Source organism: Caballeronia sp. GAFFF1, assembly GCF_023630705.1.
In the GTDB taxonomy this organism is placed as follows: domain Bacteria; phylum Pseudomonadota; class Gammaproteobacteria; order Burkholderiales; family Burkholderiaceae; genus Caballeronia.
The window spans coordinates 1-56,229 of the sequence record NZ_JALQEM010000021.1 but is presented as its reverse complement, the minus strand read 5'-3'; the positions used below and the strand labels follow the sequence as shown (position 1 = coordinate 56,229).

Below are 56,229 nucleotides of genomic sequence, written 5' to 3'. Positions count from 1 at the left end.
GGAGGCGACGTGGTCCGGCGTCGGCGCGACGTCGCTCGGAAGCGACCAGATGCTGGCGGCGGCGAAGGCGAGGCTCGCGTAAGCAATGCCGAAGAACGCAAGCATCAGATAGATGTTCGACGTGAACGCCGACAACGTGATGACCGACGAGAGGAGCATGCCGCCGACCATGCAGGTCTTGCGCGCAGCAGTCAGGCTCCAGCCGCGCTTGAAGAGCGAGTCCGAGACGAAGCCGCCGAGCCAGCCGCCCGGAATCGACATCAGCGCGGGAATCGTGCCGAGCGTGCCGAGCGATTTCAGCGAGAAGCCGTGCGCCTGAACGAGATAGCTCGGGAACCACGTGATGAAGAAGTAGATCACGAAGTTCAGGCAGAAGAAGCCGAGCATCATGCCCCACAGCGTGCGGTACTTGAAAAGCGAAGCCCACGACACTTTGTTTTTCGGGGCAACCGGTTGCGGCGGAACATCGACTTCGCCGGTGAGGTCGCCCTTCGACTTGTTCCGGTAGATCGCGAACCAGCCCAGAATCCAAACGAAGCCGAGCACGCCGGTGATCACGAACGACGCTTCCCAGCCGAACGAACTGATGATGAGCGCGACGACAGGAATCGACAGCGCCGAGCCGACGCGCGAGCCGCTATCGAAGATGCTGGTCGCGAAGGCGCGCTGCTCTTTCGTGAACCATTGCGAGACGAGTTTCGCGCACGACGGATACGCGCCCGCTTCGCCGATGCCGAGCATCAGCCGGCAGCCGAACATGCCGGCGACGCTCGTGGTCACGGCGGTCAGCGCCGTGAACACCGACCACCAGCCGACCGCCAGCGGAAGCGCGATACGCGCGCCGACGCGATCGACGAACCAGCCGAAAGGCATCTGCATCAGCGCGTAAGTCCAGAAGAAGCCGCTCAGAATGAAGCCCATCTCCGCGGGCCCGATGCCGAGCGCCTTTTCGATCTGAGGGGCCGCGACCGCGAGATTCGCACGGTCGATGTAATTGATCGCGATGGCCAGAAAGGCCAGGAATATGACTACCCAACGCATTTTGCGCATTTGTTGTCTCCTGCTGGAAGCGGCACTACGTTCGTGTCGGCCGGTCCGCCTTATGCCGTGCGGCGGGCCGTGTTTATGAAATTCAGTGAGCTGTCCGCTTCTGCGGCGGACTGGCGCGGCTAATCAGTGTGTCGTCGTTTGCAAGGCCTCGCGCAGTCGTTTCTGCTCGACATCGAGCTTGAGCCCGCTAGCGAGCTCTATGACCGGCTGGAAGCGCCGGGCCTTCTTTTCCTCGTGATTGCGCGCGATGTCCGCGAGCCGATGCACCAGAAACGGATTCTCGAACCGGTCGCGCACGCTCGCGAGATATTCCGTCGCGACGTCGTGCTGGCCGAGCGCGGTGAACACCGGTAACACTTCGTCGCGCCAAACTGTCTCTAGCGGATCGCGGTAGGCGGGGTCGCGCATGGCGTCGAGCACGGTCATGTCCGGCGCGCCGTCGCGCGTACGCCAGATTTCAGCCAGCATGGTGTGGCCGAGGTTCAGCAGCAGCAATTTGAGCCGTTCGTAGTGCGCAAGATCGTCGGTCACGACGATATCTTCGTGCTCGCACGGCAGCACCATGCGCGGCTGCCGCTCGATGGCCCACAGCGCGTAAGGTTCCGCGATCGCGCCGACCGGGACGATGGGCTCCGAAACGATACGGTCCACCAGCGAGTTGACCCAGATGCAATCGTTGGTCAAGTAGCGGATGAAAGCGTCGTCCAACTTCCACCCGCGCGCGACGCCGCACACGAGATCGCGCAGCGTGTCGCCATTGCGGGAAACGAGTTCGCACGGAAGCAGGGTGATCGGCTCGGCGCCCGCGCGGAAGCGCGCATGCAAGAGCATGGCGAGCTTTGCGGCGAAACCGCGCGGCGTGCGGCGGCCGTCGAGCACCTCGGCGGTGTCTTCATCGAAAAGCGCGTAGCCGGCATCGGCGGTATTGGAGACGATGACTTTCACGTCGCGCTGAATGCGTTGCAGAAGCAGCGGCCAGTCTTCGTTCGCGTGCAGCGCCTCGGTGATCGAATCGCTTTCGATGGTGACGTCCACAGTCTCGTCGCCGCGCCGTCCGCGGATGCGCACCGGATAGCGTCCGGTTGCGCGCAGCGCCTCCGTGCGGGCGCGGCTGTCCGCGCTCGACGTCGTCTGCACGACCGTGATCTTGCCGAGCGCCTTGGACGTATCGCGCCGCGCCGCTTCGGCGACGAAAATGTCCACGTGCGCTTGCAGGAAGCGGCTCGTGCCGAACTGAAGAATCGGATTGCTCATGGTTGCGTCACTCGCGTCGTGCGCTGCATTCCCCGTGCCCGCGGCGGATGACGCTCTGGGCTCAGTCGTGCCTGTCTGGAAACGGTTCCAGCAGGATCGAAAAAAAGGTGGCCACGTGGCCTTACCAGATCGCATACTAGTGGCTTGAATCGCGATTGGTCAAGCCACTTGTAAGCCGCGAATGTTCGCTGAACCGCCCGCCTACGGTGCTTCAGCGCCTCGCCTGATTACAATCCACGTTTTCCCCGAGCTTTCAGGAGTCAGCACGTGAGTGTGAAACCACCGGAGACGCGGCGTCTTTATTTGCAGATCGCCGACAAGCTGCGCGGGTTGATCGAACAGAAGGACTTCGCGCCGAACGGCCGGCTGCCTTCGGAGCGCGAACTGGCGCAGACGCTCGGCGTGTCGCGGCCGTCCGTGCGCGAGGCGCTGGTTGCGCTCGAACTGGAGGGCCGCGTCGAAATCCGCATGGGTTCGGGCGTCTACATCTGCGCGACGCCGGCCGCCAAACCGCCGCGCGCCGAAGCGGAACTCGGTGAGAGTCCCATCGAGATCATGAATGCGCGCAGCGTCATCGAAGGCGCGATTGCGGCGAGCGTCGCGCCGTTCGCGCGGCCCAAGGCGCTGAAGGCGCTGCGTACGGTGTACGAAACGATGGCGCGCGAAGTGGAAAACGGCCTCATACCGATGAGCGCCGATCGCGCGTTTCACGTTGCGATCGCGCAGATGTCCGGCAACGACGTGCTCGTGCGGACCGTCGGCGCGCTCTACGACGAACGGCATAGCCCGCTGTCATCGACGCTTCGGGGGCATTTCGAGGGAGAAGAAACGTGGGCGGCCGCGCTGACGGAACACCGCGACATCCTTGAGGCGCTCGAGGCGCGCGACGCGGTTCAGGCTCAGGCCGCGATGCAGCGGCACATGCGCAATTCCGCGGCGCGGCTCATGACAAAACGCAAGGCATGAAGCCGGCGCGTCCTCGAAGGGCGGACCGGCTTTGGGCGCAACAGCGCGTCAGCCCGGATAGGCTTCATCGACCTTCAAACCGGCTAGCTTGAAGATCACGCGCAGCGTCTGCGGGGCGATGTCCCGGCGCGACGCGAGCGTCGTCAGCACGAAGTCCATCACCTTGGCGTACTTAAGCATGGTCAGGCACGTTTCGATATCGGTGGAGCCGTCGCGCATCGATTCTGCAAGGCGCAGCATCTCCACGGAAATCTCTCGTGCCATTTCCAGTTCGAGCTGCTGCTTTTCGCTCCACGCCGGCATCGCGGTCAGTGCCGCAAGCATCTCCTGAAACTGCTTCTCTGCTTTCTTGTCCGGGATCGCATCCATCGCCGTCCTCTCTTGATCATGGCGCCGGCGAGTCGCATTCGCCGCGCTGTGCGTTAGGTGTTACGTAACAGAGCCACACGCGGCGACAACGTAAGCGTTGCGAAACGCGGCTTTGCTACCCAGCTTGTTGCTCCTGCCTTGTTGCATCGTCGTGCGATCTTCCGGGTCGCATCGTGTGCTGTCTGTATCAATGGCCTCATTGTCAGACGATGCACGATCCGTTCCACGGGCCTTTTCGGGCCGCGTTTGCCATCCAACCGTCAGGCGGAACAAGAGCGTCTTTGCGCTTTTGGGTAAACTTCCTCTTTTGAGGCGGCAGAACCAGCGGTTAGCGCACATTCAGCGCGAACATGCTCCGCTTTTCACACTCCAGTCACTGATTACGATGGCCAAGAAGTCCACTGCCGCGTCGCCCGGCGCGTCCGATTCGCAAACCAAGCACGAAATCCGCCCAGGACAGTCCATCGAACTGCTGAAGGAACTGCACATCCTCACGCGCGACGGCAAGATGAATCAGGACAGCCGTCGCAAACTGAAGCAGGTCTATCACTTGTTTCAGTTCATCGAACCGCTTCTGGCCGATGTGCATCAGCGGCAAGGATCCGTGTCGCTTGTCGATCACGGAGCAGGGAAGTCTTACCTGGGCTTCATTCTCTACGATCTCTTCTTCAAGACTCTGCGCGATCGGTCACACATCTATGGCATAGAGACGCGCGAGGAGCTGGTAAAAAAGTCGGAAGAATTGGCACAACGGCTCGGCTTCGATCGCATGTCGTTTCTGAATCTGTCGGTGGCCGAATCGATTCATTCGCAGCAATTGCCGGACTCGGTCGATGTCGTCACCGCATTGCATGCATGTAATACCGCAACGGACGACGCCATCCATTTCGCTCTACAGAAGAAGGCGAAGTACATCGTGGTCGTGCCGTGCTGTCAGGCGGAAGTCGCGTCGGTGTTGCGCAAGAACAAGGGACACGCGCTGTCGAAGAATGTGCTGACCGAAATGTGGCGGCATCCGCTGCACACGCGCGAATTCGGGAGCCAGATCACCAATGTGCTGCGTTGCCTGCAACTCGAATCGCACGGGTATCAGGTCAGCGTGACCGAACTGGTGGGCTGGGAACATTCGATGAAGAACGAACTGATCATTGCGCAGTTCAAGGACTTGCCGCGCGGCCGTCCGGCGCAGCGGCTTTCGGATGTGCTCGAAACGCTCGGACTCGACGAGCTCCGCGAGCGTTTCTTTACGCAGTAATTACCGTTTGTTCATCCACGCCTTGAAGCCGTCGTGCCCGAGGCGCCGCAGTGTTTCGATGTTGCGCTCGTAGATGTCCGAGGCGTCCGGGAACGCGGCGACCGCGCGATCGATGCTCGCTTCGCGCAACAGATGAAAGATGGGAAACGGGGCGCGATTCGTGTAGTTGTCGATATCGTCCGGCTCGGTTCCATCGAACTGGTACTGCGGATGAAAGCTCGCTATCTGCAACTCGCCCGCCAGCTTCAGTTCGCCTAGTAGGCGCTCGGCAAAAAACAGCGCGTCGTTGTAATCGGCGAAATCGGCGAAGGCGTCAGGCGTGATGAAGAGCGTCGTGTCGATGGCGTTCGGATCGCTCTCGTGCAATAGGCGCAACTCGTCCGCGAGCTCCACGACCACGTCTTCCACGGTTCGCGCGTCGCTCACCACATAACGAATCTGTCCCTTGACGTGCACGCTTTTGGCGAACGGGCACAGGTTGAGGCCGATGACTGCTCGCGTGAGCCAGTGCTCGGTGGCCGCGATGACATCCTCGCGGGTGCTTCGGTCTTTCATGAGCGTTCCTGCTTTCCTTGCGGGTGACTGCCTTTCTCGCATGCCGCATCGACTAACGTGCGCGCCACGCGCGAAGCCGCGCGCAGCGGCCCCGAGCCGGGACCGTAAGTCTGACTGGTTGCGTACACGCCATCCAGAAGCAGCGCCAGCGATTCTGCCAGTTCCACCGGCTTTTCCGCGCCGGCTTCCTGACATTTTTCGATGAAGCGCGTCATCACGTAGCGTTTGTTCCGCTCGACCAGTTGCCGCGCCGGATGCGCCGGGTCGCCGAACTCGCACGATACGTTCACGAACGGGCAGCCGCGATAGTCCGGCGCGGACGCGCGCTCGACGAGATCGTCGAACGCCCGTACGAGCTGTTTCGCCGGATCGCCCGGATGCTTGTCGAAGCTCGCTTCCAGCCGTTGCCGGAAGCGGTCGTCCATGCGCTCCAGATACGCGACGACAAGTTCGTCCTTCGACGCAAACCGCCGATACAGACTCATCTTGTTGACGCCGGCCCGTTCCACGACGGCATCGACGCCGACCGCGCGAACGCCTTCGCGATAAAACAGTGCCTGCGCCGCGTCGAGCAGTTGCTCCTGCGCCGTTGCGCCGTCGGTGCGAACCTGACGGCGGGCAGGGGTTTTCTCCGGGGCGGCGGATGATCGTGTCAAAGTCGGATTCTCGAAAACTGGATGGGTCTTGACATGTTACCGATCAGTAACTAAGCTCGCAACTCCAATGTGACTGATCAGTAACGAAGAACAATCAACCGAGCGGAGCGGCGATGAATTGGGTAGCGAAACGGCTTGATGGCCGCATGCACTACGGATGGGTGACGGTGGGCGTCGTGTTTCTGGTGCTGCTGGCCGCAGCCGGCACGCGCGCCACGCCGAGCGTGATGATGCTGCCGCTCGAAAAGCAGCTCGGCTGGTCACGCGGCACCATTTCACTCGCCATCTCCATCAATCTGGCGCTGTACGGCTTGACCGGGCCGTTCGCCGCCGCCGCGATGCAGCGTTTCGGCGTGCGCCCGACCTTGCTCGCCGCGCTGGCGACGCTCGCCGCGGGCGTTGGCGCGTCTTCGATGATGACCGCGCCGTGGCAAATGGTGCTGGTCTGGGGCGTGGTAGTCGGTGGCGCGACGGGCGTCGCTGCCCTGACGCTTTCGGCGACCGTCGTGAATCGCTGGTTCACGACGCATCGCGGCCTCGCGATGGGCATTCTCACCGCGAGTTCGGCCACCGGTCAGCTCGTGTTTCTGCCGTTCCTCGCGTCCATTTCCGAACACCACGGCTGGCGGCCGGTCGTGTTCGTGGTCGCAGTGGCGGCGGCGGTCGTGCTGCCGCTCGTCGCGTGGCTCCTTCCCGAGCGTCCGGCCGATGTCGCGCTGCGGCCCGTCGGAGAGGCCGCCGGCACGCCGCCCGCCGCCGCTGCGGCGCATAAGAATCCGATCAAGGTGGCGTTCGGCGCACTGTCGTCGGCGAGCAGGACACGAGATTTCTGGCTGCTCTTTTTCAGCTTCTTCGTCTGCGGCGCGAGCACGAACGGCTACGTCGGCACGCATCTGATCGCCATGTGCGCGGATTACGGCATGACGCAGGTGCAAGGCGCGACGCTGCTCGCCGCGATGGGCATCTTCGATCTCTTCGGCACCACGCTTTCGGGCTGGCTTTCCGACCGCTTCAACGCGCGCGTGCTGCTCTTCTGGTACTACGGGCTGCGCGGGCTGTCGCTCATGTATTTGCCGTATGCGTTCGGCATCGACTTCTTCGGTTTGCCGGTGTTTGCGGTGTTCTACGGCCTCGACTGGATCGCCACCGTTCCGCCGACCGTGCGCCTCGCCACCGACGTGTACGGAAAGGAATCCGCGCCGATCGTGTTCGGCTGGATCGTCGCGGGGCATCAGCTGGGCGCGGCGTTCGCGGCGCTGGGCGGCGGCATGCTGCGCTCGAGCCTCGGCAGCTACACCGTCGCGACGATGATCTCCGGCGGACTCTGCCTCGTCGCGGCGGTGGCGGTGCTGCGCATCAACCGGGCGCAGCGTGCTGCCGGCGTGGCCGCGACTTGACGCGGGGCGGTGTCTGCGTGCTGCGGCGTCCTTGTTTATGCTTGATCTTTCTCACATGACAGGGAGTCACGCCATGAGTGCAAAGCCCGCTCCGACCGATATCGACATTCACGATCTGCTGGCCGGCCGCTGGAGCCCGCGCGCGTATTCGAACGAGCCGGTCGACCGCGCGCAGTTGCATCGGTTGCTGGAAGCGGCCCGCTGGGCGCCGTCGTCGAGTAATTTGCAGCCGTGGCGATTTCTCGTGTTCGACCGTCATCGCGACGAAGCGGCGTTTCAGCGGGCTTTCGCCACGCTTGTGCCGTTCAACCAGAAGTGGAACGCGAATGTGCCGTTGCTGATCTGCGTGGCGGCGTCCACGCTGACGCCGAAGGGCGAGCCGAATCAGGCGGCCGCCTACGACACCGGCGCGGCGGCGATGGCGCTCGTGCTTCAGGCGCACGCGCTGGACCTCGCGGCGCATCAGATGGGCGGCTTCGATCGCGACGCCTTCCGCGCGGCGTTCTCCGTGCCGGACGACGTGCAGTTGATCGCGATGATTTCGGTCGGGCATCACGGCGACGCGAGTTTGCTGGACGAAACCCTGCGAGAAAGGGAAACCGCGCCGCGCACGCGTCGGCCGCTGGGCGAAACGGCGTTTGAAGGCGCGTGGGGCAAGGCGTTTGGTTGAGCGAGGGTGGGCGGTGATCGTCGGGCGATGCTGAGGCGCCGGTTCGCTGGGCGAAAGCCTGTCCGAAGGCGAAATCGCCCCGACTATATGGGAAAAGGCGTTCGAAAGCGCGTGGCAGGGCGTTCGAAGGCGCGTGGGGCAAGGCGTTTGGTTGAGCGAGGGTGGGCGGTGATCGTCGGGCGTTGCGGAGACGCCGGTTCGCTGGGCGAAAGCCTGTGCGAAGGCGAAACCGCCCCGACTATGCGGGAAAAGGCTTTCAAAACGCGTGGCAGGGCGTTCGGTCGAGAACGCGTAGTCGGTGAGCGTGGTCATCGCAGCGACGCGAATCTGCTAGACGAAAGCCTGTGAGAGAGGGAAGCCGCGCCACGCACGCGTCGGCCGTTGGACGAAATGGCGTTCGAGGGCGCGCGTACCACCGCATTCGCGAGCGAGGGTCGTCGGGGATCGCGCAGCGCCGGCTTGCTTGACGAAATCCTGTCCGAAAGCGAAACCGTGCTGCGCGCGCCCGCCCGGGCGGCGTTCCGAAGGGCGCGCACAGGCGTTCCGGCCAACATGGGCCGTCGGTATTCGTTGGCATCGCGGAGACGCCAGTCGGCTGGACGAACGCTTCGCGAACGCAAAACGGCAGCGCGCCCGCCAAGCCAGCGTGCAGAAGCGCGCGAAACAAGCGGCGGCTGCTCCGAGAAGTCAGTGATCGTCCGCAGCGGACAGCGGCCGAGCCACGTCCTCGAGCGACTTTCGCTCTGCCGCGACGCCCCAGATGCCCGCGACCACCGCCGCCGCCAGCATCAGCCCCGAGCCGATCAGATAGCCGATGAACACCGCGCCTCGCTCGTGCGTGTCGATCAAATGCCCGAAAAGCGCCGGCCCGATAATTCCGCCGAGCGCCGTCCCGAACGCATAAAACACGGCGATCGCCAGCGCACGGATTTCGAGCGGGAACGTCTCGCTCACTGTCAGATACGCCGAACTCGCCGCCGCCGACGCGAAGAAGAAAATGACCATCCACGCGATGGTCTGCGTGGTGACGGTGAGCATGCCTTGCGTGAACATCCATCCGCTGATCGTCAGCAGCACGCCCGACGTCGCGTACGTGAACGCGATCATGCGGCGGCGGCCGAGCACGTCGAACAGCTTGCCGAGCAGCACGGGCCCCAGAAAATTGCCGGCGGCGAACGGCAGCACATACCAGCCGATGTGATCGCCCGGTACGTGATAGAAGTCGGTCAGCACCAGCGCGTAGGTGAAAAAGATCGCGTTGTAGAAAAACGCCTGCGCGGTCATCAGCATCAGCCCGACGAGCGAGCGCCGCCGATGCACCTTGAAAAGCGTATCGGCGACTTCGCGCAGCGGCGTGTGTTCGCGGGCGTGCAGCCGCAGCGGCTTGACGGGCGTGTCGGGCACGGTCACGCCGTGCTCGCGGAAATGCGCTTCGATTTCCTCGACCACCTGCCGCGCTTCGTCTTCACGGTTGTGCGTGATGAGCCAGCGCGGGCTTTCCGGCACCCACATGCGCATGAAGAGAATCGTGAGCCCGAGCGCCGCGCCGATCAGAAAGCAGCCGCGCCAGCCCCAGTCGGGCGGCAGCACGCCCGGGTCGAGCAGCACCAGCGACCCCGCCGCGCCGATGCCCGCGCCGACCCAGAACGTGCCGTTGATCGCGAGGTCGGTCCAGCCGCGCAGCCGGGCGGGCGTAAACTCCTGAATCGTCGAATTGATGGCGGTGTATTCTCCGCCGATGCCTGCGCCCGTCAGAAAACGAAAGAGCACGAACGAGGCGAGGTTCCACGAAAACGCGGTCGCGGCGGTGGCGGCGACATAGAGGAACAGCGTGATGAAGAAGAGCTTGCGCCGTCCAAGCCGGTCCGTCAGCCAGCCGAACCCGAGCGCGCCGACCACGGCGCCCGCGATATATGCGCTGCCGCCGAAGCCGACGTCGGCGTTCGAGAAGCGCAGCACCGGACTGGTTTTCAGCGCGCTCGCGACCGCGCCGGCGAGCGTGACTTCGAGGCCGTCCAGCAACCAGGTGATGCCGAGCGCGAAGACGATGAGCGTATGGAAGCGACCCCACGGCAGACGGTCGAGCCGGCCGGGCAAATCGGTCTCGATAATGCCGGATCGCTCGCCTGAGCCGGCTGTCGAACGGGTATCTTCAAATGCGGTGGTTTCGTTCATAACGTCCGGCCGTCGGCGGTTGAGCGACGCAAAGGCCGGAGCAAGCTCCATTCCGCTTTGCTCGTTGTAACCGGTAAGGTTAAATTTAGCCCGTGGAAGATTGATGATTCACGCGTCGCCGTGGTACAAACCCCGTCCACGTTTTTTGATACGCGGCGTTGCCTCGTAACGCCGCCGCGAATCCCATGACCTATTGCGCGATCGATTTCGGCACGTCGAACTCTGCCGTCGCCCTGCCCGATGGCCTGCGCATGCGGCTCGCGCCCGTCGAAGGCGACGCGACCACGCTGCCGACCGCCGTCTTCTTCAACACCGACGAGAACGAGCAGTCATACGGCCGGGCGGCGCTGGAAGCGTACATCGACGGCTTCGACGGCCGTCTGATGCGCTCGATGAAGAGCATTCTCGGCTCGCCGCTCGCGGACAACGTCACCGATCTCGGCGACGGCTCCGCGATCAAATACACCGACGTCATCACGCTCTTCCTCCAGCACCTCAAGCAGAAGGCGCAGGCGGTGGCGCCCGAACCGCTGACCCGCGCCGTGCTGGGCCGGCCGGTGTTCTTCGTCGACGACGACCCGCGCGCCGACCGCATGGCGCAGCAGCAACTCGAAGCGTGCGCGCACGCCGTCGGTTTCCGCGAAATCCACTTCCAGTTCGAACCGATCGCCGCGGCCTTCGACTACGAAGCGCGCCTCACGCAAGAAGGACTCGTGCTCGTCGCGGACATCGGCGGCGGCACCTCGGACTTCTCGCTGGTGCGCGTGGGGCCGGAGCGGGCGCGCCATCTGGATCGCAAAAGCGATGTCCTCGCGCATCATGGCGTCCATGTGGCCGGCACGGATTTCGACCGTCGCGTCGAACTCGCGACGATTCTCCGGCAGCTCGGTTATCAGGCGCTCGATCCGCAGGGCCGCGAAGTGCCGAACCGCGTCTATTTCGATCTCGCGACGTGGCACCTCATCAACACCGTCTACACGCCGAAGCGCGTGGGCGAATTGCAGCTGATGCGTCATCTGTACGTCGATCCGCGTCATCACGACCGGCTGATGCGCGTGGTCGATCGCCGGCTGGGGCACGCGCTCACCGCGCACGCCGAAGAAGCGAAGATCGACGTGTCGGCGGGCGGCGCGACCGAGATCGACATGGAGGAAATCCAGGAGGCGCTGCGCGTGGCGTTCGACGAGCAGCAGTTGATCGAGGCGGGGAAGGAGGAGACGCGGCGCATCGTGGAAGCGGCGCTGGAGACGGTGAAGCGCGCGGGCGTCGCCGCGGCGGATGTCGGCGCAATCTATTTCACCGGCGGCACGACCGGCCTGCGCTTTCTATCCGATGCGCTCGCGGCAGCGTTCCCGGCCGCGCAGCCAGTGTTCGGCGATCGGCTGGCGAGCGTGGCGACCGGTCTCGGCATTTACGCGCAGCGCGTGTTCGACTGACGTTTCGGCGTTAGTTTCGCCTGATGATTCGGCCGCCCAAAGCAAAAACCCCGCGCATGCGGGGTTTTTTTCGATCGAGCGGGTCTTAGACCGGCTTGATGTTTGCAGCTTGCTTGCCCTTCGGGCCGGTCTTGACTTCGTAGCTGACCTTCTGGTTTTCCTGAAGCGTCTTGAAGCCTTCGATGCGGATTTCCGAGAAGTGCGCGAACAGATCTTCGCCGCCGCCATCCGGGGTGATGAAGCCAAAGCCCTTTGCGTCATTGAACCACTTGACGGTACCGGTTTCCATATTACTTATTCCAAAAAATTTGATGATTAAGGCCGAAGCCAGGGGTGCATGAAAATCAAGGAAGGGGCAATGGGACCAACCGGAGTACCGTGATGGCGAACTACGAAAGAACCACTTCACTCGCCACTTGAAATCCTGCAAGAAGGTTTATACGGCGAAACCATTTCGCGGTCAAATAATATCCGACCAGTCTGAAGGGATTTTTTGAGACACGATCCGAGCGCATCCGCACGCCCGTTTCTTCACTGCCAGCAGCCCGCGACGCCGCGCAGAAATGCTGAATTCTGCGCCGCCCGGCTGCAATCGAAAGGTGCAACCGTTAAACTACGCGCCTCGTCAAGAGGGGTTGCACCTGCGTCGCCGTGTCGCCGGCATCTCATCCGGCACCCCGGCGAATGCGGCCGCTTAGCCGTGTTCGACCTCGCGTGCGACGCGAGACATTGGAGAAGATCGTGAAGAGTTCGATACAAAGAAATATCGGGCCGTTGGCGTTGATGCTGACCGGCCTGGGATCCATCATCGGTTCGGGCTGGCTGTTCGGGGCGTGGAAAGCGTCGCAGATCGCCGGGCCGGCGGCCATCTGCGCGTGGGTGATCGGCGCGGTCGTCATTCTGGCCATCGCGCTGACGTACGCCGAGCTGGGCGCCATGTTCCCGGAATCGGGCGGCATGGTGCGCTACGCGCGTTACTCGCATGGCGCGCTCGTCGGCTTCGTCGCGGCGTGGGCCAACTGGATCGCCATCGTTTCGGTGATTCCCATCGAGGCCGAAGCGTCCATTCAGTACATGAGCACGTGGCCGTATGACTGGGCGCACGCGCTCTTCGTGAACGAGACGCTCACCACGAGCGGGCTCGCGCTGTCCGCGCTGCTCGTCATCATCTACTTCATGCTGAACTACTGGGGCGTGAAGGTGTTCGCACGGGCGAACACGGCCATCACCATCTTCAAGTTCCTGATTCCCGGCGCGACCATCGCGGGCCTCATCTTCACGGGCTTTCACTCGGAGAACTTCGGCACCACGTCGAGCTTCGCGCCCTACGGCTGGCCTGCCGTGCTGACGGCGGTCGCGACGAGCGGCATCGTGTTCAGTTTCAACGGTTTCCAGAGCCCGGTGAATCTCGCCGGCGAAGCGCGCAATCCCGCGCGCAGCGTGCCGTTCGCCGTGGTCGGCTCCATTCTGATTGCGCTCGTGATCTACGTGCTGCTTCAGATCGCGTACATCGGCGCGGTGAATCCGAGCGACGTGATGCAGGGCTGGAAGCACTTCCACTTCGCGTCGCCGTTCGCGGAACTGGCGATCGCGCTCAACCTGAACTGGCTCGCCGTGCTGCTCTACATCGACGCATTCGTGAGCCCGAGCGGCACGGGCACCACGTACATGGCGACAACCACGCGCATGATCTACGCGATGGAGCGCAACAACACGATGCCGAAGATGTTCGGCAACGTGCATCCGTTCTACGGCGTGCCGCGCCCTGCCATGTGGTTCAACCTGATCGTCGCGTTCATCTTCATGTTCTTCTTCCGCGGCTGGGGCACGCTCGCGGCGGTCATCTCGGTGGCGACGGTCATTTCGTATCTCACCGGCCCGATCAGCCTGATGGCGCTGCGCCGCTCCGCGCCCGATCTCGAACGCCCGCTCAAGTTGCCGATGATGGGCGTGATCGCGCCGTTTGCATTCGTGTGCGCGTCGCTCGTGCTTTACTGGGCGAAGTGGCCGCTGACGGGACACATCATTCTGCTAATGGTGGTTGCCTTGCCCGTGTATTTCTACTTTCAGGGCAAGACGGGCTTCGCCGGCTGGGGCCGCGATCTGAAGGCGGCGTGGTGGCTGATCGGCTATCTGCCGTCGATGGCCGTGATGTCGCTCATCGGCAGCAAGCAGTTCGGCGGCAGCGGACTGTTGCCGTATGGTTGGGATATGGCCGTGGTCGCCGTCATGTCGCTGCTGTATTACTACTGGGGCGTGCACACCGGTTATCGCTCGGACTATCTGGACGAGCGCGAAAGCCGCGACGACATCCTGCACGAAATCGGCGCTTGACGCGTCATTCGCAGAAGTAAAGCGAAGCCCGCCTGAATCGAACGTTCAGGCGGGCTTCGTCGTTCTGGCGCGGCTCAGGCGTCCGCGAAAACGTAGTTGGTCATGGCGAGCGCGCGCTGGAACGTGCCGAGCGACTGAATGCGCAAGTCGTAATCGTCCGCCGCCGCGCCGAGCGCGCCGAACACGGGCAGGAGATGCTCATCGGTCGGATGCATCAGCGCGGCGTGCGGCGCGCGGGCGCGATAGTCGAGCAGCGCGTCGATATCCTGCGCAGCGAGCCGCGATTCGAACCAGTCGGTGAACTCGACCACGCGCGGATCGGCGTCTTCCGGCCGCGCGCCGAAATGGGCCATGCGCAGATTGTGCGTGATCTGCCCGGACCCGGCGATCATCACGCCGTCATCGCGCAGCTCACGCAGCGCGCGGCCGACGCGAAAGTGATGCGCGGCGTCGAGGCGCGGCTGAATGGAAAGCTGCGCGACCGGCACGTCGGCGTCGGGGAACATCAGCAGCAGCGGTACCCACGCGCCGTGGTCGAGTCCGTGGACCGTCGTGGCGCTCGTCACGCCGTGAGCGCCGAGCAACGCGGCGGCGCGTTCAGCGACATCCGGTGCGCCGGGCGCCGGATAGCGCAGTTCGTAGAGCGCGGGCGGAAAGCCGTAGAAATCGTGGATGGTGTCGGGTCGCGCGGCGACGCTCGCCACCGGGTGCGCCGTGCCCCAGTGCGCGGACAGTACGAGAATCGCGCGGGGGCGCGGCAGCGTCGCGGCGAGCGCGGCGAATTCTGCGGAAGGCATCGCCGGGTCGATCGGCAGCGTCGGCGCGCCGTGGGAGATGAAGACGGTCGGTAGTCGGCTCATGGCAGCAGCCTCGGAGGATGTGATGCCACGAATGTATAGCCAACCGTAACGAAGATAAACGGCGGCCGAGGCAACGAATTATGTCCGCGCCGTTGTCAATCAGTCGTTTGCGCCGCCCATGCCCGACCACGCGGCCGCGATCGGCTGCGCCATGCCAAACAGGTCGATAACGCGCGCGACGGTGTGATCGACCATATCGTCGATGCTTGCAGGCTTGTGATAGAACGCCGGCAACGGCGGAAAGATGACGCCGCCCATCTCCGTGACCGCAGTCATATTGCGCAGATGCGCGAGATTGAACGGCGTTTCGCGCACGAGCAGCACGAGCCGGCGGCGCTCTTTGAGCACGACATCGGCGGCGCGGGTGACGAGGTTGTCGGAGAGACCGTGCGCGATGCTCGCGAGCGTGCGCATCGAGCAGGGCGCGACGATCATGCCGTCCGTCGCGAACGAACCGGAAGCGATGCTCGCGCCGACATCGCGCACGTTATGCACGACATCCGCGAGTGCGTTGAGGGCGGCTTTATCGAGATCGAGTTCGTGCTGGACGTTGAGCCAGCCCGCGCTCGACACGAGCAAATGCGTCTCGACGCCGCCCAGCCGGCGCAGCGTCTCGAGCAGACGCACGCCGTAAATGGCGCCCGTTGCTCCGGTAATCGCGACAATCAGCCGTCGCTTGGCGGCAGCGGGCGCACTCACTTGCAATACGGCTTTAGGCGGCGGCGAAAAGTTGCTGCAATTCGCCCGACTGATACATCTCCATCATGATGTCCGAGCCGCCGACGAACTCGCCCTTCACGTAAAGCTGCGGAATGGTCGGCCAGTTGGAGAATTCCTTGATGCCCTGGCGGATGGCGTCGTCTTCGAGGACGTTCACCGTCATGATCTGGTCGACACCGCACGCCTTCAGCACCTGAATGGCGCGGCCCGAGAAGCCGCACATCGGGAACTGCGCGGTGCCTTTCATGAAAAGGACCACCGGGTGTTGATCGACGATCTGCTTGATGCGTTCTTGCGTTTCCATGGCGTTCCTGCGAAGAAGGTGAGTCTCGAAATGATAGCGGATTTCGCCTGTGCGGGCTCTCGCTCAGGCCGGCGCGAGGCCGCCGCTGATTCGTTCGATGCCCGCGAGATCGCGCAACGAACGCACGGCGGTGAAGCCGCGTGCGGACAATAACCGGCGCACGGCGTCGGCCTGATCGTAGCCGTGCTCGATCCACAGCGCGCCGGTGCGCGCGAGCAGCAAAGGCGCGGTCTGAACGATGACACGGATCGCCGAAAGCCCGTCGGCCTCGTCGGTGAGCGCGGCGCGCGGCTCGAAGCGCAGGTCGCCTTGCGCGAGATGGGGATCGTCGCACGCGATATACGGCGGATTACTGACGATGACGTCGAAGCGCAGCGATGCATCGACGCGCGCGGTCCAGTCGCTTTCGACGAAGGTGAGCGCGCCGCCCGCGCGGGCAGAATCGAGCAGCCGCTCGGCATTGCGCCGGGCGACATCGAGCGCGGCGGGCGAGCGGTCCACGGCAGAGACGCGCGCATCGGGCCGCGCGTGGGCGATCGCGATGGCGATTGCGCCGGTTCCGGTGCCGAGATCGAGCACGCGGGCATTCGGCGTCCCGGCGATGACGTCGAGCGCCGTTTCGACGAGCAATTCGGTTTCCGGACGCGGAATCAGCACGTCAGTCGTCACGTCGAAGTCGAGGCCGAAGAACTCGCGCTTGCCCGTCAGTTGCGCGATCGGTTCGCCCGCACCGCGCCGCGCGGCGAGCGCCCCGAACCGCGCGACGGCCGCGGCATCCAGCGTTTCGGCATCGCGCGTAATCAGCTCGGTGCGACGCCATCCGAGCACATGCGTCAGCAGCACGCGCGTCTCCATCGCCGGCAGCGGCGAGGCGCGCAGCAAGTCCGCCGCGGTCGTCACTCCGCGTCCCCGAGCGCCGCGAGCAGTTCCGCCTGATGCTCGGACACGAGCGCGCCGATCAGTTCGTCCAGATCGCCGTCCATGATGTATTCGAGCTTGTAGAGCGTCAGATTGATGCGGTGATCCGTCATGCGCCCTTGCGGGAAGTTATATGTGCGAATGCGCTCCGAGCGGTCGCCCGAACCGATCAGGCTCTTGCGCGTCGCGGCTTCCTTCGCGTGCTGCTCGTGATACTGCTTGTCCTTGATGCGCGCGGCGAGCACCTTCAGCGCGCGATCCTTGTTCTTGTGCTGCGAGCGGTCGTCCTGACATTCGACGACGATGCCCGTCGGCAAGTGCGTGACGCGCACGGCCGAATCCGTCTTGTTGATGTGCTGCCCGCCCGCGCCCGACGCGCGGAACGTGTCGATACGCAAATCCGCCGGATTGATGACGACTTCGCTGATTTCATCGGCTTCGGGCATGACCGCGACCGTGCAGGCGGACGTGTGGATGCGCCCCTGCGTTTCGGTCGCCGGCACGCGCTGCACGCGATGCCCGCCCGATTCGAACTTGAGCCGCGAATACGCGCCTTGTCCCGCGATCCGCACGATCACTTCCTTGTAGCCGCCGAGGTCCGACACGCTTTCCGACATCGTCTCGGCGGTCCAGCGATTGCGTTCCGCGTAGCGCAGATACATGCGCAGAAGATCGCCCGCGAAGAGCGCCGATTCGTCGCCGCCCGTGCCCGCGCGGATTTCGATGAAGATATTGCGTTCGTCGTTCGGGTCCTTCGGCAGCAGCATCGTCTGCAGATCGCTTTCGATTTTTGCCATGCGCTCGCGCGCCTCGCCGATTTCCTCTTCGGCAAAATCGCGCATCGAAGGGTCGGCGAGCAGTTCGTGCGCGGTGGCTTCGTCGGTGAGCGCCTGACGCCAGAGCGCGTATTGCTCGACGATCGGGCTGATTTCCGCGTGCTCGCGCGTGAGCTTGCGGTACTGGTCCATGTCGGACGTCACGTCTTCGCGACTCAGCAGTTCGTTGAGATCGACCTGCCGTTTTGCAAGCTGGTCGAGCTTGCTTTGCATGCTGGTTTTCATCGGGCGGGAATGATGCGCTCGGGCGTCAGGAAAAACTGCAATCGGAGAAGCTGCCGCGCATCAGACGCGGAGCATTCGAGAATAGCAAAGAGACGGCCGCTAACGGTCCGACGAATCGTTGCCGGCGCCGCCGTGGCGGTAGAAGCCGCTCATCAGGTCGATGAGCTGCTCGCGCTCTTCGCGGCTCGCGCGGTTGAGCGCGTGAGTGGGGCCGTGAATGAGCTTGTTGGTGAGGGATTGCGACAGCGCCTCCAGCACGGCGGCGGGATCGTCGCCGCGCGCGAGCAACTTGCGGGCGCGTTCGACTTCGGCGCGGCGCAGCGCGTCGGCCTGCGTGTGCATGTGGCGAATGACCGGCACGATGCTGCGCGCATCCAGCCACTGCATGAAATTCGCGACGCGCGTTTCGATGATCGCTTCGGCCTGCGCGACCGCCGCTTGCCGCGACGCGTTGCCTTCGCGGACGATGGCGCCGAGGTCATCGACCGTATAGAGGAACACGTCCTGGAGGTTGCCGACGTCCGGCTCGATATCGCGCGGCACGGCGAGATCGACCATGAAGATCGGCCGATGCCGCCGCGCACGCACCGCGCGCTCGACCGCGCCGAGACCGATGATGGGCAGCGTCGAGGCCGTGCACGACACGATGATGTCGAACTCGTGCATGCGCGTGGGCAGTTCCGACAGCGGAATGGCGCGGCCGTTGAAACGCTCAGCGAGCTTCTCACCGCGTTCGGCGGTGCGGTTCGCGACCACCAGTTCGCGCGGATTCTGCGCGGCGAAGTGCGTCGCGCAAAGCTCGATCATCTCGCCCGCGCCGATGAACAGCACGCGCTGGCTCGAAATGTCTTCGAAGATGCGCTCGGCGAGACGCACGGCGGCGGCGGCCATCGAGACGGATTGCGCGCCGATCTCGGTCGTCGAGCGCACTTCCTTCGCAACCGCGAACGTCCGCTGGAAAAGCTGGTTCAGATACGTGCCGAGCGCGCCCGCTTCCGACGCGGTGCGCACGGCGTCCTTCATCTGACCGACGATCTGCGTTTCGCCGAGCACCATCGAATCCAGCCCGGACGCGACCCGAAACGCGTGGCGCACGGCTTCCGACTGCGGCAGCGCGTAGACGTGCGGCGCGAGTTCGGAGACGGGCAGATTGTGGTACTTCGACAGCCACTGGATGGCGGCGTCGCGGGCGGCGGTGTCGTCCGTTGCGCAGTAGAGTTCGGTGCGGTTGCAGGTGGACAGAATGGCCGCTTCGGGCGACGCCTTCGCAAGCGGGCCGAGCCAGACGTCCTTCAGCGCGGAAAGGGCGGGCTTGAGCTGTTCGAGCGGAAACGCCACGCGTTCGCGCAAGGCGACAGGCGCAGTGTGGTGGTTGATTCCGATCGTGAGGAGCTGCATGTAGTTATGCGTTGGCCCTAAGCCGTTGGCCTTTCAGATAGCCCAATATTATAGCGTTTTAGGAATTCGTTCATTTATAGGCGGCATTCGGGGACGGACCGCGGACGGCAGCGCTGGGCTCGGGGAAATGTCGGCGTCATCCGGCGCGACAATCGACCGCACTGGACGCTTAATCGAAGTATTGGGCGAGTTCGGCGGCGCGTGCTTCGAGTTCTGGAAGCGGCATGGCGTGCGTTTCGGCGGCGGCTTGACGATTGCGCTGGGCGGCAGCAATCGCGTCTTGGCGCGACGTGGCGTCGTGATGCAGATGGAACAGCGCGGCCCGCGATCCGGGAATGGAATGCCAGCGCACGCCGAGGCGCGTTGCACGCGTGAGCAGGTCGTCGTCTTCGCCGCCCCAGCCGGTGAAGCGCGGATCGTAACCGCCCACGCGCATGTATTCGGACCGCTTCATCAGCACGATTGCGCCCGGCGTATTTTCGTAGAGCACTTCCATTCCATCCGGCAATTCGGATTCGAGATGCTTTTCCAGCGCCGCGTAATCCCCCGAGCGGATGAAGTCGCTCCGATAATCGCCGGTGATATTAATGACGCGAAGAAACGGACATAACGCATCGCTCGCTGTGCCATCTCTCAATGAACCGAGGCTCAGGGAAAGGTATTCCGGATTGGCGATCATATCCGCGTCGTGGAAACAGATGATATTGCCGGTGCATAAACGCGCGCCGAGATTACACAGTTTCGCTTTCGGAAAAGGCCCGTCGTCGTGGATAAAGATATGGCGGATTTTCTCGTCGCCGAAACCCGACCAATGGAAGGTCGGCGTTGCGTCCGCTTCTATCAGATAAACCACGTAATCGCGGTAAGTCAAGTCGAGGTGACGCAGCACGCCACGCAGGTTTTCGCGCCGCTCCTGCGTCGCGCCGCGATAGGTCATGATTATTTCGAGACCACCGAGAGATATCGGCTTGTTTTCACTCATGATGCTTCTATACCGTTGATGACCAATCGGCCCTGCAATGAGCACGGCCGGATTAGTTAAATAAACGACGGGCGTGCCGTTCTCTGAAAAGTTGCTTGGGTGCTCGGCCCTGAATGTATTTCCGAGTTTAGCACTCGCGCGTCGTTTCATTTTTAGGCATATTCGCAGAAACAAACCGCGAAAATTGAATGGATATGTCGCCTCCCGGGGGCGCTTGCCTTCGCCAACCCGGCCCCCTAAACTCGTCCGCTTACGTCCGGCGCCGCGCGCCGTCTTTCTTCTTCAGAGCCTGTGGAGCAGCGTCCCGATGAGCTGGATCGGCTTGGTCTTTCTTGGCGCGGTCATCGGCGTGGCAGGCTGGTGGCTGCATCCGCTGCGGCGGGCCGGGCGCGTCGGTCGGGGCGCGGCGGGACGCGTGTGGGCCGCAATCGTCGCGGGCATCATCGCCACCGTGGTTGCGCGCATGTTCGGCAATGTCATCGATGTTTATCACGATGGCGAGACGCTCGAATGGCTCGCGTGCACGGTCTTCGCGCTCCTCGCCGTGACGGCGACCGTCGGGCTGGCCGCGCGCCGCTGAGGCTTTCGCATCTTAATTCGCCACTTTCGGCAGGTGATTCATGAACGACCGCATCGCACATTCCGCTGTTCCCGATCCTTCGACATTCGCCGCGCGCGTTGAAACGCTTCGCAGCCAAATGGCAGCGGAGCGCATCGACGCCGTTCTTATTCCGTCCGCCGATCCTCACCTTTCCGAATATCTGCCCGCGCGCTGGCAGGGCCGCCAATGGCTGTCGGGTTTCACCGGCTCGGTCGGCACGCTCGTCGTGACGAAAGACTTCGCGGGCGTCTGGGTCGATAGCCGCTACTGGACGCAGGCGGAAGCGCAACTCGCCGGCACCGGCATCTTGCTTATGAAGATGATGGGCGGGCAGCAGACCGCGCCGCACGTCGAATGGCTCGCGGAAAACGTGCCGGCGGGCGGGGTCGTCGCGGTGGATGGCGCGGTGCTCGGCGTGGCGGCAGCGCGTGCGCTGGCCGATGCGCTGACGGCGCGCGGCATCGCGCTGCGCACCGATGTAGACGTGCTCGAATCCGTCTGGCCCGAGCGTCCCGGCCTGCCGGAAGCGCCCGTGTACGAACACGCCGCGCCGCACGCGAGCGTCGGCCGCGCCGAGAAACTGGCGCACATCCGCGAAACCATGCGCGCGAAGGGCGCGCAGTGGCATTTCGTCTCGACGCTCGACGATCTCGCGTGGCTCTTCAATCTGCGCGGCGCCGATGTCAGCTATAACCCGGTGTTCGTTGCGCACGCGCTGGTCGGTCTGGACGACGCCACGCTTTTCGTAGCCGAGAGCAAGGTTCCCGACGCGCTGAAGGCAGCGCTCGCCCGCGACAACGTGCGCGTCGCCCCGTACGCGGACGCAATGCAGGCGCTCGCCTCGCTACCTCACGGCTCGACGCTGCTCATCGATCCGCGCCGCATCACGCACGGCTTGCTGGAGAAGGTGCCGTCGCGGTGAATATCGTCGAAGCGGTGAATCCGTCGACGTTCGCGAAGTCGCGCAAGACGGCGGCAGAAGCCGAGCATATTCGCGCGACGATGGAGCAGGACGGCGCGGCCCTCGCCGAATTCTTCGCGTGGTTCGAAGACGCGCTGGGCCGCGAGCGCATCACGGAACTGACCATCGACGAGCAACTGACGGCGGCGCGCGCGCGGCGGCCGGGCTTCGTGACGCTGAGCTTCGGCACGATCGCGGGTTTCAATGCGAACGGCGCGATGCCGCACTACCGCGCCACCGAGGCGTCGCATTCGGTGATCGAAGGCAACGGATTGCTGCTGATCGACTCCGGCGGTCAGTATGTAAGCGGCACGACGGACATCACGCGCGTCGTGCCCGTGGGCGAGATCACGCCCGAGCACAGGCGCGATTTCACGACGGTGCTCAAAGGTACGATTGCGCTCTCGCGTGCGCGCTTTCCGCGCGGCATCCGCTCGCCGATGCTGGACTCCATCGCCCGCGCGCCGATCTGGGAAGCGGGCGCGGACTATGGTCACGGCACGGGTCACGGCGTCGGCTACTTTCTGAACGTGCACGAGGGCCCGCAGGTCATCTCGCACTACGCGCCCGCCGAGCCGTGGACAGCCATGGAAGAGGGCATGATCACGTCGATCGAGCCGGGCATCTATCGGCCGGGCAAGTGGGGCATCCGCATCGAAAATCTGGTGCTAAACCAGAGCGCGGGCAAGACCGAGTTCGGCGACTTCCTCTCGTTCGAAACGCTGACGCTGTGCCCGATCGACACGCGCTGCATCGACGTGTCGCTCTTGCGCGAGGACGAGCGCGCGTGGCTCAACGCGTATCACGAGACGGTGCGGCGGCGCGTGTCGCCGCATGTCGAGGGCACGGCGAAGGCGTGGCTCCTTAAACGGACCGAGGCAATATGATATGGGCAAAGAAACCGCGGTTATCGTGATCGACGTGCAGAACATGTTCTTCAGCGGCGCGAAGCCTGCGCATCGCGCGGCCGAAGTGATCGATGGCATCAACCGGCTGACGGCGGCGGCGCGTCGGTCGGAGGCGCCGGTTTTCATCGTGCAGCACGAGAGCGACGCGAACGGCCCGCTCGCGCGTGAGAGCGACGCGTGGCGGCTGCCTTCGTCGCTCGTGCGCGAAGCGGGTGACGCGCCGATCCACAAAACCGTCGGCGATTCGTTTCAGGGCACGCCGCTCGAACAGCGTCTTCGCGAGCGCGGCATCGAAAGCGTCGTGCTGTGCGGTTACGCGACGGAGTTCTGCGTGAACGCCACCGCGCGCCGCGCAGAATTGCTCGGTTTTCGCACGGTTGTCGCGGCGGACCTGCATACGACCGCGGACAAGCCGCATCTCGACGCCGCGAAGATCGTCGAGCATCAGAACTTCGTCTGGACACATTCGTCGATGTCCGGCAACGGCGTCAGCGTCCTGCCTTCGGCCGAGATTCTGCAAAAGGAGTTCGCATGACCATCAAAGCAGTCGTGTTCGATTTTGGCGGCGTGCTGATCGACTGGAACCGGGAATATCTGTACAAGCAGTTGATCCCCGACGAAGCCGAGCGTCGCTGGTTCCTGGACAACGTCTGCAAGATGGACTGGGTCGTGCAGCAGGACGGCGGGCAAAGCGTGGAAGAGGGCACGGCCGAGCTCGTCGCGCAGTACCCGGAGCACGAGCCGCTGATCCGCGCGTTTTATGCGCGCTGGCAGGAAATGGTGGCGGGCGTGCTGGAAGAGGGCGTCGAGCTCGTCGACCGGCTGGACGCCGCCGGCGTGCCGCTTTTCGGGCTGACGAACTGGTCGGCAGAGACCTTCCCGTATGCGTGGGAACGCTTCGACGTGCTGCGGCGCTTCAAGGAAATCGTGGTGTCGGGGCGCGTCGGACTGGTGAAGCCGAATCCGCAGATTTTCGCGCTGATGCGCGCGGAAATCGAAAAGCATCTGCCCGGCATCGAGCCGCACGAACTCGTTTTCATCGACGACAACGCAGCGAACGCGCAAGCCGCGACGGATCTCGGCTGGCACGGCGTGCATCACACCGGCGCGCAGGAAACGGAAGCGAAGCTGCGCGCGCTGGGCGTTCCCGTCTGAGCCGCTACGAGCGAAGCAAACGGCGGCGCGCTACTGCCCCAGCAGGTTCTTCAGCGCGTTGCCGATTCCCTTCACCGTTTCGCCCGCGCCCTTCGCCACGCCTTCCGCGCTCACGCCCAGCGCCTTCGCGAAGCCGGCCGCCAGCTTCTTCGACAAACTCTCCGAGAGCGAGAACTTCGGATCGCGCAAATCGCCTTCGAGCACGAAATCCAGCTTGATTTCCTGCTTGCGGTCCTTGAGCGCGGCGATCGCGGCTTTCGTCGGAATAGAGAGAAAAGTGTCGAGCGGACTGTCGCCGTCGCTGATCTGCAAGTGGTTCAGCGCGAGCGTTCCCGGCGCGTGGATGCGGTAATCGCGGACGTTCGCGTCGATGGTCATGTCGATGGTCCCGCCCGTCACCGCGGCCTTCGCGCCGGCTTTTTTCAGCAAGTACGGATCGAGCGTGGATATATCGACGCTGCGCAGCATCGCGTGCGTTTGTGAATCCTTGTTCGCGATGACCATCCAGCCGCCCCAAGAGACGGCGCCCGTGTGCGACGGACCTTTGATCGAGCCGTTCATCGACAGCGCGGTGCGGTCGGTCAGCGCGGGTAGATGCAAATGGTCGATGGTCGCGCGCGCGTCGCTGATCAGCACGCGATACGGCGGCTGCCGCACGGAAGCATCGAAGAACTCCATCGCGCCGCGCTCGAACGACACGCGGTCGATCAGCTTCTCTTCCTCCGCGTGCTGGGCGGCTTTGTCGCCGGGCTTCGCGTCGGCTTCGCGCGCCGTTTCCTTGAGACCGGGCAGCACGCGCACGAGGCCATCGGCGGAACGGGCGATCGAAAGGTAGTAGTTGTCGACGCTCACATCGCGCAAGTGAACGCGGTTCGACAGCGCCGCGCGCATGTCCACGTCGAGCACGATGCGCTCGGCGCGTAACGCGTCGCTTGTGGGCCAGTCATGCGGGCCGCGCAGCCGCACGCGCGAGAGCGTGATATGTCCGAAGCCGACATCGATCTCATCGACGGAACCGTTCGGTCCGAGCGTCTCGCGGATGCGCTCCTTCATTTGATGCGCGACGAAGAACCAGCCGCCGACCGCCACGACGACGAGCGCCACGACGATTCCCGTTGCCCACCGCGCTCCCCTCTGCGCGCGCCGTCCCGCCATCTGATGCGTCTCCATTTTGGGCGTTATCGTGCCGCCAGAAACAGAAATGGCGACGGTCGCTAGACGGTCGCCATTTTCCGAACCGATGTCGGTGCGCGCGCCCGCATTAGGCGCGCTTTGCCGGTCAGCGGGTGATTAACGCGTGATCGGCTTGTAACGCAGACGCTTCGGCTTCGCGGCTTCTTCGCCCAGACGCTTGCGTTTGTCGGCCTCGTATTCCTGATAGTTGCCGTCGAAGAATTCGACGTGCGATTCGCCTTCGAACGCGAGAATGTGCGTCGCGATGCGGTCCAGGAACCAGCGGTCGTGCGAGATGACCATCACCGAGCCGGCGAATTCGAGCAGCGCGTCTTCGAGCGCGCGCAGCGTTTCGACGTCGAGGTCGTTCGACGGCTCGTCCAGCAGCAGCACGTTGCCGCCCGCGATCAGCGTCTTCGCGAGATGCAGCCGCCCGCGCTCGCCGCCCGACAGATTGCCGACCAGCTTCTGCTGATCGCTGCCCTTGAAGTTGAACCGGCCGATATACGCACGTGACGGCGTTTCGTACTTGCCGACCGTCAGCACATCCGCGCCGCCGGAGATTTCCTCGAAGACGGTCTTGTCGGCGGCGAGCGCGTCGCGGCTCTGATCGACATAGGCCAGCTTGACGGTCGGCCCCATGATGATTTCGCCCGAATCCGGCTGCTCGCGGCCGGTCAACATGCGGAAGAGCGTCGATTTACCCGCGCCGTTCGGCCCGATGATGCCGACGATCGCGCCCGCCGGAATCTTCATGCTCAGGTTGTCGATGAGCAGGCGATCGCCGTAAGCCTTGCTCACGTTCTTGAACTCGATGACTTCGTTACCGAGCCTATCGCCGACCGGAATGAAGATTTCCTGCGTCTCGTTGCGCTTCTGGTATTCCTGGCTGTTGAGTTCCTCGAACCGCGCGATACGCGCCTTCGACTTCGCCTGGCGTCCTTTCGGGTTCTGGCGCACCCATTCCAGTTCTTTCTTGATTGCCTTCTGGCGCGCGGATTCGCTCGCTTCTTCCTGCTTGAGGCGCTCGTCCTTCTGATCGAGCCAGCTCGAATAGTTGCCTTTCCACGGAATGCCGTGGCCGCGGTCGAGTTCGAGAATCCATTCAGCGGCGTTGTCGAGGAAGTAGCGATCGTGCGTGACCGCGACGACGGTGCCGGGATAGCGCGTGAGGAACTGTTCGAGCCATTCGACGGATTCCGCGTCGAGGTGGTTGGTCGGCTCGTCGAGCAGCAGCATGTCGGGCTTTTGCAGCAGGAGCTTGCACAGCGCGACGCGCCGCTTTTCGCCGCCCGACAGATGTTCGATCTTCGCGTCCCACGCGGGCAGGCGCAGCGCGTCGGCGGCGACTTCGAGCTGCTGCTCGGGGCTGCCGCCGTCGCTCGTCGCGAGAATGGCTTCGTACTTCGCCTGCTCGGCGGCGAGCTTGTCGAAGTCGGCGTCGGGCTCGGCGTACGCGGCGTAGATTTCGTCGAGCTTCTTCTGCGCCTGGAAGACATCGCCGAGACCTTCCTCGACGGCCTGACGCACGGTCTGCTGCGGATCGAGCTGCGGCTCCTGCGGCAGATAGCCGATGTTGAGATTGGGCATCGGCTGCGCTTCGCCTTCGATGTCCTTATCGACGCCCGCCATGATCCGGATGAGCGTGGACTTGCCCGAACCGTTCAGCCCGAGCAGACCGATCTTCGCGCCGGGAAAGAACGAGAGGGAGATGTCTTTCAGAATCTGACGCTTCGGCGGCACGATCTTGCCGACGCGGTTCATGGTGAAGACGTATTGGGCCATGTTGTGCGTGATGTGAGTGAGGGGATGAACGCGGCGCCGAAGTGCGCGCGCGATCCGCTATTCGATGGAAGTCGGCGCGGGAGGACGCACGCGCCGGGTTGCGTGTCATTGTACTTCGGGCGTGCGCCGCTATTCCCAGCGCGCGACGCCCCCATGCCGCGAGCACGTCTCGCTGTGATGCTGGCTGAAGCTGTAGGTTCCATCGCGGCATTGCGCGCTCGCGCCTTCGGGAACGGCGCCCGAGCGCGAGCGGGCGGGTGAGTGGATGACGTTGCCGTCGTGGTTGCGGTAGTGGCGGTGGGAGTCGAGGTCGGATTCGTCGGGTTGCTGAGGGCTGTAGCCGTAGTAGTAGGCGTGAGCGGGTGCGCATGCGAGCGCGATCATGCAACCGGCGACGAACGCGCCGATTCGTGGCTGTCTCTTCATTCTTCTGGTCACTCGTTGTTGTTCTCGACGGTCTTTGCCGCCGTCCGCTCGTGAAAAAAGCGGAGCGCCATTTTTCAGGCGCTCCGCTTTTCGAATCAAGCCGTTGTGACGACTTATGACGCTCAGGCGTTATGCACGCACCCCGAGTTGCGGTCGAATCTGGCGTCCTGACAAAGCTCATCTTTCCCCACCAGTGCAGGTCGCCTGAGTCCGTCTTATCTTGTCCCGAAAACGTTCGTATGCAGCTTACGAAAAACCTTGCATTGGCCCGTTTCTTTGCTATGTTGTCTTAGACTACGTTGATTCGCTAGAAGTAAAAGTCTTCGGCAGACGAAGTGACCAGCATCATTGACCGTGGTTGAGCAACGAGGCAGATGTGAAACACCTAATCGGTGCCGCTCTCAGCTAATGGCCATCAACCTTGCTGTCGCGGTCAGTTTCAGCGCGTTAGTCTTCGGCCTTGCCGGTTGCGCTCGACCGTCGCATCCGGTTCCCGTTACCGAGATCCGCCCCGGGTCGATACGCGGACCGACAGCTTTGCGCAGATCGGCGCGATGTATGGCACGCGCCCGGGCTTCTACTTGCTGGTCGGTCCGGATTGGAACGGCACAGTCCCTGCCGGCATCACGAGGGTCTTCCGCTCGGCGACCGGCACGGCCTTCGTGGTACCGCGCGTGTTCATGGACGACACCGCCGAGGATCGTGCCGCGATTCAAGAAGCGATCGCCGGCATTGATATCTATCCGCTTTCCGAATTCGACGGCACGGCAAAGCGTCATGACTGGACGCGCCTGCCCACTCTGTCGTCGCCCACTAGCGAAAGCGGGACCGGCGGTGCGGAAACGAAGTGGGTCATCCCCGACAAGTTCTTTGACGAGTTACCGTTAGTTCTGAAAGATACGCCGCCTCTACCTGGCGAGGAGGCGCGATATGCACAGATAAATGCGGTTCTCGCCGCGGCAAAAGAAAATCCCGGCCTAAAAAGCGCGATGATCGACGAAGCGATGAGAGCCGACAAGGACTTGTCGACCCGCTGCTTCAGTTCAGGAACTGGGGTAGCCCAGCAGGAAATTACTGGACCTCCACCCGGAACAATGCTGCATTTGGCACTGACTACTTCACGCGCACGGCTATCGCCAAGTCAAACATCCTTGTCAACGCGGGCGCCGAGACCAAGTACTTGTATCAGGATCTCGATGCGAATGGTCAGCGACTGTCGGGAGCGAACAGGTACACCGTAACGTTTCCCAAAGGACAAACGCCCCCGGTCAATGGTTTCTGGTCCTTGACGATGTACGACAGTGCTCACTTCTTCGTGCCGAACACGCTGAAGCGATACTCGCTCGGCACCAAGAACCGGAACTTGAAGTTCGATGCGGACGGTTCCTTGACCTTATACGTGCAAGCCGATTCCCCCGGAGCTGATAAAGAGTCGAACTGGTTGCCAGCGCCGGCCGGCGCGCCGTTTTCGTTATATATGCGTGCCTATTGGCCGAAGGGCCCTGTGATTGACGGCTCGTGGACTCCGCCACCGGTGGTCGTCGCTCAATAGCTTTACATGCAGTTCAGTTCCGAGACTCGTCTTCAACAAGGAAATAGGGCCATGAAATTCATTCGGGCTTCAGTGATAGCAATCGCAGCAACGGCGCTAGCATTGGCTTTGCAGGCGCAAGACACCGCGGCGCAGAACAGTGCGATGGATGCCACGCATTCCTCGCAGGCATCCAGCGCGGGGGCGCTGTCGGATGAGCAAATCAGTCAGGCCTACATCTACCTTCTCGGCCGGTTGTTCGTCACTCGGCAGGAGCAACTGGATTTTCAAGAAGGCTTCCAGTGGAACCAGTTGATCCATCGCAAGCCCGGTGCGGTCGACTGGCCCAATCCCAATCTCGATGTGGCGTATTCCGAGGCCTGGGTGGCCGTCGACGAGAATAGCTGTACGGTTATGACGGTCCCGCCGATCAGAGGCAGGTACTTCACCGTTCAGGTGCTAAGCGGGTGGGGTGAAACCCTTGCCAATATTAATGAACGTGTATTTCCGAAAAAGCCCTACGGCGATTTCGCGTTATGCCTGAGCGGCTCGAAGGTGCTCACGCCCGCGGGTGCCACGCGGATTGACCTTCCGGTCAGGTACTCGCGTATCTTGACGAGAGTCGCGCTCGGCAGCGATGTCGATGGTGCGGTTGCGCTACAGCATCAGTTCCGGCTAACGGCAACGGGGACGCCTGCGCTTCCTTCAATACCGAAAACGCCCATCTTCGCGCTGGAAGACTTTCCCGGTGTCGAAGCTTTCGACGCGGCAGGCGCGGCACTGGATAGCGAGCCGGAGCGCAATCCGGGGCTGGAGAGCATGAGCGCGCTGGTTCGGCGAGTCGCGAGCGCCGCCGGCGACCCGTCGCAGCGGGAGAGGATTGATCATGTGACCCGTACGAAGGCATTGGCTGACATTGCCAAGGCGGGCGAGATCATCGGGCACGGAACGGTGCAAAACGGCTGGGCTCGGCCGGGCGTAGTCGGTGAGTACGGGATCGACTACCTGACACGGACGCTGGTGAATTACCGTGGCATATGGGCGAATATCAAGCCGGAGGTACTTTATTATCGCGGCGCCAAAGATTCGGCTGGCGCGGAGTTGACCGGTGATAACGTCTATGAGTTGACGTTCCCGAAGGACGCGCTGCCCTCGCGCTTCGCCAACTATTTCTGGTCTGTGATTGCAGTAGACAGCGCCCGGTTCCGCGTGTTGCCCAATCCATCGAGCAAGTACCTGATCAACGAGGCGTCCGGTTTGACCTATGGTGAAGACGGCTCTCTGACACTTTACTTTGCCGCCGAAAAGCCCGCAAATGCGCCGGAAGGCAACTGGCTACCGACTCCGCGCGGATCGAAGTACCGTTTGACCTTTCGCTACTATGGGCCGATTGATGCGGTAGCGAATGGAACGTATTATCCGCCCGCTCTGAAGCGTGTTCGCTGAGAAGCGCGCCTACCGTTCCTTTCAACCTGATAATTGCGCGGCGTGGTTGACGGCACTCAGATGCTCCTGCAACTCCGCAGGAGTTGAGCGTTAAGCAAATGTTGCCTTCGGTGAAGGTGTATGACGCTCAAAGAGCGCTTTGGGTCGGCTACGGACCCATGACGCCAGCCGCGCACTACGAAGACTGCACGAAGCGTTGCTGCGCGGTCGTCTGCCTTAGTCGAATGCCGGTGAGCGGAAATAGGCGAGTGCATGTGCGCATGCATCGTCGATAGCCGCTCTATCCCAGCGCCATTGCCGAATCAGTGTCACTGAACCGATAGCCCCCACCGGCACGCTTGGCTTCGTACATCGCCGTATCCGCTCTTTTGAGGAGGCCTCCGAGTGACTCGCTCGCCGCCTCGCGCGTAGCGATCCCGATGCTCAAGCCGACCGGTAAGAAGTCGTCGGCAAGCGGGCGAACTGCGGAAAGAAGCCTCCTGCATAACTGGCCGATCTCGTGACGACTCTGGAGTCCGGGGGCGATAAGCACGAACTCGTCGCCGCCGACCCGGGCAAGCGTATCGCCCGACCGGGTAACGTCTCTTAGCAGATCCGCGACGCGACGAAGGAGTGCGTCCCCGGTCGCATGACCCAACTTGTCATTCACCGACTTGAAACCATCCAGGTCGATGAAGAGTGCAGTGACCGGACCGCCGTCGTCGCCAGCGCCGTCCTGCAAGTGGCAGAGTGTCCGATCGAGTTCTCGCCGGTTCGGCAGTCCCGTCAACGCATCGCGGTACGCAGCGCGACTCATCCGCTCGGTGCCCCGGACGACGCCCCGGAACGCTCTCTTCTGCATCCTGAAAGCGAACGCGAGCATTGCTGCGACGGCAAGTAAAAGCCCAGCGAACGCACAGCCGGTCAACTCCACCCGGTGCGTCTCGTCAGCGAGCCCGGCGGCTCTCCTTGCCTCGCACTCGGCGGCAAGTTTTGAGACCTGCACCCGTATCCGGTCCATCGCGTCCTTGCCTGCGTTGGTATTGACGATCTTTAACGCATCGTCGTGCTGCCCACGCCTTTGCAGATCTATCGTCAGAGCGAGCTCGTCGAGCTTGGTCGTCAGATCCGCCGTAATACGAGTCAGCGCCTCTTGTTGCTGCGGACGGGACAGGGAATGCGTTAGCTCCTGCAGCGCTGCTAAGGCTCGCGTACTGCCGTTCTCAAACGGTTCTAGATAGATTTCACTGCCCGTCAATAGATAGCCCCGTTGACTGGTCTCCGCTCGCTCTACGCCGCTCAGAAGCGCGTTGCTACGTTTGATGAGCAACGAGGCGTTGTTCACCAGACGGACGTCGGCAATCACGGCGTGCGCTTGGAAAACCGCAGCGATCGCGCACGCTACCAGTGCGGCGACAATGACCGCGTAGATCAGCATGGAGCGCCGTTGCTCCACGGCGATGGTTTCTCGAACATCAGTCATGTGTGCGCGAAAGATGAGTCCGGCGCTGGTGGTGCCCGGTGACACCGATTCTACTTGCGAGAATTCGGAACGAACGAGAGAACAAGCGGCTCTTTCCTAGGTTAATCCTGTCGCAACGGTGCCTATAGGTAATTTCTACGTCGGGTGCGTTTCAGGAGCATGAGGTAGGCGTCGCCATAGAGTGGCCCGTTTCGGCCGTTCGCGAACGCTTCGGCGTAGACAGCCCAACGTCCCATGCGCGTCGGACACCCGTCGTTCCGCGTTCCGTTGGCGAGGGGCGCCTCATCGGCCGTCGAGACTGCGAATGTGCCCGATGGGACGGCTGCTAGAACGCCGAAGTGGACAGGACGACATACCCTCAGGCTAACGATAGCGAGGTCCGATCCGAGCAGCGAATACGACACTAGGAAAGGATCGTCTTCGGTCTTCGGACAGATGGCCAGGTACTTCGATGGCCCTCTGATTGCTGAAAACGATGAAGGAGGCAGTCATTTGATCAGGCCGGTCGACATGAGGAGACTTCTTCCCGCCTTGCATGGAGTATCGGAGAGTCGACGTTCACCGGAAGGCAGCGCATATCGTGGCCAAGGCAGATCTCCTGCGGCTGGCGCTGAAGTTAATGGGGAGCAAGCGCGCCGGCGTCGGCCATCAGAAGCTCGAGCGCCGTCTGGGCGACACTGTTCGGTGATTGGGGCACCTGCGCGGCAAGCGGACGATCAGCGGACTGCTTCGGTATCCCGGTAACGCGTGTTATTGTTCCGCGTCGTCCGAAACACATCCTTCGGAACACGTGCGTTTCCGTGCACCAACGTGACCGCCCTTATTCAGAGCGGCGCGTGTCTATGCAGCACATCGCAAGTCGGCGTTGTGCTTACCCCTGCAGTCAGGCGTGACCCGAAGCTGGATTTCGACTTGACAGACCGTCAAAATGAAGAAAATGTTGATTAGGCTGAAAAGCAATGTTCCGGGGCTCGACGACGTCTTGGGCGGTGGGCTCGTGGCCGGTTCCTCGTACATCATCCAAGGGCAGCCGGGGTCCGGTAAAACGATCCTAGCGAACCAGATAGCGTTCTCGCACATGAAGCGGGGCCAGAGAGTCCTGTATGTCACTCTGCTCGCCGAGTCGCATGAACGGTTATTCCAGTCCCTATCCACGCTGGAATTTTTTGAAGCCGGTCATATCGGAGCAGAAGCCAGCTATATCAGCCTGCTGAAAGTCTTTCGTGAAAAAGGCCTGCAAGCACTAGTCGACGCGCTCCGTTTGGAGTTGAAACGTCAAAGCGCATCGCTCTTGATTCTTGATGGCCTATTGAACGCTCGCGAACGTTCGTCGGATGCCCTTGATGTCAAGTCATTTGTCGCTGAACTTCAAGGGCACGCATCGTTTACCGGCTGCACGGTCCTTTTCCTGACAAGCGCCGACGCAGAAAACGCAAGCCCGGAACACACCATGGTCGATGGCGTGATCCAATTGCGCGAGGAGTTGTTCGGTTCACGCACGGTTCGTCGGCTGCGAGTGGCCAAATCAAGGGGGAGTGGGTCTCTCGGAGGTTTGCATGCCTACGAGATCGCTGATCGGGGCATTACTGTCTACCCGCGCCTCGAGGCTCTTCTCGCCCTCCCGTCCAAGATGGGGGGTGTAACAGCCAGGCGGGTAACAACGGGGGTGACCGATTTCGACAAGCGGATACAAGGCGGCCTGCCGGCCGATTCCGTGACGTTGATCACGGGCCCGGCCGGCAGCGGAAAGACCACCTTCGGGTTGAGCTTTCTGCAAGCCAGTACTGTGCAAGAGCCCTCGCTGCACTTCGGCTTCTATGAGACGCCGGAAAGACTCGAGGCAAAAGCGTCGGCGTTAGGGATAGCGTTACAGCCATTGGTCGCGTCCGGTGCGGTGCACGTCATGTGGACGCCGCTCACGGAAAACATCCTCGACAAGCTCGCTAGCCAGCTCCTGGAGGCGATTCATAAGCATGGCATAAAGCGCTTGTTTATCGACGGAATGGGCGGATTCCAAAGTGCGGCAGTCGTTCCCGACCGACTCATCGACTTCTTTGCCGCTTTAACGAATCAGCTGAGAGCCATGGAAGTTACGACTGTCTGCACCTGGGAAACACGCCAGATGCTCGGTGCCGCAATGACCAACCCGTCTCCCAGGCTGATCAGTATGCTTGACGGCCTGATAAACATGCATCACGCGTTAGACGGGTCGACGGTTCGTCGCGGCATGATAGTCGTCAAACTCCGCGACAGCACATTCGATCCGTCGATAGCGGAAATTGAAATCTCGACGGGTGGCATCCGTATATTAGGTCAGATGTCTCCCACCGCCTCCTCTCCGTCAGCGCGTTTCGCACTGAACAGCGACGACGCAGCAGCAGAATAACGAGAGGCGAGGAGAATGACCACAATTGTCGTCGTCGATGATGAAACTACTATTACTGACTTCCTATGCTACCTGTTGAAGGAAGAAGGCTTCGACGTATTTGCGGCAAGTGATGGCAGGGCAGCTCTGGACCTGATCGAATTGACCAGGCCCGATCTCATCGTGACTGACTTCATGATGCCAATCATGTCGGGACTCGACCTTGCACGCGCTTTGAAGGCAGACGACGCATTTTCAAAGGTCCCCATCATTCTTGCGACGGCTGCTCAAGGAGCGATTGCGCGATCGAACGCAACCTTGTTCGCCGCGATTTTGGATAAGCCATATCCTCTGGACGAGCTTCTGTGCTTAATCAGAGAGTTGTCATCAAGTCGATGAAGGCGATCAAATCTTAGGTGACGCGGCAGCGACGTTTCTGAGCTTCGATCCGCAGTTTGCGCCCTTGCTTCAAGCCACGGGCAATGGATGTATGGACGCCGGGCTCGGCCGACTGACTCGATGATCGAAGTGGCCAGCTTCCTGCCCTGGGCCGCGCGAATAACGGCGTTGAGTCCGCTGCCGGTACGGGGTCGAATTCCCGCGGCGCTCTATTCGCTGGAAGCGGCCCTCGATCGTGCACCGATCGGAAGGTCGGCTCCGGGTCGCTAAGCGCCGACCGCGCCGGCCCATACTGCTACGCTCTAGCAGAAGCTCTTACTAGCCGCCGTGTATCCGCCAATAAGATGCGACATGTCGACGACTCGCTGGTGGCGAACTTCGCCCTCGCATTGCCATTGCATAATCCGCGAGCAATGACGCGCCGAAGGCTGCCCGCCGCTACTTTTCGAGCAAAGACGGACACAATGACATTGACGTTACCTGTCTCATCGTCCAGCGTCGCGAACATGACGCCTTTTGCCGTGCAGGGGCGCTGCCGCACGGTAACGAGCCTGCAGCCTCTCGCAAGACGCCTGTTCTGGTAGATACCGGAGAACTGGGCAAGATTGTGACCAGTGCACACAACTTCGCTGCCCACACCGCAAGGGCGTGGACAGCCGCCTGACGGCGGCTCCAAAGTTGCACGCAGATGTGACTGCCGCGCCGGCGTCGCCGGCTTGCCCAATGGAGATAGAAGTTCCTCAGAGAACCGAGTGGTGAAGCTCCAGTACCACCGGGTATAGATGCGGTGGGAGTTGCCCATAACCGTCAACTCCGAGGTGTACGTCCATAAGCCCCTAGGTGCGGCTGAACAAGAAATTCATCACATCCCCATCCTGCACGACGTATTCCTTCCCTTCCGCCCGCATCTTCCCGGCTTCCTTGGCGCCTTGCTCGCCCTTGAACGCGACGTAGTCATCGAAAGAGATGGTCTGCGCACGGATGAACCCGCGCTCGAAGTCCGTGTGGATCGCGCCGGCCGCCTGCGGCGCCGTATCGCCGATATGGATCGTCCACGCGCGGACTTCCTTCACGCCTGCCGTGAAATACGTCTGCAAGCCGAGCAGCTTGAACCCGGCGCGAATGACACGGTTCAGCCCCGGCTCGTCCATGCCCATATCGGCGAGGAAATCCTGCTTGTCCGCATCGTCCAGATCGGCGATTTCTGCTTCGATCGCCGCGCACACCGCGACCACCGGCGCGCCTTCGGCTTCCGCGTGCTTGCGCACTGCGTCGAGGTACGGATTGTTCTCGAAGCCGTCTTCCTTCACGTTCGCGACGTACATCGTCGGCTTCGACGTGATGAGGCAGAACGGCTTGATGAGCGCCTGCTCCTCGTCGGTCAGCGAAAGCGCGCGCACCGGCTTCGCCTGATCGAGCTGGGCGCGCACTCTGTCGAGCACCGCGACGAGCTTCGCCGCTTCCTTGTCGTTGCCCGATTTGGCGGCCTTCGAGTAACGCGTGAGCGCCTTTTCGACCGTGGCGAGGTCCGCGAGCGCGAGTTCCGTGTCGATGACTTCGATGTCCGCGAGCGGATCGACCTTGCCCGCGACGTGAATCACGTTTTCGTCTTCGAAGCAGCGCACGACGTGCGTGATCGCGTCCGTCTCGCGGATGTTCGCGAGGAACTGGTTGCCGAGGCCTTCGCCCTTGCTCGCGCCCGCGACCAGACCCGCGATATCGACGAACTCGACGACAGCCGGCAGGATGCGCTCGGGCTTCACGATCTCGGCGAGCGCCTGAAGGCGCGCGTCCGGCACTTCCACGACGCCGACGTTCGGCTCGATGGTGCAGAACGGATAGTTCTCGGCGGCAATCCCCGCCTTGGTCAGTGCATTGAAAAGCGTGGACTTGCCGACGTTAGGCAAGCCGACGATGCCGCATTGGAGGCTCATGGAATCCTTCGAACTGGTGAGACGGCGCTTCGCCGCGCGGGGTTCGTCAAACGATGCGCGCCGGGCGGCGACAAGGGCGCCCGCCAGCGCAGCGGCCGCTCGGCGGCCGGGCAAACCGCTATTGTACCGCCGGGCCGGGCCGGCGTTTCCGCCGCCCTGTCCTTTGAGCAAGCGCCAAAACCCGCGCAACCCTCGAAGCTATAATGCCCGCATGACTTCGCATCCCTTGACCTTTCACGCGGTCGTCGTCGGTGGCGGGCTCGTCGGCAAGACCGCCGCGCTCGCGCTCGCCCAGTCCGGCCGGCGCGTCGCGCTGCTCGCGCCGCCCGCGGCCGGTTTGCCGCCCGGCGCGGTCTTCGATTCGCGCATCTACGCGCTGTCGTCCAGTTCGGAGACGCTGCTCGAACGGCTGCGCGTGTGGCAGGCGCTCGATCGCTCGCGGCTCGGCCCGGTGTTCGACATGCGCGTGTTCGGCGACACGCATGCGGAGCTGCACTTCTCGGCGTTTCAGGCTTCGGTGCCGCAGCTCGCTTGGATTGTCGAATCGACGTTGATCGAACAGGCGCTCGATGCCGCCCTGCGCTTCCAGCCGAGCCTTTCGTGGTTCGAGGCGCGCGCACAGGGCATGACGATCGACGACGATGCCGCGCACGTCGTGCTGTCGAGCGGCGAAACGCTGCAGACGGATCTGATCGTCGGCGCGGACGGCGCGCATTCGTGGGTGCGCGCGCAGATGGGCGCGAAGATGCATCGCCGCGATTACCGGCAAACGGGCGTCGTCGCGAACTTCAAGGCCGAGCGGCCGCACGGCGAAACCGCCTACCAATGGTTTCGCGATACCGAAATCATCGCGCTCTTGCCGCTTCCGGGCGATCACGTGTCGCTCGTCTGGTCGGCGCGCACGGAGCACGCGAACGAGCTGCTCGCGCTCGATCCGGCGCAACTGGCAGCGCAAGTCGAGCAGGCCACGCAAAACACGCTCGGCGCGCTGGAATGCGTGACGCCCGCGCAGGGGTTTCCGCTCGGGCTGCAGACGGTGGACCGGCTGATCGCGCCGCGCGTGGCGCTCGTCGGCGATGCCGCGCACCTCATTCATCCGTTGTGCGGGCAGGGCATGAATCTCGGCCTGCGCGACGTCGCCACGCTCGCCGATGTTATCGCGAACAAGGAAGCCTTCCGCGATCTCGGCGACCCGATCCTGCTGCGCCGCTACGAGCGCGCGCGCCGCGAAGACATCCAGAAGCTGACAATCGTGACGGACGGCATGCAGCGCCTGTTTTCGGCGCCGGGCACCATCGCGCAGGCGATTCGCAATACCGGCATGGCGCTCGTCGGAGCCCAGCCGCTCGCCAAACGCTGGCTCGTCTCGGCGGCGCTCGGGTGACGCGTCAAGTTCAACGGTCCAACTCACAACACCAAGGCGGGCGCGGTCGTCACGCGTCGCCCCATCATCGGGATACGGCATGAAAACCACTTTTCGCCTTGCTCTCGCCGCGGCAGCCACGCTTGCCGCGACGCTCGGCCTCGGCTGTTCGGCGCAGGCCGATCAAACCACCGACAAGCTCAAATCCACGCTCGAAGCGCGCATGGGCGAAGCGACCATCAAGAGCATCGACAAGACGCCGATTCCGGGGCTCTACGAAGTGAACCTCGGCACGCAGATCGTCTATAGCGACGCGACCGGCAACTACGTGATGGTCGGCGATCTCGTCGACACGCGCAGCAACAAGAATCTGACCGAAGCGCGGCTGGCGGAAACGAACAAGATCGATTTCGCGAAGCTGCCGTTCGAGAACGCGGTGAAGGTCGTCAAAGGCAACGGCAGCCGCAAGATCGCGGTGTTTTCGGATCCGAACTGTCCGTATTGCAAGCAGCTGGAATCGTCGCTGAAGTCCATCGACAACGTGACCGTGTACACGTTCCTGTATCCGGTGCTTTCGCCGGATTCGACCGAGAAGTCGAAGTCGATCTGGTGCTCGAAAGACCGCGCGATGAGCTGGGAAAGCTGGATGCTCGACCGCAAGCCGCCGACCACCGCCGGCACATGCGACACCGCCGCGATCGACAAGAACCTGAAGCTCGGCCGCTCGATGAACGTCTCCGGCACGCCGACGGTTTTCCTCGCGGACGGCCGCCGTCTGCCGGGCGCCGTGCCCGCAGACAGGCTGGAAAAGGAAATCTCGGCCGCGCACTGAGCACGGTCCGATCTGGCAAGAGGAGGCGTGAGGGCGCCTCCTTTCGTTTTACGGCTCGCCGTTGCGCATCCGGCGCAATGAAGCAACGCCCAGAACAAGAACAAGGACGACTATGGCAATAACTCCGCTCCCGCAACCGGTGCGCTACAGCATCGTTCCGAAGAACCCGGCGGCGCATCTGTTCGAAGTGACGCTGACCGTCGCGCAGCCCGATCCGGCTGGGCAGCGATTCCTGCTGCCCGTGTGGATTCCCGGCAGCTACATGATCCGTGAATTCGCGCGCAACATCGTGACGTTGCAGGCGTTCAACGCGGCCGGCCGGCGCGTCGCCATCGAAAAAACCGACAAGCACGCGTGGCAAGCCGCGCCGGTCGACGGCCCGATCACGCTGCGCTACGAAGTCTATGCGTGGGACATGTCCGTGCGCGCCGCGCATCTGGACGATACGGTCGGGTTCTTCAACGGCACGAGCGTCTTTCTGGCGGTGGAAGGACAGTCGAGCGCGCCGTGCGCCGTCGATATTCAACCGCCGCCTGGCGGCGCGCACCGCAACTGGCGCGTCGCGACGGCGCTCGCTGAATCGCGCGGAACGAAGCGCTACGGCTTCGGCAGCTACGAAGCGGCGAACTACGACGAACTGATCGACCATCCCGTCACGCTCGGCGAATTCGCGCTCGGCAACTTCACCGCGCACGGCGTGAAGCATGACATCGTGATCGCGGGGCGCGTCGTCGCGCTGGACATGCAGCGGCTCGCGGCGGACCTGAAGCGCGTGTGCGAAGCGCAGATCGCGCTCTTCGAACCGCGTACCAAGAAAGCGCCGATGGATCGCTACGTGTTCATGACGGTCGCCGTCAGCGATGGTTACGGCGGGCTGGAGCATCGGGCATCGACGGCGCTGATCTGCAATCGCACCGACCTTCCGGTGCAGGGCCGCCCGGAAATGACGGACGGCTATCGCACGTATCTGGGCTTGTGCAGCCACGAGTACTTCCATACGTGGAACGTGAAGCGCATCAAGCCGGCGGCGTTCGCGCCGTACGATTTGTCGCAGGAGAATTACACGTCGCTGCTGTGGCTCTTCGAGGGCTTCACGTCGTATTACGACGACCTGATGCTCGTGCGCAGCGGTCTCATCAGCGCGGGCGATTATTTCTCGCTGCTCGGCAAGACCATCGGCGGCGTGCTGCGCGGCAGCGGGCGGCTCAAGCAATCGGTCGCGCAGAGTTCGTTCGACGCGTGGGTCAAGTACTACCGCGCCGACGAGAATGCGCCCAACGCCATCGTCAGTTATTACCAGAAGGGATCGCTGCTCGCGCTGGCCTTCGATTTGTCGATCCGCGCGCAGACCGACAACCGCAAGTCGCTCGACGACGTCATGCGGCTGCTCTGGCAGCGTTACGGCCGCGATTTCTACACCGGCAAGCCGCGCGGCATCCGCGAGGAAGACGTCGAGGCGCTGTTCGCCGAGGCAACCGGCGCGGACCTGCGCGCGCTCTTTCGCGATGGCGTGCGCGGCACGCGCGATCTGCCGCTCGATGCGCTGCTCGAGCCGTTCGGCGTCGCGCTCGCGCCCGACATGCCGACGAACGGCACCGCCGGCAGGCCGTCGCTCGGGGCGCGGGTGCGCGGCGGCGCGGAATGCACGCTCGCGGTCGTCCATGACGGCGGGGCGGCACAGAAGGCGGGACTGTCGGCGGGCGACGTGCTCGTGGCCATCGACGGCCTGCGCGTCACCGGATCGAATCTGGACGCGCTGCTGTCGCGCTATTTGCCGGGCGCGAGAATCGAGGTGCACGCGTTCCGCCGCGACGAACTGCGCCGCACCGAAGTCAGGCTCGACGCGCCCGAGGTGTCGCGCTATGTGCTGACCGCGATCGACGGCCGCGGTCCGTCGAAGCAGTGGCGCGAGCGCTGGCTGAAAGGCTGATCTCAGCGCGACCGTCGGAGGATTGTTCTACCGGTGCAACGATCCTTCACGGCCGCGCGGCTTTTTCCCGAACGTCGAAAACTGAAGAATGCTTCCTAACGCGGGCGCGCTTGCCGTCCGCTCCTCACTCAGGAAGGAAGCCATCATGACGACGATTCTGCAAATCAATTCCGCCGCGCGTTCGCAAGGCGCTCAGTCGACGCTGCTCGCCGACGAACTCACCGCGAAACTGCAACAAAGCAATCCGGGCGCGAAGGTCGTTGTGCGCAATCTGCTCGCCGACAACCTGCCGCACCTTGACGACGCCACGCTAGGCGCGTTCTTCACGCCCGCCGCCAAGCGCACGCCCGAGCAGGCCGCCATCGAAGCGAAGAGCGTCGCGCTGATCGAAGAGCTGCAAGCGGCGGATATCGTCGTGATCGCGGCGCCGCTGTACAACTTCGGCATCTCGTCGCAACTGAAGGCGTACTTCGACCAGATCGCCCGGGCCGGCATCACGTTCCGCTACACGGCGAACGGTCCGGAAGGTCTCGTGAAGGGCAAGAAGGTGTTCGTGGTGTCGGCGCGCGGCGGCAAGTATGTCGGCACGCCGCATGACTCGCAAACGCCGTATCTGAAGTCGTTCCTCGGCTTCCTCGGCATGACGGATGTCAACTTCATCTACGCCGAAGGCCTCAACATGGGCGCGGACGTGGCCGGCACGGCGCTGGCACAAGCGCGCGAGGCGATTGCGGCGCTGTAAGCGACTCGTTCTAGTCGATAGTAAGAACCCGCTGCGTCATTCGACGCAGCGGGTTTCTTTAAGCAGGCGGCAACCGCCAGTCGATCGGTGCTCGTCCATGTTCGACGAGATACGCGTTCGCCCGCGCGAAATGTCCGCAGCCGAGAAACCCGCGATGCGCGGAGAGCGGCGACGGATGCGGCGCTTCCAGCACGCAGTGCGCCTTGCCGGTGCCCTCGATCAACCCGCGCTTCGCCTGCGCGTGCGCGCCCCACAGCATGAACACGAGGCCGTCGTGCCGCAGCGCCATCTCGTGGATGAGCGTGTCGGTGCATTGCTCCCAGCCGCGCTTCGCGTGACTGCCGGCCTTGTCGCGCTCGACGGTGAGCGACGTGTTCAGAAGCAATACGCCTTGCTTCGCCCAGGCATCGAGACAACCGTGCGACGGCGTCGCGAAGCCGAGACTCGCCTGAATTTCCTTGAAGATGTTGCGCAGCGACGGCGGCGGGCGCACCGGCGCGGGTACCGAAAACGCGAGACCGTGCGCTTGCGGCGCGCCCTTGTCTTCGCCGTGATACGGATCCTGGCCGAGAATGATGACCTTGACGTCGCCGGGGCGCGTCAGACGCAGCGCGCGAAAAACGTCGGCGGGATAAACCGTCTTGCCGGCGGCGCGCTCGGCATCCACGAACGCGCAGAGCGCCGCATAGCGCGGGCTTTCGATGAACGGCATCAGATGCCGCCGCCAGTCGGCGGGCAGCGCGTCGAACTGGCTCTCGAGCGGGGTGAACGCGGGCGCGTCCGTCGCGCTTTCGGGCTCCGCAAAAAGGGAAGGCTGACGATTCATGCTTCGGCGTCTTGAATGCCGCTTTGCGGCTGCTCGCGCAGCCGGTAGCCGCGCTGCGCCTTGCTCAGATCTTCGGGAACGAGTTCCGGAAACGCGCCGCGCACTTCGGCGGAAAGCGTTTCCAGAGCGTGTTCGTTACCAGACTTCAACTCGAACTCCAGTTCACTGATCTCCGCGCGACGTGTTTCGCCGTCGACGTCCGCCGTCACTTCGCCGAGGTCGAGCGCTACTTCGATCTGCGCGCCCTCGTGCTCGACGTCCCACACGATGCGCCGGTAGTCCGTGCGAAACAGCGCGACCAGTTCCGGCGCGGCGGCTTTGAGCGCCTCGCGGGCGGTTTCGTCGTCGCAGGCGGCGAGCAGCGCGTGGATTTCGAGCGCCTCGCCTTTCACCGGCATTTCCCACTCGTGGCGGCTGTGCATCCCCGCTCGTGATTCGCCGAGCGTCTTGTAGGTTTGCAGCCATTCGTCCGGCGCGCGGCGCAGGCGCAGCGCGGCCTTGGCCTCCGCGAGCGCGAGCGTCGGCGTGTCGAAGTACACGTTGCCCAGATCGAACGGCCTGCCCGCGCCGGCGCGTTCGTCGAAGAAACGCGCCACGTCGTCGTGTTGCGACGGCGGCAGCGCCAGCTTGATTTCGCGTTCGATTCCCACGATGCAGTCCGGTTAGAAGAACATGCGGGCGAGTTCGGCGCCCGGGTCGTCGGCGCGCATGAACGCCTCGCCGACGAGGAAGGTGTCCACGCGCATGGCGCGCAGCCGCTCGACGTCGAGACGCGACAGGATGCCCGATTCCGTCACGACGATACGGTCGTCCGGCATGGATTCGAGCATGCCGATGGTCGTGTCGATCGTCGTCTGGAACGTGCGCAGGTTGCGATTGTTGATGCCGATGAGCGGCGTCTTGAGCGTGAGCGCGTCGCGCAGTTCGTCGGTGTCGTGGACTTCGACGAGCACCGCGAGACCGAGCGAATGCGCGTACGCTTCCAGGTCCTGCATCTGCGAGAGTTCCAGTGCCGCTGCGATCAGCAAGATGCAGTCCGCGCCCATCGCGCGGGCTTCGATCACCTGGTAAGGATCGACGATAAAGTCCTTGCGCAGCACCGGCAGGCTGCACGCGGCGCGCGCCTCCTCCAGATACGCGACGCTGCCTTTGAAGAACTGCACGTCGGTGAGCACGGACAGACATGCGGCACCGCCTTTTTCGTACGAACGCGCGATGTCGGCGGGCACGAAGTCTTCGCGTATCACGCCTTTCGACGGGCTCGCCTTCTTTACTTCGGCGATCACCGCGGCTTGTCCGGCGGCGTGTTTCGCGCGCAATGCGCCGACGAAATCGCGCAGGTCCCGCGCGCTTGCTTCGAGCTTCAGCTCTTCGAGCGGCGCGCTCTGTTCGGCGGCGCGAACTTCCTCGCGCTTGACCGCGATGATGCGATCGAGAATGTCGCTCATGATGGATTCCGTTATTTCGTGAATTGCTGCGTGAAGCGTACCAATGCCTCGACCTTCTCCCGCGCCGCGCCGCTCTCGATCGCTTCGCGTGCGGCGGCCATGCCGTCGGCGATCGATTCGCACCTGTCGGCGGCGTAGAGCGCAGCGCCCGCGTTCAGTATGACGATCTCGCGCGCGACGCCCGCCTTGTTGTTCAGCGCGCCGAGCAGCATGGCCTTCGACTCCTGCGCGTCCTGCACTTTGAGCGAGCGGTTGGAGACCATCTGCAAGCCGAAGTCTTCCGGATGAATTTCGTACTCGCGCACTTCGCCGTGCCTCAGTTCGCCGACTTTCGTCGCCGCGCCGAGCGAGACTTCGTCCATGCCGTCCTTGCCGTGCACGACGAGCACGTGTTTCGCGCCAAGCCGCTGCATCACGCGAACCTGAATGCCAACGAGGTCTTCGTGGAACACGCCCTGAAGCTGGTTCGGCGCGCTCGCCGGATTCGTGAGCGGCCCGAGAATATTGAAGATGGTTCGCACGCCGAGTTCGCGCCGCACGGCCGCGATGTTCTTCATGGCCGGATGATGATTCGGCGCAAACATGAAGCCCATGCCCGTTTCGGCGATGCAGGCGGCCACTTGCTCCGGCGTGAGGTCGATGTTGACGCCCAGTGCTTCGAGCACGTCCGCGCTGCCCGACTTGCTCGACACGCCGCGATTGCCGTGCTTCGCGACTTTCGCGCCGGCCGCGGCGGTGACGAACATCGACGCCGTGGAGATGTTGAAAGTGTGCGAGCCGTCGCCGCCCGTGCCGACGATATCGACGAAATTGGAGTTGTCCGCCACGTCGACGTGATTGGCGAACTCGCGCATGACAGTTGCCGCCGCCGCGATCTCGCCGATGGTTTCCTTCTTCACGCGCAAGCCGGTGATGATGGCGGCGGCCATCACGGGCGACATCTCGGCGCGCATGATCTGGCGCATGAGATGCAGCATTTCGTCGTGAAAGATCTCGCGATGCTCGATGGTGCGTTGCAGGGCTTCTTGTGCAGTGATCGTCATGTTCTTAAGCCCGCTTGCCGGACGCCGTGTTCTTCACGAAGTTTTCGAGCAGCGCGTGGCCGTGCTCGGAAAGAATGGATTCCGGGTGGAATTGCACGCCTTCCACGGCAAGTTCCTTATGGCGCACGCCCATGATTTCGCCGTCCGACGTCCACGCCGACACTTCCAGACAGTCCGGCAACGACTCGCGTTCGATGGCGAGCGAGTGATAGCGCGTGACGTTGAAGTGCTTCGGCAGATCGGAGAAGACGCCCTTGCAGTCCGTTTCGATCTGGCTCACCTTGCCGTGCATGATGGTCTGCGCGCGCACGACGCGCCCGCCGAACGCCTCGCCGATTGCCTGATGGCCGAGACAGACGCCGAGAATAGGCAGCTTGCCGGAGAATTCGCGCAGCACGTCGAGCGTGATGCCCGCGTGCTGCGGATTGCTTGGGCCGGGCGAGAGACAGATGCGCTCGGGTTGCAGCTCCGCGATCTGGTCGAGCGTGATTTCGTCGTTGCGATACGTGCGCACGTCCTCGCCGAGCTCGCCGAAGTACTGGACCAGGTTATAGGTGAACGAATCGTAGTTGTCGATCATCAGCAGCATGGTCTTGTCTCCTCAGAAGTCGCTGTCGAGGCCGTCTTGCACTTGCTCGGCCGCGCGCAGCACGGCACGCGCCTTGTTCTCGGTCTCTTGCCATTCGGATTCGGGCACGCTGTCCGCGACGACGCCCGCCGCCGCCTGCACGTACAAGTTGCCCTTGTGGATGAGACCCGTGCGAATGGCGATAGCCAGATCCATTTCGCCGCTGAACGACAAATAGCCGACGGCGCCGCCGTACAGCCCGCGCTTGACGGGCTCGAGTTCGTCGATCAGTTCCATCGCGCGGACTTTCGGCGCGCCCGAAAGCGTGCCGGCGGGGAAGGTCGCGCGCAGCACGTCGAAGTTGTTCATGCCGGGCTTCAATCTGCCTTCCACCGAGCTCACGATGTGCTGAACGTGCGAGTACTTCTCGATGACCATCTTGTCCGTCACCGCGACCGAGCCCGTCTCGGCGATTCGGCCCACGTCGTTGCGCGCGAGGTCGATCAACATGACGTGCTCGGCGATTTCCTTCGGATCGTTCAGCAGTTCGGTGGCGAGTTCGGCGTCGCGCTCGGGCGTGTTTCCGCGCGGCCGCGTGCCGGCGAGCGGGCGAATGGTGACAATACGGTCCTCGGCGCGCTTTTCCTGACGCACGAGAATTTCGGGCGATGCGCCGACCACGTGAACGTCGCCGCCGAAGTTGTAGTAATACATGTACGGCGACGGATTCAGCGACCGCAACGCGCGATACAGCGAAAGTGGATTGTCGCGGAACGGCTTGATCAGACGCTGGCCGACTTGCACCTGCATGAGCTCGCCCGCCGCGATGTACTCCTTCGCGCGACGAACGGCGTTGAGGTAGTCCTCTTTCGCGAACTCGCGATACGTCTCCGTGCGCACGCTCGCCGATGTCACCGGCGGCTGAACTGTGGCGCGCAGACGGCCGCGCAACTCGCGCAGACGGTGCTTCGCCTTTGCATACGCTTCGGGCTTCGTCGGGTCTGCGTAGACGATGAGATAGAGCTTGCCCGCGAGATTGTCGATGACCGCGACTTCTTCAGTCAGCAGCAGCTGGATGTCGGGCAGGTTGAGGTCGTCGCGCGGGGCAGTATCAGCCAGTTTCTTTTCGATGTAGCGCACCGCGTCGTAACCGAAGTATCCGGCGAGACCGCCGCAGAAGCGCGGCAGGCCGGGGCGCAGGGCGACTTTGAAGCGCTTTTGGAAGCGTTCGATGAACGCGAGCGGATCGCCTTCGTCGGTCTCGGTGACCGTGCCGTCCGTGACCACTTGCGACACGCCGTTCTGCACGCGCACCGTTGTGCGGGCCGGCAAGCCGATGAACGAATAACGCCCGAAGCGCTCGCCGCCGACAACCGATTCCAGCAAGAAGGAGTTCGCGCCATTGCGCTCGCTTTGGGCGAGCTTGAGGTAGAGCGAGAGCGGCGTTTCGAGGTCGGCGAGGGCTTCGGCGATCAGCGGAATTCGGTTGTAGCCTTCGTTCGCCAGCGATTGGAATTCAAGTTCGGTCATCTTGCGGTCCTTGAGCGACGCGTTCGTTATGTCAGGGCGCGTCAAAGGGGATGCTTACGGCGCTGCGAGCGGCTCGTTTTCCGGATCGTCGGTCGATGCGGCTTGGCCGCGCGGCATCGAATGAATTCGACGCCACTTGGGCGGCCTGGCGGCAATCGCGCGTTGGGGCGATGGGCGGCACATGCCGCGCGCAACGCCAGACGGCGCATGCCGAAGCAAGGCTCGATGTACGACCAATCAACGGAAACGGCGCGGGAACGCGCAGCGAAACAAAAAACGGTTGCTGAAGCGAGTGAAGCAGAATGCAACATCACTTCAGCGTACCTCGGGCGAGGTTAGCGCGACCAGCGACGCCAGGGCCAGGCTCCCCGGTCGATGCTGCTCAGACTCCGTTTTCTGTTGAGAAACATGAGAGATGGACTATTCAGTCAGTGTGGTATTCGGCGGCGCAAGCGTGGCGGCAATTGCCGAAGCGGCCGCGCGCAGCGAGGAAACTATACCATCGGACTTCACCGATTGCACGGCTTTCCCATGGTTGTAGCCGTAGGGCACCGTGAGCGTCGCCATGCCGGCGGCGCGGCCCGCGAGGGCGTCGTTTTCAGAATCGCCGACGGCCACGGTCTCGCGCGGCAGCACGTCCAGCCGCTCGCATGCGGTGAGCATCGGCAGCGGATCGGGCTTCTTCAACGGCACGGAATCGCCGCCGAGAATGACCTTGAAGTATTGCGCGATGCCGAAGTGCGACAGCAATTCCACCGCGAAGCGATGCGGCTTGTTCGTGACGCACGCGAGCGCGATGCCGAGCTCGCGCATGGCTTCGAGCCCTGCCTCGACTTCGGGGAAGAGCGTCGAATGCTTGCCGTTGATCTTCGCGTACTCGCTCTGATACGTGGCGAGCGCGTCGTCGAACTGAGCGGTGGCCTGCGGGTGCGGCAGGCGCGCGCCAAGCACGCTGCGGATGAGGTTTTCCGAACCCTTGCCGATGTAGCCGACGACTTCTTCCCGCGTGGCGGGCTGGTCGATGCCCACGCGCGCCAGCATGCCGTTGAGCGCGGCGACGAAGTCGTCGGCGGTGTCGACCATCGTGCCGTCCAGGTCGATGATCGCGGCGCGGATAGGCCGGTTCGTGAAGGCCGACGGCGGCGCGGCGAGCTCGCTCATTGTTGCGCTCCCGATTTCGCCAGTTCGGCGCGCATGGCGTCGATGACCTGCTTGTAGTCGTGCTTGCCGAAAATAGCCGAGCCCGCGACGAACGTGTCCGCCCCGGCCGCCGCGATTTCCGCGATGTTGTCCACTTTCACGCCGCCGTCGATTTCCAGATGAATCTCGCGGCCCGTGCGCTCGCGGTAGGCGTCGATGCGCGCGCGCGCCTCGCGCAGCTTGTTGAGTGCTTCCGGAATGAACGACTGTCCGCCGAAGCCAGGATTCACCGACATGATCAGCACGAGATCGAGCCGGTCCATCACGTGATCGAGATAATTCAGCGGCGTTGCGGGATTGAAGACGAGACCCGCCTTGCAGCCGTGGTCGCGAATAAGCGAAAGGGTGCGGTCGATGTGGTCTGAACCTTCCGGGTGAAAGCTGATCACATTCGCGCCGGCTTTCGCGAAATCGGGCACGATGCGATCCACCGGCCGCACCATCAGATGCACGTCGATAGGCACTTCCGTGTGCGGGCGAATGGCTTCGCACACCATCGGGCCAATCGTGAGATTCGGCACGTAATGGTTGTCCATCACGTCGAAGTGGATCCAGTCGGCTCCCGCGGCGACGACGTTGCGGACTTCCTCTCCGAGCCGGGAGAAGTCGGCGGAAAGAATGCTGGGAGCGATATGAAATTGCGCCATGGACGTATCCGGTTTGAGGCCGCAGGGACCAGGAGACTCGATTCGAGCGGCCAAGCGTGCAGCCGACGGTCTGAAGCGCAATTCTAACCCGCGTTGTCTTTGGCGTAAGTCGGCCGGACGGTCAGCTTGACGGCGCGGAAAACGCCCGGAAGGCCCCATCCGTGTTGCGGGCGCGGGCTGCATCAAGCAGAATGCCTGACCAGTAGCGGCGCACCCGCGCGCTGTTTTTGCGCAGCGCAGCGATGAACTGAATTGGAACGACGATGAGCCAGTACGAATTCACCGTGTCCGTCGAGACGCGATATATGCCCGAGCAGTCCGACCCGGACAGCCGCCAATACGCTTTCGCCTACACGTTGACGATCCGCAATACAGGCCACGTGACGGCTCAGTTGATTTCGCGCCACTGGATCATTACGGATAGCGACAATCAGGTGCAGGAAGTGAAGGGACTTGGCGTGGTCGGTCAGCAGCCGTTGCTTGCGCCGGGCGAGCAGTTCGAATATACGAGCTGGGCTGTGATCGCGACGCCGGTGGGCACCATGCGCGGCGAGTATTTCTGCGTGGCGGACGACGGCGAGCGCTTCGAAGCGCCCATCGCGGAATTCGCGCTGCACGTGCCGCGCACGCTGCACTGAGTGCGCAGGCAGCGGCCGAGCGCAGATTAACGGCGTTTTGCCGGATCGTTCGCGCGGGTTTGGTGTTTCTTCTTGCCCGAAGCCGTCCACGCGACGATGAAAATCAAGAGGCCGAGCGCCACGAGCGCCTCGAGCGCGAAGATCAGCATTGGATATTCGTCGAACAGATCAGACATGGCGGTTCCCATCAAGAACGAGCATTGTATGCGGTTAGCGCCACGCGCCGCGCGAGGAGCGGCCTGGGCCGCGTCGATTGCAACGGCCGTGCTGCTCGCCTCGTGCGGCGGCGGCAGTTACGTGAAGCCGGGGCCGAGCACGGCGGGCGGCACGCCCATCACCACGGGCCAGCGCGCATCGTCGCGACTGACCGCGGTTAGCTGGCAGCAGGTTCCCGGCTGGCAGGACGATAGCCTGATCGGCGCGACGGCTGCGCTCCGACAAAACTGCAGCCGGCTCGCGCGCCAGCCCGGATGGCAGAAGGCATGCGCGGCGGCGCAAAGCCTCGACGATTTGGACATGTCGGCGGCGCGCAGTTTCTTCGAAGCGTATTTCACGCCGTTCCAGCTCGCCAATACCGACGGCACCGTCGACGGCCTCGTGACCGGCTATTACGAGCCGTTGCTGCGCGGCTCGCGCACGCGCCACGGTGCTTACCAGTACGCGCTGTATCGCTGGCCGTATCGGTACAAGCCGGGCTCCGCGCTGCCGGCGCGCGCGCAACTCGAACGCACCGGCGTGCTGAACGGCAACGAGCTCGTGTGGGTCGACGACCCGATCGAAGCGTTCTTCCTGCAAGTGCAGGGGTCGGGGCGCATCGTGATGGAAGACGGCAGCGTCATGCGAGTGGGTTTCGGCGGGACGAACAACCAGCCGTACCGATCCATCGGCAAGGAGTTGCTCGATCGCGGCGAACTCACGCCCGCGCAGGCGACGATGCAGGGCATCAAAGCGTGGGCGAAGGCGAACCCTGCGCGCGTCGATGCGCTGCTCGACGTGAACCCGCGCTTCGTGTTTTTCCGCGAGATGCCCGCTAACGACGTGATGAGCGCGAGTCTCGGCGATGGCCCCGTCGGCGCGCTCGGCGTACCGCTCACGCCCGAACGTTCGATTGCCGTCGATCCGTCCGCCATTCCACTCGGCACGCCCGTGTTCCTGCAGACCACGCGGCCGCTCAGCAATCAGCCGATGAACCGCCTCGTCTTCGCGCAGGACACCGGCACGGCGATCAAGGGCGGCGTGCGCGCCGATTATTTCTGGGGCCTCGGCGACAACGCCGGCGATCTCGCCGGTCGCATGAAGCAGGGCGGCCGGATGTGGCTGCTGATGCCGAACTCCTGAACGCAGGGACGCTTACGCGCTCACATTGCGCTTGTCGACCACACGCCGCGCCTTGCCGACCGACCGCTCTATGCCATTGACCGCGAGGACGTTCACCACCGCGCTCACGCCGATGAGCGCCTTGATGTCATAGGCAAGCGCGGTTTTCGCGCTTTCCAGCGCGACTACATCCGGCGCCGACTCCGGACACGGCTCGCAGTTGAGCGTGAGAACGTCGAGCGGGCCGTCCTTCGTCAGCACGATCTGATAATGCGGCGCGAGCACCGGACGCTTCAGCAGCAATTCTTCGATTTGAGTCGGGAACACGTTGACGCCACGCACGATCATCATGTCGTCGGAGCGGCCGGTGATCTTTTCCATGCGGCGCATCGTCCGTGCGGTGCCGGGCAAAAGGCGTGTCAGATCGCGTGTGCGATAGCGGATGATCGGCAACGCTTCCTTCGTGAGCGACGTGAACACGAGCTCGCCGAATTCGCCGTCGGGCAGGACTTCGCCGGTGTCGGGATCGATGATCTCGGGATAGAAGTGATCTTCCCAGATCGTCGGGCCGTCCTTGGTCTCGGCGCACTCGGACGCGACGCCCGGTCCCATGACCTCCGATAATCCGTAGATGTCCACGGCATCGATACCCATGCGTTGCTCGATGGCACGGCGCATGTCGTTCGTCCACGGCTCCGCCCCGAAGATGCCGATTCGCAGTGACGAGTTCGACGGGTCGAAGCCTTGCCGCTCGAGTTCGTCCGCGATGGACAGCATGTAGCTCGGCGTGACCATGATGATGTCGGGCCGGAAGTCCTGAATCAATTGCACCTGCTTCTCGGTTTGCCCGCCGCCGAACGGAATCACGGTCAGCCCCGCCCGTTCGGCGCCGTAGTGCGCGCCGAGTCCGCCGGTGAAGAGGCCGTATCCGTAGCTCACGTGCACCTTGTCGCCGCGCCGCGCGCCCGCTGCGCGAATCGAACGCGCGACGAGATTCGCCCACGTGTCGATATCTTTCGCGGTGTAGCCGACTACAGTCGGCTTGCCCGTGGTTCCCGACGACGCGTGAATGCGCGCGACCTGCTCTTGCGGCACGGCGAACATGCCGAACGGATAGTTGTCGCGCAAGTCCTTCTTGGTCGTGAACGGAAAGCGTGCCAGATCGGCGAGTGACTGCACTTCGTCGGGATGCACGCCGGCTTCGTCGAACTTGCGGCGGTAGACCGGCGAGTTTTCGTAGGCGTGCTTCAACGTCGATTTCAGGCGTTGCAGCTGCAACGCGACGAGTTCGTCGCGGCTCGCCTTTTCGATCGGGTCGAGCGGCAATGCTGTGGTCATCAGTGTCTCCTTCATGCTCGCTGTCTCGGTGCGCTGGACGGCCCGTCAGACGGGAATCACGGTTCCCTTGATCTGCGCCGATTTGCCGCGAAACAGCGCCACCGTTTCGCTATCGCGGTTGGTGACGCGGATGTCGTAGATGCCGGCGCGTCCGCTCAACGTCTGTTCGACGGCCTCGGCAGTCAGCCGGTCGCCTCCCTGCACGGGCCGCAAAAACTCAATCGAGCAGCCCGCCGCGACCGTGCTGACGTTGTACGAATTGCACGCGAAAGCGAACGCGGAATCCGCAAGCGTGAAGATCAAACCGCCGTGGCAGATGGCGTGACCGTTCAGGAAGTCGGGACGGACGTTCATCTGCAGGCGGGAATAGCCCGGGCGCACTTCGATCAACTCGATGCCGAGCGCGCGCGAGCAAGCGTCCGCTTCGTACATGGCCTTGGCGGTGGCTTCCGCCAGCTGTTGAGGCGTCACAAGTCTCTCCGGTAGTGGTCTTACAGGCCCTCGAAGCGCGGCGCGCGCTTCTCCTTGAACGCCGCGACGCCCTCGATATAGTCGGGCGATGCGCCGAGTTCGCGCTGAATGTCGCGTTCGAGATCGAGCTGAGCGTCGAACGTGTTGCTCGCGCTCGCACGCATCAGTTGTTTGATTGACGCCACTGCGCGCGCCGGCTGTTGCGCGAGCTGCGCCGCCAATTGCGCCGCTGCCTGCTGCAGTTCACTGTCTTCGACAAGTCGCCACACGATGCCCCAGGCTTCCGCCTTTTCCGCGCTCAACTTGTCTCCGGTGAGCGCGAGGGCGAGGGCGCGCGCTTCGCCGACGCGGCGCGGCAGCAGCCACGTCCCGCCTGAATCCGGCACAAGGCCGATCTTGACGAACGCCTGGATAAAGCTTGCCGAGCGCGCGGCGATGACGAGGTCGCACGCCATCGCCAGGTTCGCGCCCGCGCCGGCGGCTGTGCCGTTGACGGCTGCGATGACGGGCAGCGACATAGTCTGAAGGCGACGCACGAGCGGATTGAAGTGCGCGTCGATCAGTTCGCCGAGGTCGGACATCGAGCCGGGCGTGAAGTCGAGGTCGGCAAGGTCCTGTCCCGCACAGAAGCCGCGCCCTGCGCCCGTGATGACGACTGCGCGCGCGTTGCTGGCCTCTATCTCCGTGAGCGCGTGGCTGAGATGGCCGTGCATCTCGCGCGTGAAACTATTCAGCTTGTCCGGGCGGTTCAGCGTGATGGTCGCGACGCGCGTATCGCCGTCGATGTGGTACAGGACAGACTTCTCTGACATGGCATCTCCTTCGACACGTGCGGGCTGCGTTGTTCACTCACCCGCCGATACTAGACGTGCTGCACGCCGCTTTCCATTCGGCTGAACGACATAAGCCGATTGCACGCTTTTGCGCGTTGTCGTTTTCGCCTATGCCGTTTGGCCAGCTTCCGCGGGCGTTACTTTGGGGGCAACATGGACCCGACTCTGGACAACCCGGAAGCGATTCGCGACGAAGGCGGCATCGGCAAGAGCGGCGTTGGCGGCCGGGTTGGCGCCCGTACCGTGGAAGTCCGAAAACGCGGCCGACTGATTGACGAACACGCCACCGGTCAGGTTGATTGAAAGCGCAACTCCGCCGCGTATCGCGGCCTCATGAGCCGAATGAATGACGGCCTCGTCGGTGCTGTAGACGGACAACGTGAGCGCGCCGTGCTCCTGAGCGATCGAGCCGGCGAGGTCGAGGGAGTGCACGGTCGAATCCGTTGCGATGACAAACGAGACGGGGCCGAACCACTCCTTCGTGAACTTCGGTTGGTCGGAGCGCGCGTCCATCTTGAGCATGAGAGGCGTATGAATGCGCGCGTCGGGGAAGACGGGATGGGCGAGCTTCTGGCTATCGAGCAATACCTCGCCAATTGCGCGGGCCTCGGCAATCCGGGCGACGACGCCATCGTTCTGGATTGCGCCGATCAGCTCGACGGCGCGCGCCGGATCGGACGTCAGCTTCTCGACCGCGCCGGCGAGCGTTTTTGCGACGTCGTCGAAGCTCAAGTGTCCGTCGGCTGTACGGATGCCGTCGCGCGGCACGTAGATGTTCTGCGGCGCGGTGCACATCTGCCCGGAGTAAAGCGCGAGCGAAAACGCGATGTTGCGAGCGGCGGCTTTCATGTCGTCGACGGAATCGATGACGATCTGATTGACGCCCGCCTTCTCGGTGTAGACCTGAGCCTGGTACGCATTGCGCTCGAGCCAGGTGCCGTTTTGCGTGCTACCCGTGAAGTCGATCAGCTTGATCTCGGGGCGAACCGCGAGCTGCTGCACTAACGGACCATCATTCGGCTCGGTTGCAAGCAGCGTGACGATGTTGGGATCGAAGCCCGCTTCGCGAACCACCTCGCGGGCAATGCGGACGGTGATTGCCAGCGGAAGGATGGCACCGGGGTGTGGTTTGACGATGACAGCGTTGCCGGTGGCGAGATCGGCGAAGAGGCCGGGGTATCCATTCCACGTCGGGAATGTGCAGCAGCCGAGCACGAGCCCCGTGCCGCGAGGCACGACGGTGTAGCGCTTTTGCATGGCGAGCGGTGGATTCTTGCCCTGCGGCTTTTCCCAATGCGCTTCGGAAGGAATGCGGCGCAGCTGGTCCCAGGCGTAGACCACAGCCTCGAGCGCGCGGTCCTGCGCGTGCGGGCCGCCTGCCTGGAAGGCCATCAGGAAAGCCTGTCCGGTGGTGTGCATCACGCTGTAGCCGATTTCGAAGCTCGCGCGATTGAGACGTGACAGGATCTCGAGGCTCACGCCGACCCATGCCTGCGGACCAGCGGCGCGCCATTCGGCTTGCGCTTTCGCGGCGGCGTCGATGAGCGCGTCCGGGTCCGCCTTCGGATAGCGAACATCGAGCGCGATGCCGAAAGGCGATTGTTCTTTGCCGACGGTTTCGCCCGTCGACGGTTGGTCCAACTCGAAGGTTTTGCCGAGGTGCGCCTTGAACGTCGCTTCTCCGTCCGCGCTGGCGGTTTCCCCGTACACTTTGGGGCTGGGCATTTCGGCGAACGGGCTCCAGTAGCCGCGGGTTTCGATGGCAGCGAGAGCTTTGTCGAGCATCGCCTCATGCTTCGTGAATAGCGGATGTGTCATGGTCGCGAGAACGGAAGTGAAGGACGGTTCAGCCGATTAATTAACCGACCGGTTGGTTGGTGATGTTAGCATTATCGAGATGACGCAGAAGAGGTCTTTTCATTAGGACTTACCTGAGGATCGCTAGGAGGAGCGCATGAATTACGAGAATCTGCTGGTCGAGACACGCGGGCGGGTCGGACTGATCACGCTGAATCGTCCTAAGGCGCTGAACGCGTTGAACGATGCGTTGATGGATGAACTCGGCGCGGCCCTGAAGTCGTTCGACGCGGACGACGACATCGGTGCGATCGTGCTGACCGGCAGCGAGAAGGCTTTTGCGGCGGGCGCGGACATCGGCATGATGGCCAAGTATTCCTATATGGACGTCTACAAAGGCGACTACATCACGCGAAACTGGGAGACGATCCGGTCCATTCGAAAGCCGATCATCGCGGCTGTGGCGGGGTTCGCTCTCGGCGGTGGCTGCGAGCTCGCCATGATGTGCGACATCGTCATCGCGGCGGACACGGCGAAGTTCGGTCAGCCGGAAATAAAGCTCGGCGTGATTCCGGGGGCGGGCGGCACGCAACGCCTGCCGCGCGCCGTATCCAAGGCTAAAGCGATGGACATGTGCCTTACGGCCCGAATGATGGACGCCGCCGAAGCCGAGCGTGCGGGACTGGTGTCGCGCGTGGTCGGCGCCGAGCGTCTGCTTGACGAGGCTGTCGAGGCCGCGACGATCATCGCCGGCTTCTCGTTGCCTGCGGTCCTGATGGCCAAGGAGTCGGTGAACCGCGCCTATGAGACGACGCTTGCCGAAGGCGTCCACTTCGAGCGGCGTTTGTTCCATTCGCTGTTCGCGACGGAAGATCAGAAGGAGGGAATGTCGGCATTCGTCGAGAAGCGCAAACCGGCGTTCAAACATCGATAATTTCTTGCGCGGAACCCTTGCGTATTGTCGTGCCGGTAACTAGAATTCCGTTCCTTCGCGATTCAACGAACGCGAAGGAAGCGGGGGGTAGTGGTGTCGTGGTTGGGGCTTGGAAAGTGGGAAGTGTTTCAAGCGCGGTTGACGAGTGAAATGCTTCAAAAACTTGTTGACACTGACCGAAACGACGTACATAATCTCGTTTCTCTGCTGCTGATGCAGCGACGCAAGACGAAGCGGTTGAGCTAAGTGCTCGATGCGGCGAGGTA

At 63.2% G+C, this 56,229-nt stretch carries 54 protein-coding genes and 2 pseudogenes (1 of these 56 only partly in view); 22 read left to right on the top strand and 34 right to left on the bottom strand.

Features of this window, described 5'->3' with window-relative positions:
• A protein-coding gene (locus tag NCR37_RS11885; protein WP_250473172.1) for an MFS transporter crosses the window boundary here: on the bottom strand, positions 1-1,050 show its 5' portion. The gene continues 231 nt to the left of window position 1, outside the view; the window shows 1,050 of its 1,281 coding nt (coding positions 1-1,050); the start codon lies at positions 1,048-1,050; its stop codon lies off the left edge, out of view.
• 123 nt (positions 1,051-1,173) lie between these two features.
• Positions 1,174-2,304 (bottom strand): mannitol dehydrogenase family protein, encoded by a 1,131-nt coding sequence (locus NCR37_RS11880; RefSeq protein WP_250473171.1) that lies wholly within the window; start codon positions 2,302-2,304, stop codon positions 1,174-1,176.
• A gap of 267 nt (positions 2,305-2,571) precedes the next feature.
• On the opposite strand from NCR37_RS11880, the gene NCR37_RS11875 reads away from it, so the two are divergent.
• Positions 2,572-3,270, top strand: coding sequence for a FadR/GntR family transcriptional regulator (locus tag NCR37_RS11875; RefSeq protein WP_175946576.1), 699 nt, complete (start codon positions 2,572-2,574; stop codon positions 3,268-3,270).
• A 48-nt stretch (positions 3,271-3,318) separates the two neighbouring features.
• On the opposite strand, the gene NCR37_RS11870 is transcribed toward NCR37_RS11875, so the two are convergent.
• The gene (locus NCR37_RS11870; protein ID WP_061125643.1) at positions 3,319-3,639 is read right to left on the bottom strand and encodes a hypothetical protein; all 321 of its coding nucleotides are present in this window, start codon (positions 3,637-3,639) and stop codon (positions 3,319-3,321) included.
• A gap of 385 nt (positions 3,640-4,024) precedes the next feature.
• Here NCR37_RS11870 and NCR37_RS11865 point away from each other — a divergent pair, with 385 nt between their 5' ends.
• Complete coding sequence (locus tag NCR37_RS11865; RefSeq protein WP_250473170.1) at positions 4,025-4,894, top strand: class I SAM-dependent methyltransferase; 870 nt, start codon at positions 4,025-4,027, stop codon at positions 4,892-4,894.
• Here the strand turns inward: NCR37_RS11865 and NCR37_RS11860 are convergent, their stop codons facing one another.
• Positions 4,895-5,449: a DUF1415 domain-containing protein gene (locus NCR37_RS11860; protein ID WP_250473169.1), complete on the bottom strand. Its 555-nt coding sequence runs from the start codon at positions 5,447-5,449 to the stop codon at positions 4,895-4,897.
• Positions 5,446-6,105, bottom strand: coding sequence for a TetR/AcrR family transcriptional regulator (locus tag NCR37_RS11855; protein ID WP_250473168.1), 660 nt, complete (start codon positions 6,103-6,105; stop codon positions 5,446-5,448). The genes NCR37_RS11860 and NCR37_RS11855 overlap by 4 nt, the downstream gene beginning before the upstream one ends.
• 113 nt (positions 6,106-6,218) lie before the next feature.
• On the opposite strand from NCR37_RS11855, the gene NCR37_RS11850 reads away from it, so the two are divergent.
• Together NCR37_RS11850 and NCR37_RS11845 are read left to right on the top strand one after the other, a co-directional pair.
• Positions 6,219-7,502, top strand: coding sequence for an MFS transporter (locus tag NCR37_RS11850; RefSeq protein WP_250473167.1), 1,284 nt, complete (start codon positions 6,219-6,221; stop codon positions 7,500-7,502).
• Between the two features lie 73 nt (positions 7,503-7,575).
• Positions 7,576-8,172, top strand: coding sequence for a nitroreductase family protein (locus NCR37_RS11845; RefSeq protein ID WP_250473166.1), 597 nt, complete (start codon positions 7,576-7,578; stop codon positions 8,170-8,172).
• Positions 8,173-8,859: 687 nt separating this feature from the next.
• On the opposite strand, the gene NCR37_RS11840 is transcribed toward NCR37_RS11845, so the two are convergent.
• Positions 8,860-10,347, bottom strand: coding sequence for an MFS transporter (locus NCR37_RS11840; protein WP_250473165.1), 1,488 nt, complete (start codon positions 10,345-10,347; stop codon positions 8,860-8,862).
• A 185-nt stretch (positions 10,348-10,532) separates the two neighbouring features.
• On the opposite strand from NCR37_RS11840, the gene NCR37_RS11835 reads away from it, so the two are divergent.
• Complete coding sequence (locus NCR37_RS11835) at positions 10,533-11,783, top strand: Hsp70 family protein (protein ID WP_250473164.1); 1,251 nt, start codon at positions 10,533-10,535, stop codon at positions 11,781-11,783.
• An 85-nt stretch (positions 11,784-11,868) separates the two neighbouring features.
• On the opposite strand, the gene NCR37_RS11830 is transcribed toward NCR37_RS11835, so the two are convergent.
• Positions 11,869-12,072, bottom strand: coding sequence for a cold-shock protein (locus NCR37_RS11830; RefSeq protein WP_007000074.1), 204 nt, complete (start codon positions 12,070-12,072; stop codon positions 11,869-11,871).
• 452 nt (positions 12,073-12,524) lie between these two features.
• On the opposite strand from NCR37_RS11830, the gene NCR37_RS11825 reads away from it, so the two are divergent.
• A complete protein-coding gene (locus NCR37_RS11825; RefSeq protein ID WP_250473163.1) occupies positions 12,525-14,117 on the top strand; it encodes an APC family permease in 1,593 nt (530 codons plus the stop codon).
• Positions 14,118-14,191: 74 nt separating this feature from the next.
• On the opposite strand, the gene NCR37_RS11820 is transcribed toward NCR37_RS11825, so the two are convergent.
• From NCR37_RS11820 to NCR37_RS11790, 7 genes are all read right to left on the bottom strand, one after another.
• Complete coding sequence (locus NCR37_RS11820; RefSeq protein WP_250473162.1) at positions 14,192-14,977, bottom strand: DODA-type extradiol aromatic ring-opening family dioxygenase; 786 nt, start codon at positions 14,975-14,977, stop codon at positions 14,192-14,194.
• Positions 14,978-15,076: 99 nt separating this feature from the next.
• Entirely contained in the window at positions 15,077-15,676 is a 600-nt protein-coding gene (locus NCR37_RS11815; RefSeq protein ID WP_250473161.1) for a UbiX family flavin prenyltransferase, read from the bottom strand.
• A gap of 13 nt (positions 15,677-15,689) precedes the next feature.
• The gene (grxD, locus tag NCR37_RS11810) at positions 15,690-16,001 is read right to left on the bottom strand and encodes a Grx4 family monothiol glutaredoxin (RefSeq protein ID WP_250473160.1); all 312 of its coding nucleotides are present in this window, start codon (positions 15,999-16,001) and stop codon (positions 15,690-15,692) included.
• 63 nt (positions 16,002-16,064) lie between these two features.
• Complete coding sequence (prmC, locus tag NCR37_RS11805; protein WP_350029059.1) at positions 16,065-16,901, bottom strand: peptide chain release factor N(5)-glutamine methyltransferase; 837 nt, start codon at positions 16,899-16,901, stop codon at positions 16,065-16,067.
• Positions 16,898-17,980 carry a peptide chain release factor 1 gene (prfA, locus tag NCR37_RS11800; protein WP_250473159.1) on the bottom strand — a complete coding sequence of 361 codons (1,083 nt, stop codon included), beginning with the start codon at positions 17,978-17,980 and terminating at the stop codon, positions 16,898-16,900. Before prfA ends, prmC begins: the two co-directional genes overlap by 4 nt.
• 99 nt (positions 17,981-18,079) lie before the next feature.
• On the bottom strand, positions 18,080-19,378 hold the full coding sequence (hemA, locus tag NCR37_RS11795; protein WP_250473158.1) for a glutamyl-tRNA reductase: 1,299 nt from the start codon (positions 19,376-19,378) through the stop codon (positions 18,080-18,082).
• 169 nt (positions 19,379-19,547) lie between these two features.
• Positions 19,548-20,510, bottom strand: a complete 963-nt coding sequence (locus NCR37_RS11790) for a glycosyltransferase family 2 protein (protein ID WP_250473157.1) — start codon at positions 20,508-20,510, stop codon at positions 19,548-19,550.
• A 157-nt stretch (positions 20,511-20,667) separates the two neighbouring features.
• On the opposite strand from NCR37_RS11790, the gene NCR37_RS11785 reads away from it, so the two are divergent.
• From NCR37_RS11785 to NCR37_RS11770, 4 genes and pseudogenes are all read left to right on the top strand, one after another.
• Entirely contained in the window at positions 20,668-20,940 is a 273-nt protein-coding gene (locus NCR37_RS11785; protein WP_250473156.1) for a hypothetical protein, read from the top strand.
• Between the two features lie 40 nt (positions 20,941-20,980).
• Positions 20,981-22,809 (top strand): annotated as a pseudogene (locus NCR37_RS11780) (aminopeptidase P family protein).
• A 1-nt stretch (position 22,810) separates the two neighbouring features.
• The gene (locus tag NCR37_RS11775) at positions 22,811-23,365 is read left to right on the top strand and encodes a cysteine hydrolase family protein (protein ID WP_250473155.1); all 555 of its coding nucleotides are present in this window, start codon (positions 22,811-22,813) and stop codon (positions 23,363-23,365) included.
• On the top strand, positions 23,362-23,985 hold the full coding sequence (locus tag NCR37_RS11770) for an HAD family hydrolase (RefSeq protein ID WP_250473154.1): 624 nt from the start codon (positions 23,362-23,364) through the stop codon (positions 23,983-23,985). The genes NCR37_RS11775 and NCR37_RS11770 overlap by 4 nt, the downstream gene beginning before the upstream one ends.
• A gap of 30 nt (positions 23,986-24,015) precedes the next feature.
• On the opposite strand, the gene NCR37_RS11765 is transcribed toward NCR37_RS11770, so the two are convergent.
• The 3 genes from NCR37_RS11765 to NCR37_RS11755 form a co-directional block, all read right to left on the bottom strand.
• Positions 24,016-25,140, bottom strand: a complete 1,125-nt coding sequence (locus NCR37_RS11765; protein ID WP_250473177.1) for a DUF748 domain-containing protein — start codon at positions 25,138-25,140, stop codon at positions 24,016-24,018.
• A 135-nt stretch (positions 25,141-25,275) separates the two neighbouring features.
• Positions 25,276-26,943 carry an energy-dependent translational throttle protein EttA gene (ettA, locus tag NCR37_RS11760; RefSeq protein ID WP_250473153.1) on the bottom strand — a complete coding sequence of 556 codons (1,668 nt, stop codon included), beginning with the start codon at positions 26,941-26,943 and terminating at the stop codon, positions 25,276-25,278.
• Between the two features lie 129 nt (positions 26,944-27,072).
• Positions 27,073-27,369, bottom strand: coding sequence for a DUF3761 domain-containing protein (locus tag NCR37_RS11755; protein WP_502800514.1), 297 nt, complete (start codon positions 27,367-27,369; stop codon positions 27,073-27,075).
• A 467-nt stretch (positions 27,370-27,836) separates the two neighbouring features.
• Here NCR37_RS11755 and NCR37_RS11750 point away from each other — a divergent pair, with 467 nt between their 5' ends.
• The 3 genes from NCR37_RS11750 to NCR37_RS11740 are packed head-to-tail and all read left to right on the top strand — an operon-like array spanning position 27,837 to position 30,346.
• On the top strand, positions 27,837-28,610 hold the full coding sequence (locus NCR37_RS11750; protein WP_250473152.1) for a DUF1254 domain-containing protein: 774 nt from the start codon (positions 27,837-27,839) through the stop codon (positions 28,608-28,610).
• A complete protein-coding gene (locus NCR37_RS11745; protein WP_250473151.1) occupies positions 28,550-28,921 on the top strand; it encodes a DUF1214 domain-containing protein in 372 nt (123 codons plus the stop codon). The genes NCR37_RS11750 and NCR37_RS11745 overlap by 61 nt, the downstream gene beginning before the upstream one ends.
• Positions 28,922-28,972: 51 nt before the next feature.
• Positions 28,973-30,346 carry a DUF1214 domain-containing protein gene (locus NCR37_RS11740; protein WP_250473150.1) on the top strand — a complete coding sequence of 458 codons (1,374 nt, stop codon included), beginning with the start codon at positions 28,973-28,975 and terminating at the stop codon, positions 30,344-30,346.
• Between the two features lie 280 nt (positions 30,347-30,626).
• On the opposite strand, the gene NCR37_RS11735 is transcribed toward NCR37_RS11740, so the two are convergent.
• Entirely contained in the window at positions 30,627-31,808 is a 1,182-nt protein-coding gene (locus tag NCR37_RS11735; protein WP_250473149.1) for a GGDEF domain-containing protein, read from the bottom strand.
• Positions 31,809-32,736: 928 nt separating this feature from the next.
• Between NCR37_RS11735 and NCR37_RS11730 the strand changes: the two genes are divergently transcribed.
• Positions 32,737-34,194 carry an RAD55 family ATPase gene (locus tag NCR37_RS11730; RefSeq protein ID WP_250473148.1) on the top strand — a complete coding sequence of 486 codons (1,458 nt, stop codon included), beginning with the start codon at positions 32,737-32,739 and terminating at the stop codon, positions 34,192-34,194.
• Positions 34,195-34,209: 15 nt separating this feature from the next.
• On the top strand, positions 34,210-34,572 hold the full coding sequence (locus NCR37_RS11725; RefSeq protein ID WP_250473147.1) for a response regulator: 363 nt from the start codon (positions 34,210-34,212) through the stop codon (positions 34,570-34,572).
• 302 nt (positions 34,573-34,874) lie between these two features.
• On the opposite strand, the pseudogene NCR37_RS11720 reads toward NCR37_RS11725, so the two are convergent.
• Both NCR37_RS11720 and ychF read right to left on the bottom strand, forming a co-directional pair.
• A pseudogene (locus NCR37_RS11720) lies at positions 34,875-35,155 on the bottom strand (hypothetical protein); the annotation flags it as partial.
• A gap of 253 nt (positions 35,156-35,408) precedes the next feature.
• A complete protein-coding gene (ychF, locus tag NCR37_RS11715; RefSeq protein ID WP_250473146.1) occupies positions 35,409-36,506 on the bottom strand; it encodes a redox-regulated ATPase YchF in 1,098 nt (365 codons plus the stop codon).
• A 211-nt stretch (positions 36,507-36,717) separates the two neighbouring features.
• On the opposite strand from ychF, the gene NCR37_RS11710 reads away from it, so the two are divergent.
• The 4 genes from NCR37_RS11710 to NCR37_RS11695 all read left to right on the top strand — a co-directional run bounded on the left by NCR37_RS11710 (position 36,718) and on the right by NCR37_RS11695 (position 41,373).
• On the top strand, positions 36,718-37,890 hold the full coding sequence (locus NCR37_RS11710; RefSeq protein WP_250473145.1) for a UbiH/UbiF family hydroxylase: 1,173 nt from the start codon (positions 36,718-36,720) through the stop codon (positions 37,888-37,890).
• Positions 37,891-37,969: 79 nt separating this feature from the next.
• Entirely contained in the window at positions 37,970-38,701 is a 732-nt protein-coding gene (locus tag NCR37_RS11705; RefSeq protein ID WP_250473144.1) for a DsbC family protein, read from the top strand.
• Between the two features lie 112 nt (positions 38,702-38,813).
• Positions 38,814-40,631, top strand: a complete 1,818-nt coding sequence (locus NCR37_RS11700) for a M61 family metallopeptidase (RefSeq protein ID WP_250473143.1) — start codon at positions 38,814-38,816, stop codon at positions 40,629-40,631.
• A gap of 145 nt (positions 40,632-40,776) precedes the next feature.
• A complete protein-coding gene (locus NCR37_RS11695) occupies positions 40,777-41,373 on the top strand; it encodes an FMN-dependent NADH-azoreductase (RefSeq protein WP_250473142.1) in 597 nt (198 codons plus the stop codon).
• Positions 41,374-41,431: 58 nt separating this feature from the next.
• Here NCR37_RS11695 and NCR37_RS11690 read toward each other — a convergent pair whose 3' ends face one another.
• The 8 genes from NCR37_RS11690 to rpe form a co-directional block, all read right to left on the bottom strand.
• Positions 41,432-42,199: a uracil-DNA glycosylase gene (locus tag NCR37_RS11690; protein ID WP_250473141.1), complete on the bottom strand. Its 768-nt coding sequence runs from the start codon at positions 42,197-42,199 to the stop codon at positions 41,432-41,434.
• Entirely contained in the window at positions 42,196-42,849 is a 654-nt protein-coding gene (locus NCR37_RS11685) for a CYTH domain-containing protein (RefSeq protein ID WP_250473140.1), read from the bottom strand. Before NCR37_RS11685 ends, NCR37_RS11690 begins: the two co-directional genes overlap by 4 nt.
• A 12-nt stretch (positions 42,850-42,861) precedes the next feature.
• Complete coding sequence (gene trpC, locus NCR37_RS11680; protein ID WP_206467087.1) at positions 42,862-43,647, bottom strand: indole-3-glycerol phosphate synthase TrpC; 786 nt, start codon at positions 43,645-43,647, stop codon at positions 42,862-42,864.
• A gap of 11 nt (positions 43,648-43,658) precedes the next feature.
• Complete coding sequence (gene trpD, locus NCR37_RS11675) at positions 43,659-44,690, bottom strand: anthranilate phosphoribosyltransferase (RefSeq protein ID WP_250473139.1); 1,032 nt, start codon at positions 44,688-44,690, stop codon at positions 43,659-43,661.
• A gap of 4 nt (positions 44,691-44,694) precedes the next feature.
• A complete protein-coding gene (locus tag NCR37_RS11670) occupies positions 44,695-45,279 on the bottom strand; it encodes an aminodeoxychorismate/anthranilate synthase component II (RefSeq protein WP_250473138.1) in 585 nt (194 codons plus the stop codon).
• 12 nt (positions 45,280-45,291) lie between these two features.
• The gene (gene trpE, locus NCR37_RS11665; RefSeq protein ID WP_250473137.1) at positions 45,292-46,788 is read right to left on the bottom strand and encodes an anthranilate synthase component I; all 1,497 of its coding nucleotides are present in this window, start codon (positions 46,786-46,788) and stop codon (positions 45,292-45,294) included.
• 420 nt (positions 46,789-47,208) lie between these two features.
• Complete coding sequence (gph, locus tag NCR37_RS11660; protein WP_250473136.1) at positions 47,209-47,949, bottom strand: phosphoglycolate phosphatase; 741 nt, start codon at positions 47,947-47,949, stop codon at positions 47,209-47,211.
• The gene (rpe, locus tag NCR37_RS11655) at positions 47,946-48,635 is read right to left on the bottom strand and encodes a ribulose-phosphate 3-epimerase (RefSeq protein ID WP_206467084.1); all 690 of its coding nucleotides are present in this window, start codon (positions 48,633-48,635) and stop codon (positions 47,946-47,948) included. The genes gph and rpe overlap by 4 nt, the downstream gene beginning before the upstream one ends.
• Positions 48,636-48,898: 263 nt before the next feature.
• On the opposite strand from rpe, the gene apaG reads away from it, so the two are divergent.
• Positions 48,899-49,273 (top strand): Co2+/Mg2+ efflux facilitator ApaG/CorD, encoded by a 375-nt coding sequence (gene apaG / locus NCR37_RS11650; protein WP_250473135.1) that lies wholly within the window; start codon positions 48,899-48,901, stop codon positions 49,271-49,273.
• Between the two features lie 26 nt (positions 49,274-49,299).
• Here the strand turns inward: apaG and NCR37_RS28705 are convergent, their stop codons facing one another.
• Complete coding sequence (locus NCR37_RS28705) at positions 49,300-49,449, bottom strand: hypothetical protein (RefSeq protein WP_502800513.1); 150 nt, start codon at positions 49,447-49,449, stop codon at positions 49,300-49,302.
• Between NCR37_RS28705 and mltA the strand changes: the two genes are divergently transcribed.
• Positions 49,448-50,611, top strand: a complete 1,164-nt coding sequence (mltA, locus tag NCR37_RS11645; protein WP_502800512.1) for a murein transglycosylase A — start codon at positions 49,448-49,450, stop codon at positions 50,609-50,611. The two genes, NCR37_RS28705 and mltA, sit on opposite strands and share 2 nt — an antisense overlap.
• Positions 50,612-50,623: 12 nt before the next feature.
• Here mltA and paaK read toward each other — a convergent pair whose 3' ends face one another.
• The 4 genes from paaK to paaN all read right to left on the bottom strand — a co-directional run bounded on the left by paaK (position 50,624) and on the right by paaN (position 55,050).
• Positions 50,624-51,928: a phenylacetate--CoA ligase PaaK gene (gene paaK / locus NCR37_RS11640; protein WP_250473133.1), complete on the bottom strand. Its 1,305-nt coding sequence runs from the start codon at positions 51,926-51,928 to the stop codon at positions 50,624-50,626.
• Between the two features lie 45 nt (positions 51,929-51,973).
• Positions 51,974-52,360 (bottom strand): hydroxyphenylacetyl-CoA thioesterase PaaI, encoded by a 387-nt coding sequence (gene paaI, locus NCR37_RS11635; RefSeq protein ID WP_250473175.1) that lies wholly within the window; start codon positions 52,358-52,360, stop codon positions 51,974-51,976.
• A 59-nt stretch (positions 52,361-52,419) separates the two neighbouring features.
• Positions 52,420-53,211, bottom strand: a complete 792-nt coding sequence (paaG, locus tag NCR37_RS11630; protein WP_250473132.1) for a 2-(1,2-epoxy-1,2-dihydrophenyl)acetyl-CoA isomerase PaaG — start codon at positions 53,209-53,211, stop codon at positions 52,420-52,422.
• A gap of 129 nt (positions 53,212-53,340) precedes the next feature.
• Complete coding sequence (paaN, locus tag NCR37_RS11625; protein WP_250473131.1) at positions 53,341-55,050, bottom strand: phenylacetic acid degradation protein PaaN; 1,710 nt, start codon at positions 55,048-55,050, stop codon at positions 53,341-53,343.
• Positions 55,051-55,186: 136 nt separating this feature from the next.
• Here paaN and NCR37_RS11620 point away from each other — a divergent pair, with 136 nt between their 5' ends.
• On the top strand, positions 55,187-55,963 hold the full coding sequence (locus NCR37_RS11620) for an enoyl-CoA hydratase (RefSeq protein ID WP_250473130.1): 777 nt from the start codon (positions 55,187-55,189) through the stop codon (positions 55,961-55,963).
• A 39-nt stretch (positions 55,964-56,002) separates the two neighbouring features.
• Here NCR37_RS11620 and NCR37_RS11615 read toward each other — a convergent pair.
• Positions 56,003-56,229: hypothetical protein (locus NCR37_RS11615; protein ID WP_250473129.1), on the bottom strand; the 227-nt coding region annotated here is incomplete at its 5' end.

Excerpts from the sequence above, each read along its gene's own strand:
- NCR37_RS11880 (WP_250473171.1), bottom strand. The coding sequence starts at position 2,304 with ATGAGCAATCCGATTCTTCAGTTCGGCACGAGCCGCTTCCTGCAAGCG.
- NCR37_RS11870 (WP_061125643.1), bottom strand. The coding sequence starts at position 3,639 with ATGGATGCGATCCCGGACAAGAAAGCAGAGAAGCAGTTTCAGGAGATG.
- NCR37_RS11865 (WP_250473170.1), top strand. The coding sequence starts at position 4,025 with ATGGCCAAGAAGTCCACTGCCGCGTCGCCCGGCGCGTCCGATTCGCAA.
- NCR37_RS11860 (WP_250473169.1), bottom strand. The coding sequence starts at position 5,449 with ATGAAAGACCGAAGCACCCGCGAGGATGTCATCGCGGCCACCGAGCAC.
- NCR37_RS11850 (WP_250473167.1), top strand. The coding sequence starts at position 6,219 with ATGAATTGGGTAGCGAAACGGCTTGATGGCCGCATGCACTACGGATGG.
- NCR37_RS11845 (WP_250473166.1), top strand. The coding sequence starts at position 7,576 with ATGAGTGCAAAGCCCGCTCCGACCGATATCGACATTCACGATCTGCTG.
- NCR37_RS11840 (WP_250473165.1), bottom strand. The coding sequence starts at position 10,347 with ATGAACGAAACCACCGCATTTGAAGATACCCGTTCGACAGCCGGCTCA.
- NCR37_RS11835 (WP_250473164.1), top strand. The coding sequence starts at position 10,533 with ATGACCTATTGCGCGATCGATTTCGGCACGTCGAACTCTGCCGTCGCC.
- NCR37_RS11830 (WP_007000074.1), bottom strand. The coding sequence starts at position 12,072 with ATGGAAACCGGTACCGTCAAGTGGTTCAATGACGCAAAGGGCTTTGGC.
- NCR37_RS11820 (WP_250473162.1), bottom strand. The coding sequence starts at position 14,977 with ATGAGCCGACTACCGACCGTCTTCATCTCCCACGGCGCGCCGACGCTG.
- grxD (WP_250473160.1), bottom strand. The coding sequence starts at position 16,001 with ATGGAAACGCAAGAACGCATCAAGCAGATCGTCGATCAACACCCGGTG.
- prfA (WP_250473159.1), bottom strand. The coding sequence starts at position 17,980 with ATGAAAACCAGCATGCAAAGCAAGCTCGACCAGCTTGCAAAACGGCAG.
- hemA (WP_250473158.1), bottom strand. The coding sequence starts at position 19,378 with ATGCAGCTCCTCACGATCGGAATCAACCACCACACTGCGCCTGTCGCC.
- NCR37_RS11790 (WP_250473157.1), bottom strand. The coding sequence starts at position 20,510 with ATGAAACGACGCGCGAGTGCTAAACTCGGAAATACATTCAGGGCCGAG.
- NCR37_RS11785 (WP_250473156.1), top strand. The coding sequence starts at position 20,668 with ATGAGCTGGATCGGCTTGGTCTTTCTTGGCGCGGTCATCGGCGTGGCA.
- NCR37_RS11775 (WP_250473155.1), top strand. The coding sequence starts at position 22,811 with ATGGGCAAAGAAACCGCGGTTATCGTGATCGACGTGCAGAACATGTTC.
- NCR37_RS11770 (WP_250473154.1), top strand. The coding sequence starts at position 23,362 with ATGACCATCAAAGCAGTCGTGTTCGATTTTGGCGGCGTGCTGATCGAC.
- NCR37_RS11765 (WP_250473177.1), bottom strand. The coding sequence starts at position 25,140 with ATGGCGGGACGGCGCGCGCAGAGGGGAGCGCGGTGGGCAACGGGAATC.
- ettA (WP_250473153.1), bottom strand. The coding sequence starts at position 26,943 with ATGGCCCAATACGTCTTCACCATGAACCGCGTCGGCAAGATCGTGCCG.
- NCR37_RS11755 (WP_502800514.1), bottom strand. The coding sequence starts at position 27,369 with ATGAAGAGACAGCCACGAATCGGCGCGTTCGTCGCCGGTTGCATGATC.
- NCR37_RS11740 (WP_250473150.1), top strand. The coding sequence starts at position 28,973 with ATGAAATTCATTCGGGCTTCAGTGATAGCAATCGCAGCAACGGCGCTA.
- NCR37_RS11735 (WP_250473149.1), bottom strand. The coding sequence starts at position 31,808 with ATGACTGATGTTCGAGAAACCATCGCCGTGGAGCAACGGCGCTCCATG.
- NCR37_RS11730 (WP_250473148.1), top strand. The coding sequence starts at position 32,737 with ATGAAGAAAATGTTGATTAGGCTGAAAAGCAATGTTCCGGGGCTCGAC.
- NCR37_RS11725 (WP_250473147.1), top strand. The coding sequence starts at position 34,210 with ATGACCACAATTGTCGTCGTCGATGATGAAACTACTATTACTGACTTC.
- ychF (WP_250473146.1), bottom strand. The coding sequence starts at position 36,506 with ATGAGCCTCCAATGCGGCATCGTCGGCTTGCCTAACGTCGGCAAGTCC.
- NCR37_RS11710 (WP_250473145.1), top strand. The coding sequence starts at position 36,718 with ATGACTTCGCATCCCTTGACCTTTCACGCGGTCGTCGTCGGTGGCGGG.
- NCR37_RS11705 (WP_250473144.1), top strand. The coding sequence starts at position 37,970 with ATGAAAACCACTTTTCGCCTTGCTCTCGCCGCGGCAGCCACGCTTGCC.
- NCR37_RS11700 (WP_250473143.1), top strand. The coding sequence starts at position 38,814 with ATGGCAATAACTCCGCTCCCGCAACCGGTGCGCTACAGCATCGTTCCG.
- NCR37_RS11695 (WP_250473142.1), top strand. The coding sequence starts at position 40,777 with ATGACGACGATTCTGCAAATCAATTCCGCCGCGCGTTCGCAAGGCGCT.
- NCR37_RS11690 (WP_250473141.1), bottom strand. The coding sequence starts at position 42,199 with ATGAATCGTCAGCCTTCCCTTTTTGCGGAGCCCGAAAGCGCGACGGAC.
- trpC (WP_206467087.1), bottom strand. The coding sequence starts at position 43,647 with ATGAGCGACATTCTCGATCGCATCATCGCGGTCAAGCGCGAGGAAGTT.
- trpD (WP_250473139.1), bottom strand. The coding sequence starts at position 44,690 with ATGACGATCACTGCACAAGAAGCCCTGCAACGCACCATCGAGCATCGC.
- NCR37_RS11670 (WP_250473138.1), bottom strand. The coding sequence starts at position 45,279 with ATGCTGCTGATGATCGACAACTACGATTCGTTCACCTATAACCTGGTC.
- trpE (WP_250473137.1), bottom strand. The coding sequence starts at position 46,788 with ATGACCGAACTTGAATTCCAATCGCTGGCGAACGAAGGCTACAACCGA.
- gph (WP_250473136.1), bottom strand. The coding sequence starts at position 47,949 with ATGAGCGAGCTCGCCGCGCCGCCGTCGGCCTTCACGAACCGGCCTATC.
- rpe (WP_206467084.1), bottom strand. The coding sequence starts at position 48,635 with ATGGCGCAATTTCATATCGCTCCCAGCATTCTTTCCGCCGACTTCTCC.
- apaG (WP_250473135.1), top strand. The coding sequence starts at position 48,899 with ATGAGCCAGTACGAATTCACCGTGTCCGTCGAGACGCGATATATGCCC.
- mltA (WP_502800512.1), top strand. The coding sequence starts at position 49,448 with ATGGCGGTTCCCATCAAGAACGAGCATTGTATGCGGTTAGCGCCACGC.
- NCR37_RS28705 (WP_502800513.1), bottom strand. The coding sequence starts at position 49,449 with ATGTCTGATCTGTTCGACGAATATCCAATGCTGATCTTCGCGCTCGAG.
- paaK (WP_250473133.1), bottom strand. The coding sequence starts at position 51,928 with ATGACCACAGCATTGCCGCTCGACCCGATCGAAAAGGCGAGCCGCGAC.
- paaI (WP_250473175.1), bottom strand. The coding sequence starts at position 52,360 with ATGTACGAAGCGGACGCTTGCTCGCGCGCGCTCGGCATCGAGTTGATC.
- paaG (WP_250473132.1), bottom strand. The coding sequence starts at position 53,211 with ATGTCAGAGAAGTCTGTCCTGTACCACATCGACGGCGATACGCGCGTC.
- paaN (WP_250473131.1), bottom strand. The coding sequence starts at position 55,050 with ATGACACATCCGCTATTCACGAAGCATGAGGCGATGCTCGACAAAGCT.
- NCR37_RS11620 (WP_250473130.1), top strand. The coding sequence starts at position 55,187 with ATGAATTACGAGAATCTGCTGGTCGAGACACGCGGGCGGGTCGGACTG.